This is a genomic window from Micromonospora sp. WMMD998 (assembly GCF_029581235.1).
In the GTDB taxonomy this organism is placed as follows: domain Bacteria; phylum Actinomycetota; class Actinomycetes; order Mycobacteriales; family Micromonosporaceae; genus Micromonospora.
In genome coordinates, this window is record NZ_CP120740.1 from 4347632 (window position 1) to 4403701 (window position 56070).

The 56070-nt window shown below is 75.0% G+C and carries 54 protein-coding genes (1 of these 54 running past the window's edge); 22 read left to right on the plus strand and 32 right to left on the minus strand.

What is annotated here, in order from left to right:
* Nucleotides 1–1258: the 5' portion of an SGNH/GDSL hydrolase family protein gene (locus O7619_RS19905; protein ID WP_282288883.1), read on the minus strand. The gene continues 26 nt to the left of window position 1, outside the view; the window shows 1258 of its 1284 coding nt (coding positions 1–1258); it begins with the start codon at nt 1256–1258; its stop codon lies off the left edge, out of view.
* Between the two features lie 313 nt (nt 1259–1571).
* On the opposite strand from O7619_RS19905, the gene O7619_RS19910 reads away from it, so the two are divergent.
* The 4 genes from O7619_RS19910 (at nt 1572) to O7619_RS19925 (ending at nt 7312) form a co-directional block, all read left to right on the plus strand.
* Nucleotides 1572–3116, plus strand: a complete 1545-nt coding sequence (locus tag O7619_RS19910) for an AMP-binding protein (RefSeq protein ID WP_282282629.1) — start codon at nt 1572–1574, stop codon at nt 3114–3116.
* Nucleotides 3113–4339, plus strand: a complete 1227-nt coding sequence (locus tag O7619_RS19915) for an MFS transporter (RefSeq protein WP_282282631.1) — start codon at nt 3113–3115, stop codon at nt 4337–4339. Before O7619_RS19910 ends, O7619_RS19915 begins: the two co-directional genes overlap by 4 nt.
* Before the next feature lie 305 nt (nt 4340–4644).
* Complete coding sequence (locus O7619_RS19920) at nt 4645–6525, plus strand: trypsin-like serine protease (protein ID WP_282282633.1); 1881 nt, start codon at nt 4645–4647, stop codon at nt 6523–6525.
* Nucleotides 6526–6622: 97 nt separating this feature from the next.
* Nucleotides 6623–7312: an SGNH/GDSL hydrolase family protein gene (locus tag O7619_RS19925; RefSeq protein WP_282282634.1), complete on the plus strand. Its 690-nt coding sequence runs from the start codon at nt 6623–6625 to the stop codon at nt 7310–7312.
* Nucleotides 7313–7387: 75 nt separating this feature from the next.
* On the opposite strand, the gene O7619_RS19930 is transcribed toward O7619_RS19925, so the two are convergent.
* A complete protein-coding gene (locus tag O7619_RS19930; RefSeq protein WP_282282635.1) occupies nt 7388–8053 on the minus strand; it encodes a TetR/AcrR family transcriptional regulator in 666 nt (221 codons plus the stop codon).
* A 58-nt stretch (nt 8054–8111) separates the two neighbouring features.
* On the opposite strand from O7619_RS19930, the gene O7619_RS19935 reads away from it, so the two are divergent.
* Entirely contained in the window at nt 8112–8945 is an 834-nt protein-coding gene (locus O7619_RS19935) for an alpha/beta fold hydrolase (protein WP_282282636.1), read from the plus strand.
* Here the strand turns inward: O7619_RS19935 and O7619_RS19940 are convergent.
* The 21 genes from O7619_RS19940 to O7619_RS20040 all read right to left on the minus strand — a co-directional run bounded on the left by O7619_RS19940 (nt 8935) and on the right by O7619_RS20040 (nt 29638).
* Nucleotides 8935–10284 (minus strand): hypothetical protein, encoded by a 1350-nt coding sequence (locus O7619_RS19940; RefSeq protein WP_282282637.1) that lies wholly within the window; start codon nt 10282–10284, stop codon nt 8935–8937. The genes O7619_RS19935 and O7619_RS19940 overlap by 11 nt on opposite strands.
* Nucleotides 10285–10287: 3 nt before the next feature.
* Nucleotides 10288–11253 (minus strand): transketolase C-terminal domain-containing protein, encoded by a 966-nt coding sequence (locus tag O7619_RS19945; protein ID WP_282282639.1) that lies wholly within the window; start codon nt 11251–11253, stop codon nt 10288–10290.
* A complete protein-coding gene (locus tag O7619_RS19950) occupies nt 11253–12224 on the minus strand; it encodes a thiamine pyrophosphate-dependent dehydrogenase E1 component subunit alpha (protein WP_282282641.1) in 972 nt (323 codons plus the stop codon). The genes O7619_RS19945 and O7619_RS19950 overlap by 1 nt, the downstream gene beginning before the upstream one ends.
* On the minus strand, nt 12221–13018 hold the full coding sequence (locus O7619_RS19955; RefSeq protein WP_282282643.1) for a DUF3050 domain-containing protein: 798 nt from the start codon (nt 13016–13018) through the stop codon (nt 12221–12223). Before O7619_RS19955 ends, O7619_RS19950 begins: the two co-directional genes overlap by 4 nt.
* Before the next feature lie 2 nt (nt 13019–13020).
* Entirely contained in the window at nt 13021–13944 is a 924-nt protein-coding gene (locus tag O7619_RS19960; protein ID WP_282282645.1) for a phytanoyl-CoA dioxygenase family protein, read from the minus strand.
* Nucleotides 13941–15041, minus strand: coding sequence for a 4-hydroxyphenylpyruvate dioxygenase (hppD, locus tag O7619_RS19965; RefSeq protein ID WP_282282647.1), 1101 nt, complete (start codon nt 15039–15041; stop codon nt 13941–13943). Before hppD ends, O7619_RS19960 begins: the two co-directional genes overlap by 4 nt.
* Nucleotides 15042–15114: 73 nt before the next feature.
* A complete protein-coding gene (locus O7619_RS19970) occupies nt 15115–16344 on the minus strand; it encodes a beta-ketoacyl-[acyl-carrier-protein] synthase family protein (protein ID WP_282282649.1) in 1230 nt (409 codons plus the stop codon).
* Nucleotides 16341–17960 (minus strand): class I adenylate-forming enzyme family protein, encoded by a 1620-nt coding sequence (locus O7619_RS19975; protein WP_282282651.1) that lies wholly within the window; start codon nt 17958–17960, stop codon nt 16341–16343. The genes O7619_RS19970 and O7619_RS19975 overlap by 4 nt, the downstream gene beginning before the upstream one ends.
* Nucleotides 17957–18472, minus strand: a complete 516-nt coding sequence (locus tag O7619_RS19980; protein WP_282282653.1) for a beta-ketoacyl synthase chain length factor — start codon at nt 18470–18472, stop codon at nt 17957–17959. The genes O7619_RS19975 and O7619_RS19980 overlap by 4 nt, the downstream gene beginning before the upstream one ends.
* Nucleotides 18469–19599, minus strand: coding sequence for a beta-ketoacyl synthase N-terminal-like domain-containing protein (locus O7619_RS19985; protein WP_282282655.1), 1131 nt, complete (start codon nt 19597–19599; stop codon nt 18469–18471). The genes O7619_RS19980 and O7619_RS19985 overlap by 4 nt, the downstream gene beginning before the upstream one ends.
* Complete coding sequence (locus O7619_RS19990; RefSeq protein ID WP_282282657.1) at nt 19592–19837, minus strand: acyl carrier protein; 246 nt, start codon at nt 19835–19837, stop codon at nt 19592–19594. The genes O7619_RS19985 and O7619_RS19990 overlap by 8 nt, the downstream gene beginning before the upstream one ends.
* Nucleotides 19837–20100: an acyl carrier protein gene (locus O7619_RS19995; RefSeq protein ID WP_282282659.1), complete on the minus strand. Its 264-nt coding sequence runs from the start codon at nt 20098–20100 to the stop codon at nt 19837–19839. Before O7619_RS19995 ends, O7619_RS19990 begins: the two co-directional genes overlap by 1 nt.
* Before the next feature lie 213 nt (nt 20101–20313).
* On the minus strand, nt 20314–21711 hold the full coding sequence (locus O7619_RS20000) for a class I adenylate-forming enzyme family protein (RefSeq protein ID WP_282282660.1): 1398 nt from the start codon (nt 21709–21711) through the stop codon (nt 20314–20316).
* A gap of 212 nt (nt 21712–21923) precedes the next feature.
* On the minus strand, nt 21924–23171 hold the full coding sequence (locus tag O7619_RS20005) for a beta-ketoacyl synthase N-terminal-like domain-containing protein (protein WP_282282661.1): 1248 nt from the start codon (nt 23169–23171) through the stop codon (nt 21924–21926).
* Nucleotides 23168–24439: a beta-ketoacyl-[acyl-carrier-protein] synthase family protein gene (locus tag O7619_RS20010; RefSeq protein ID WP_282282662.1), complete on the minus strand. Its 1272-nt coding sequence runs from the start codon at nt 24437–24439 to the stop codon at nt 23168–23170. Before O7619_RS20010 ends, O7619_RS20005 begins: the two co-directional genes overlap by 4 nt.
* Nucleotides 24436–24846 carry a cupin domain-containing protein gene (locus tag O7619_RS20015; RefSeq protein ID WP_282282663.1) on the minus strand — a complete coding sequence of 137 codons (411 nt, stop codon included), beginning with the start codon at nt 24844–24846 and terminating at the stop codon, nt 24436–24438. Before O7619_RS20015 ends, O7619_RS20010 begins: the two co-directional genes overlap by 4 nt.
* Nucleotides 24843–25550 (minus strand): SRPBCC family protein, encoded by a 708-nt coding sequence (locus O7619_RS20020; protein WP_282282664.1) that lies wholly within the window; start codon nt 25548–25550, stop codon nt 24843–24845. Before O7619_RS20020 ends, O7619_RS20015 begins: the two co-directional genes overlap by 4 nt.
* Nucleotides 25547–27064: an acetyl-CoA carboxylase biotin carboxylase subunit gene (locus O7619_RS20025; RefSeq protein WP_282282665.1), complete on the minus strand. Its 1518-nt coding sequence runs from the start codon at nt 27062–27064 to the stop codon at nt 25547–25549. The genes O7619_RS20020 and O7619_RS20025 overlap by 4 nt, the downstream gene beginning before the upstream one ends.
* Nucleotides 27064–27540 carry a biotin/lipoyl-containing protein gene (locus O7619_RS20030; RefSeq protein WP_282282666.1) on the minus strand — a complete coding sequence of 159 codons (477 nt, stop codon included), beginning with the start codon at nt 27538–27540 and terminating at the stop codon, nt 27064–27066. Before O7619_RS20030 ends, O7619_RS20025 begins: the two co-directional genes overlap by 1 nt.
* Nucleotides 27540–29312, minus strand: coding sequence for an acetyl-CoA carboxylase carboxyltransferase subunit alpha (locus O7619_RS20035; protein WP_282282667.1), 1773 nt, complete (start codon nt 29310–29312; stop codon nt 27540–27542). The genes O7619_RS20030 and O7619_RS20035 overlap by 1 nt, the downstream gene beginning before the upstream one ends.
* Nucleotides 29309–29638 carry a TcmI family type II polyketide cyclase gene (locus tag O7619_RS20040; protein WP_282282668.1) on the minus strand — a complete coding sequence of 110 codons (330 nt, stop codon included), beginning with the start codon at nt 29636–29638 and terminating at the stop codon, nt 29309–29311. Before O7619_RS20040 ends, O7619_RS20035 begins: the two co-directional genes overlap by 4 nt.
* 350 nt (nt 29639–29988) lie before the next feature.
* Between O7619_RS20040 and O7619_RS20045 the strand changes: the two genes are divergently transcribed.
* From O7619_RS20045 to O7619_RS20065, 5 genes are all read left to right on the plus strand, one after another.
* Nucleotides 29989–30831, plus strand: a complete 843-nt coding sequence (locus O7619_RS20045; RefSeq protein ID WP_282282669.1) for a BTAD domain-containing putative transcriptional regulator — start codon at nt 29989–29991, stop codon at nt 30829–30831.
* 97 nt (nt 30832–30928) lie between these two features.
* Nucleotides 30929–31273, plus strand: coding sequence for a TcmI family type II polyketide cyclase (locus O7619_RS20050; RefSeq protein ID WP_282282670.1), 345 nt, complete (start codon nt 30929–30931; stop codon nt 31271–31273).
* A gap of 222 nt (nt 31274–31495) precedes the next feature.
* The gene (locus O7619_RS20055; RefSeq protein ID WP_282282671.1) at nt 31496–32458 is read left to right on the plus strand and encodes a helix-hairpin-helix domain-containing protein; all 963 of its coding nucleotides are present in this window, start codon (nt 31496–31498) and stop codon (nt 32456–32458) included.
* A gap of 214 nt (nt 32459–32672) precedes the next feature.
* On the plus strand, nt 32673–32882 hold the full coding sequence (locus O7619_RS20060) for a hypothetical protein (RefSeq protein WP_282282672.1): 210 nt from the start codon (nt 32673–32675) through the stop codon (nt 32880–32882).
* A 405-nt stretch (nt 32883–33287) separates the two neighbouring features.
* Entirely contained in the window at nt 33288–33494 is a 207-nt protein-coding gene (locus O7619_RS20065; protein ID WP_281588914.1) for a hypothetical protein, read from the plus strand.
* Between the two features lie 196 nt (nt 33495–33690).
* On the opposite strand, the gene O7619_RS20070 is transcribed toward O7619_RS20065, so the two are convergent.
* The 3 genes from O7619_RS20070 to O7619_RS20080 all read right to left on the minus strand — a co-directional run bounded on the left by O7619_RS20070 (nt 33691) and on the right by O7619_RS20080 (nt 39735).
* Complete coding sequence (locus O7619_RS20070) at nt 33691–35787, minus strand: amino acid transporter (protein ID WP_282282673.1); 2097 nt, start codon at nt 35785–35787, stop codon at nt 33691–33693.
* A gap of 125 nt (nt 35788–35912) precedes the next feature.
* On the minus strand, nt 35913–36683 hold the full coding sequence (locus O7619_RS20075) for a DUF5995 family protein (RefSeq protein ID WP_282282674.1): 771 nt from the start codon (nt 36681–36683) through the stop codon (nt 35913–35915).
* A gap of 112 nt (nt 36684–36795) precedes the next feature.
* Complete coding sequence (locus O7619_RS20080; protein WP_282282675.1) at nt 36796–39735, minus strand: helix-turn-helix transcriptional regulator; 2940 nt, start codon at nt 39733–39735, stop codon at nt 36796–36798.
* Nucleotides 39736–39924: 189 nt separating this feature from the next.
* On the opposite strand from O7619_RS20080, the gene O7619_RS20085 reads away from it, so the two are divergent.
* Entirely contained in the window at nt 39925–42267 is a 2343-nt protein-coding gene (locus O7619_RS20085; RefSeq protein WP_282282676.1) for an adenylate/guanylate cyclase domain-containing protein, read from the plus strand.
* Nucleotides 42268–42348: 81 nt separating this feature from the next.
* Here O7619_RS20085 and paaI read toward each other — a convergent pair whose 3' ends face one another.
* On the minus strand, nt 42349–42795 hold the full coding sequence (gene paaI / locus O7619_RS20090) for a hydroxyphenylacetyl-CoA thioesterase PaaI (protein ID WP_282282677.1): 447 nt from the start codon (nt 42793–42795) through the stop codon (nt 42349–42351).
* Nucleotide 42796: 1 nt separating this feature from the next.
* Entirely contained in the window at nt 42797–44104 is a 1308-nt protein-coding gene (gene paaK, locus O7619_RS20095) for a phenylacetate--CoA ligase PaaK (RefSeq protein WP_282282678.1), read from the minus strand.
* Between the two features lie 229 nt (nt 44105–44333).
* On the opposite strand from paaK, the gene O7619_RS20100 reads away from it, so the two are divergent.
* The 3 genes from O7619_RS20100 (at nt 44334) to O7619_RS20110 (ending at nt 45962) form a co-directional block, all read left to right on the plus strand.
* Nucleotides 44334–44837 (plus strand): CrcB family protein, encoded by a 504-nt coding sequence (locus O7619_RS20100; RefSeq protein ID WP_282282679.1) that lies wholly within the window; start codon nt 44334–44336, stop codon nt 44835–44837.
* The gene (gene crcB / locus O7619_RS20105) at nt 44834–45196 is read left to right on the plus strand and encodes a fluoride efflux transporter CrcB (RefSeq protein ID WP_282282680.1); all 363 of its coding nucleotides are present in this window, start codon (nt 44834–44836) and stop codon (nt 45194–45196) included. Before O7619_RS20100 ends, crcB begins: the two co-directional genes overlap by 4 nt.
* 61 nt (nt 45197–45257) lie before the next feature.
* Nucleotides 45258–45962, plus strand: a complete 705-nt coding sequence (locus O7619_RS20110) for an MBL fold metallo-hydrolase (protein WP_282282681.1) — start codon at nt 45258–45260, stop codon at nt 45960–45962.
* Between the two features lie 6 nt (nt 45963–45968).
* Here O7619_RS20110 and O7619_RS20115 read toward each other — a convergent pair whose 3' ends face one another.
* Entirely contained in the window at nt 45969–46301 is a 333-nt protein-coding gene (locus O7619_RS20115; protein ID WP_281588896.1) for a hypothetical protein, read from the minus strand.
* A gap of 91 nt (nt 46302–46392) precedes the next feature.
* Nucleotides 46393–47628 (minus strand): MFS transporter, encoded by a 1236-nt coding sequence (locus O7619_RS20120; protein WP_282282682.1) that lies wholly within the window; start codon nt 47626–47628, stop codon nt 46393–46395.
* A gap of 118 nt (nt 47629–47746) precedes the next feature.
* Between O7619_RS20120 and O7619_RS20125 the strand changes: the two genes are divergently transcribed.
* Nucleotides 47747–48736: a LacI family DNA-binding transcriptional regulator gene (locus tag O7619_RS20125; RefSeq protein ID WP_282282684.1), complete on the plus strand. Its 990-nt coding sequence runs from the start codon at nt 47747–47749 to the stop codon at nt 48734–48736.
* Between the two features lie 10 nt (nt 48737–48746).
* Here the strand turns inward: O7619_RS20125 and O7619_RS20130 are convergent, their stop codons facing one another.
* Nucleotides 48747–49880, minus strand: coding sequence for an FUSC family protein (locus tag O7619_RS20130; protein ID WP_282282685.1), 1134 nt, complete (start codon nt 49878–49880; stop codon nt 48747–48749).
* A gap of 197 nt (nt 49881–50077) precedes the next feature.
* On the opposite strand from O7619_RS20130, the gene O7619_RS20135 reads away from it, so the two are divergent.
* The 7 genes from O7619_RS20135 to O7619_RS20165 all read left to right on the plus strand — a co-directional run bounded on the left by O7619_RS20135 (nt 50078) and on the right by O7619_RS20165 (nt 55092).
* Nucleotides 50078–50575, plus strand: a complete 498-nt coding sequence (locus tag O7619_RS20135) for a nitroreductase/quinone reductase family protein (RefSeq protein ID WP_282282686.1) — start codon at nt 50078–50080, stop codon at nt 50573–50575.
* Nucleotides 50576–50784: 209 nt separating this feature from the next.
* Nucleotides 50785–51528 carry a DUF3153 domain-containing protein gene (locus O7619_RS20140; protein WP_282282688.1) on the plus strand — a complete coding sequence of 248 codons (744 nt, stop codon included), beginning with the start codon at nt 50785–50787 and terminating at the stop codon, nt 51526–51528.
* Between the two features lie 170 nt (nt 51529–51698).
* Nucleotides 51699–52040, plus strand: a complete 342-nt coding sequence (locus tag O7619_RS20145; protein ID WP_181568724.1) for a hypothetical protein — start codon at nt 51699–51701, stop codon at nt 52038–52040.
* Between the two features lie 15 nt (nt 52041–52055).
* Entirely contained in the window at nt 52056–52664 is a 609-nt protein-coding gene (locus O7619_RS20150) for a glycine zipper family protein (RefSeq protein WP_282282694.1), read from the plus strand.
* Nucleotides 52661–53341 (plus strand): carboxypeptidase-like regulatory domain-containing protein, encoded by a 681-nt coding sequence (locus tag O7619_RS20155; RefSeq protein ID WP_282282695.1) that lies wholly within the window; start codon nt 52661–52663, stop codon nt 53339–53341. The genes O7619_RS20150 and O7619_RS20155 overlap by 4 nt, the downstream gene beginning before the upstream one ends.
* A gap of 16 nt (nt 53342–53357) precedes the next feature.
* Complete coding sequence (locus O7619_RS20160; protein ID WP_282282697.1) at nt 53358–54608, plus strand: phage tail sheath subtilisin-like domain-containing protein; 1251 nt, start codon at nt 53358–53360, stop codon at nt 54606–54608.
* 1 nt (nt 54609) lies between these two features.
* On the plus strand, nt 54610–55092 hold the full coding sequence (locus O7619_RS20165) for a phage tail protein (RefSeq protein ID WP_091055932.1): 483 nt from the start codon (nt 54610–54612) through the stop codon (nt 55090–55092).
* On the opposite strand, the gene O7619_RS20170 is transcribed toward O7619_RS20165, so the two are convergent.
* Nucleotides 55082–55330, minus strand: coding sequence for a hypothetical protein (locus O7619_RS20170; protein WP_282282699.1), 249 nt, complete (start codon nt 55328–55330; stop codon nt 55082–55084). The genes O7619_RS20165 and O7619_RS20170 overlap by 11 nt on opposite strands.
* Nucleotides 55331–56070 lie beyond the last annotated feature (740 nt).

Consider the following 56070-nt stretch of genomic DNA (forward strand, 5'->3'; position numbering starts at 1 on the left):
CGGCGTTCGCCATCGCCTGCGCGCCCGCGTCGTTCGGGTGGATGTGGTCCCCGGCGTCGTACGCCGGCAGCAGCCGGCTCGGCTGCGCCGGGTCGCGCAGCACGGCGTCGAAGTCGAGCACGCCGTCGAACTCGGCCCGGCCGGGACCGCGCAGCCACGTGTTCACCGCGTTGCGGGTGGCGTCCTTCTCCTCGGTCCACACCCCCGGCCCGCCGTTGCCCTCGTACGGGGTGATCGTGCCGACCAGGCTGGTCAGCCCGCGCGCCTGCACCTGCCGGTTGAGCTGCCGCAGCGACGCGATGATCGCCTCGCTGCTGTCGCCGCTCATCCAGATGTCGTTGATGCCCAGGTGGGTGATGACGGTCCGGACGCCGGTCTGCGGGAACACGTCCTCGTTGAGCCGGGCCAGCGCGTTCGGGCCCAGCTCGTAGTAGCCGGGGAAGCCCCCCGCGCCGGGCTCCGTGCCCTCGTGGTTGAGCCGGTTGCCGGCCAGGCTCAGGTTGAGCACGCCCGGCGTGCGGACCTCCGGGCGGGCGTCGACGAGCCGCTTGGCGAGCAGGTCCGGCCACCGCCGGTCGGTGTTGACCGTGCTGCCGTTGCCGTCGCCGATGGAGTCGCCGAGCACCACCACCGAGCCCGGCGCGGCGCGGCGCTCCACGTCGATGCCGGAGAGGAACATCCAGCAGCAGTCGGGCCTGATGGTGAAGCCGGCGCCGCCGGCCGCGGTGGTCAGGTCGGTCGCCCCGATGAAGTTGGTGACCCGGGACTGGCCGTGGAACGTGACCGGGCCGGTGAGCACCGGGAAGTACAGGGTGACCACCAGGTCCTCCTGCTCGCCCACCGGATAGGACAGCGGGTCGCTGAGCAGCTCGGCGCCCTTGTTGATGGTCGCCGACGCGCCGCCTGCGAACGTCAGCTCGCGGACGCTGGCCGGGTCGACGTCGGAGCGGTCGTCGGCGGTGGCGGTGTTCGGTCGGGCGATCGTGGCGTGACCGACCGTGACGGCCTGCTCGCCGTAGAGGTTGGTGAGCCGGACCCGCAGGCGCGGACCGCCCACCGTGGTCTGCACCGTCATCCGGATGCTCTGGTCGTTGAGGCCGGTGTTGGTCAGGCCCACGGTGTTCCCACGGGTCACCGCCGCGGCCCAGCTTCCCGCCCACTCCGTGCGCCCGTGCCGGGCGTGGTCGGTGTCGGCGGGGCCGGCGCTCGCGGTGACCGCCGGGGTGCCGGCGAGCAGCAGCGTGGCGGCGGAAGCTATGACGTGCCATCTCTTCGGGGTCGGCATCGATCCTCCATGGTCGGCAGCCCCGGGCGTGACGCGGTCGGCGTCACCGGCCCGGGCGATGGACCGGAAACTAGCCGCCGCCGGTGACGAGCGTCAATCAACCTCATCGACATGATCAAATGCCCGCGGGATGCTCGGCACCGACGTTCGGCTCTGTCCCCGGTGGATCGCACCTGCCTAGGCTCGGACCTGGCGGCGGTGCGGTCGCCGACTCCGGCACCCGCCGTCCCTTCCCGGCCCCTGACCTGGCCGGACGCCGCTCGCGGACCACGATGGGGGCTGCCCGATGACCGATCGGCCGAACTACGTGCACGAGGCGCTGGAGCTGTTCGCCGGATTCGGCGACCGGGAGGCGCTCGTCGGCGACGATCGCCGGCTCACCTACCGGCAGGTCGCCGCCGAGGTGCGGAGCCTGGCCGCGGCGCTGCGCCGGCACGGCGTACGCCCCGGGGCGGCGGTGCTGGTGATGCTCGGCAACACGGTCGAGGGTCCGCTGCTGCACCTGGCGCTGCACCTGCTGGGCTGCCGGAGCATGTGGGTCGCCCCGGTCACCTCCCGGCGGGAGGTCGACGAGTTCGTCGCGCTCGCCGCGCCGGAGGTGTTCGTGCACGACCCGCGCGACCCGGTGGCCGGGCGGCTCGCGGCCGGGCTGACCGGCGTACCGGTGCTCTGCCTCGGCCCCGGCGGCGCCGGGCCGGACCTGACCGCGGCCGGTGAGGACGGCGGAGACCTGCCGGCCCCGGTGCCCGCGCCGGAGTCGTTCCTGCAGACCAGCGGCACCACCGGCACACCCAAGCTGGTGCACCACCGGGAGAGCTTCTACCGCCAGGTGCTCGCGCTCGCGGCCGACTTCCGGGCCGCCGGGTTCCCGCTGCTGCGGCACCTGTCGCACTCACCGATGTGGCTGGCCAGCGGCCAGATCACCACGCTCGTCAACCTGTTCAGCGGCGGGGTGCTGTTCCTGCGCGAACGGTGGGACCCGGCGGCGTTCGTCGCCACCGTGGACGCCGAGCGGATCACCTCCACGTTCGTCACCCCGCCGATGCTCTACGAGGTGCTGGACCACCCCGACCTGCCGGGCGCCGACTTCTCCGCGATGTTCATGTTCAACGTCGGGGCCGGTCCCGCCGCGCCGGCCCGGCTGCGCCAGGCGATCCACCGGTTCGGTCCGTGCCTGCGCATCGTCTACGGGCTCAGCGAGGCCGTGGTCATCTGCGCCCAGCCCGGCCTCACCGAGGACCCGGAGCACCCGGAGCGGCTGCGCTCCTGCGGCCGGCCGTACGGGGACGTCGCGGTGGAGATCCGCGACGCCGACGGCCGGGTGCTGCCGGCCGGCGTCGACGGCGAGGTGTGGGCCCGGACGAAGTTGAGCTTCGCCGGCTACCACGGCCAGCCGGAGCTGACCGCCGAGACGCTCGTCGACGGCTGGGTCCGCACCCGCGACATCGGCCACCTCGACGACGACGGCTACCTCTACCTGGTCGACCGGTTACAGGACCGGATCCTCACCCGGCAGCGAAGCTGGCCGATCTACTCCCGGCCGATCGAGGACGTGCTCGCCGGCCACCCCGAGGTCCGCGCCGCCGCGGTGATCGGGGTGCCGGACCCGGTGGCCGGGGAACTCCCGTTCGCGTACGTGGTGCCGGCGCCGGGCGCGTCGGTCACCGGCGACGACCTGATCGCGCTGGTGACCCGGGAGCTGAGCGAGACCTGGGCGCCGGGCGCGGTGGAGTTCGTCGACGCGCTGCCGCTGAACCGGTCCGCGAAGGTCGACAAGCTGGCGCTGCGGGAGAGGTACGCCGCCACGCACCCGATCGGCAGCCCGACATGAACCCCCGCCGGGAGTTGTACACCCTGGTCGGCGCCGACCTGCTGTCCAACCTCGGCACCCGGATCTCGGTGGTCGCCATCCCCTGGCTGGTGCTGGAGACCACCGGCAGCCCGACCCGGATGGGCCTGGTCGCCGCCGCGGAGACACTGCCGTACATGCTCTCCAGCGCGTTGGCCACGCCGTGGGCGGACCGGTTCGGCGTACGCCGCACGTCGGTCTTCGTGGACGCGGCGAGCGCCGCCGCGATGGCGGTGGTGGCGCTCGCGCCGTGGCTCGGGTTCGGCACGCTGCTGGTGCTGGTGGCCGTCGCCGGTGGGTTGCGCGGCATCGGTGACCGGGTCAAGCACGTGCTGTTCAAGCCGGCCGCCGAACGGGCCGGCGTGCCGCTGATCCGCCTCACCTCCGCCTACGACGGGCTGGCCCGGGGCATGACCTTGTTCGGCGCGGTGCTGGGCGGGCTGCTCATCGACTGGGTGGGGCTGACCCGGGCGATCTGGATCGACGCCGCCACGTTCGCGGTCTGCGCGCTGCTGATCGGGGCGCTGGTCCGCCCGCCCGCGCCCGCGCAGCCGGCGCCCCGGGAACGCTACCTGCGGGCGCTGCGCGGCGGCTTCGCCTACCTGCGCACCGACCGGACGCTGCTGACCATGCTGGTCGTGGTGTCCGCGTCCAACATGTTCGCCAACGCCAGCGTCGCGGTCTGGATCCCGCTCTGGGTGAGCCAGGTGCTCGGCGACCCGGCCGGGTTCGGCCTGCTGCTCGGCGTGTTCTCGGCCGGCGCGCTGCTGGGCAACCTGCTGTTCACGCTGCTCGGGACGCGGCTGCCGGGCCGGGCCACGTTCGCCCTCGGGCTGGCGCTCAGCGGCGCGCCCCGGCTGCTGGCGCTGGCGCTCAGCGACGACCTGGTGGTGGTGCTCGTGGTGACGTTCCTGTCCGGCATCGGCATCGCGGCGGTGAACCCGCTGCTCGGCGCCGCGCTCTACCAGCGGGTCCCGGAGGCGTTGCAGACCCGGGTGCTGGGCATCTCCGGCTCGGTGGCCTTCCTCGGCCTGCCGGTGGGCGCGTTGCTCGGCGGCTGGTCGGTGGCGCTGCTCGACCTGACCCCGGCGCTGCTGGTGATGTCGGTGGCCTGCCTGGTGCTCACCGTGGCGCCGCTGCTGCTCTTCCGGTCGTCGCCGGCCGACCGTCCGGCCGCGCGGCCGGTCACCCCGACCCCGGTCTGACCGGCCCGGCCGGACCCGGCGTCCCGGCCGACGCGGCGGGGCAGCACGGCGCCTGCCGTTTCGCTACTGTCTGGATTCGCGGGCCGTGCCCGCGGCAGCTACACGGGGGAAGTCGACAGCACCGGCACCGAACGCGCCCCGGCGCGTTCGGCGTCGCACCCTGTCGCACAACAGGCGGCGGATGCCGTCCACTGATCGACCTCTCTCCCGGTTCGCCGGGTTCGCCGGCGACGTCGCCTGCTCGAACGACCGGAAAGAGGAGCATGAGATTCATCCGACATCACCGCACCCGCAGAATGGCGGCGGTGCTCGCCGTCGTCGTGGCGGCAAGCACGATCGGCGGCGGCTCCGCGTTGGCGGTCAGCGGCGTCAGCCCGGTGCCCGCCGGCAGCCACCCGTTCACCGCCAAGATCCAAAATGACCTGCGGGCCTGCTCCGCGGTGCTGGTCGAGCCGACCTGGGTGCTGACCACCGCGAGCTGTCTGACCGAGCCCGGCCAGCAACTCGTCGCCGGCCCGCCCACCCGGCGCACCACCGTCACGGTCGGCCGGACGGATCTGCGCACCACGGCGGGGCACGTCCTCGCCGTCACCGCCGTGATCCCCCACCCGACCCGCAACGTCGCGCTCGCCCAACTGGAGAAGGCGGCGGACGGGGTGCCGCCGGTCGCCGTCGGCGGCGCCGCCGCCCAGGGCGAGACGCTGCTCGCCGCCGGCTTCGGCCGCACCGCCACCGAGTGGGTGCCGGACGAGTTGCACGCCGGGGCGTTCACGGTCACCGGTGTCACGGCGGACGCCCTCACCGTCGACGGCAGCGCCTCCGCCGCCAGCCTGTGCCGGGGCGACGCCGGCGGGCCGCTGCTGCGCACCGGCGACGGCGAGCCACAACTGGTGGCCCTGCACGACCGCTCCTGGCAGGGCGGTTGCCTCGCCGAGACCGACACCCGGCGCAGCGCGACCGAGGTGCGGGTGGACGGCCTGGCCCCGTGGATCGCGGCGAACACCAGCACCAACTACGTGGCGCTCTCCCCCGGTGCGTCCCTGCTGGACACCCGCAACGGCACCGGCGCCCCGGCCGGGCCGCGCGGCGCGGACAGCACCACCGACTTCCCCGCGATCGGCGTGGGCGGGGTCCCCTCGACGGGCGTGTCCGCGGTGCTTGTCGACGTGACCGCGGTCAGCCCGACCGTCAACACCTTCCTGACGGTGTTCCCCCAGGGCTCGACCCGACCGGCGCTGTCGTCGTCCCTCAACGCGTCGACCGGGGAGATCATCTCGACCACCCAGGTCGTGCGGCCGGGACCGGACGGCCGCCTCTCGGTCCACAACCGCGCCGGCACCGTCCACATCGTCGTCGAGGTGCACGGCTACTTCACCACCGGGGCGGGCGGAGGGCTGGTCGCCGTGCCGCACACCCGGGTGGTGGACACCCGCACCGGTGTCGGCACGACCGTGGGCAAGATCCCGACCAACGGATCCCGGACGTTCACCTTCACCGGCGGCGTCGTCCCGAGCGGCGCGACAAGCGTGTTCCTGGATGTCGCGGTGGTCGGCTCGACCGGCGCCGGCTTCCTGCGCGCCCATCCGGAGGGCGGCGCCGACGGCACGAGCGTGCTCGACTACGTCAGCGGGGTCACCTCGCAGGGCGTCGCGGTCAAGCTCTCGTCCGCCGGCAGGGCCACGGTCGTCAACAAGGGGCCGGCGGTCGACCTGGCGATCTCCGTGCAGGGCTACGTGACCGCCGACCCGACGGTGGGCGCGGACCTGCGGCCCACCTCGGCGGTCCACCTGGTGGACACCGGCGCGAACGGCGGGCAGCCGCTCGCGGCCCGGGGCGAGCTGTTCATCGACCTGGCCGATCCGCTCGGCGTCTCGCCGGAGGCGATGGGCGGCGCCATCCTCGCCGTGACCGTCGCCGGTCCGACCGCCTCGGGTTACCTCACCGTGGAATCCGGCGTCGGCCCCTTCCCCCATGACCAGAGCGGGCCGACCGTCACGAGCCAGTCCGTGTCGAACTTCACCGCCGGCCAGGTCGCCCGGACCACGATGGTGATGGTCAAGGTGGACCGGGCCGGCCAGAACCACGCGACCGGGAGCGTCCGGATCGTGAACGTCAGCGGCGGCACCGTCCGCGTCATCGTGACGCTGCACGGCTGGTTCAACCCGCCACCGGGGTCGAGCCTCTGAGACCACGACACCACCGGCCTCCGCCGCCCCGACCGTACGACCGGTCGGGGCGGCGGACCGCTTTTCCCAACCCGGCGGCTCGGCTAGCCTGCCGAACATGTCATCGACGGTGACCGAGGCGACGGATCCCTGGTGCCTACGCCCCGGCGAGGCCGGTGAGCTGCTGCGCGACCATCCGTGGCACCGGTTCGTGGTGCTCGGGGACAGCGTCGCGGAAGGGCTGTGCGAACCGGTCGACGGCTACTCCGACCTCCAGTGGGCCGACCGGATCGCGACCGAGCTGCGCGCTTTCCGGCCCGGGCTGGCATACCTCAACCTGGGCCGGCGCGGGCTGCGCGCACACGAGGTCCGGGCCACCCAACTGGCCGACGCGCTGGCCTTCCGGCCCGACCTGGCGCTCGTGGTGTGCGGCGGCAACGACGCGTTCCGCCCCGGATACGACCCGGACGCGGTCGACGCCGAACTGACCGCCCTGATCACCGCGCTGCGCGCCGCCGGGGCGGACGTGCTCACCGTCGGCATGTTCGACGTGTCGCACAGCCCGGCCGTGCCGGACACGCTGCGGGCCGGCCTCGGCGAGCGGATGCGGCGGCTGTCCCGGCACACCCGGGCGGTGGCCGAGCGCCTGGGCACGCTGCACGTGCACCTCACCGACCATCCGCTGGTCGCGGACCCGTCGCTGTACAGCAGCGACGGCCGGCACGGCAGCGCCCGCAGCGACGCGGTGGCCACCGCCGAAACGCTGCGCGTCCTGGCCGCCCGCGTCCGCGGCGACGGCAGCCGGTGACGCGCCCCGCCCGACCGTCGTCCAGGCCGCCGCGCGCCGTCCGGCGCGGTCGCGGCCCTGCGCCGGTCGAAGACGTTACGGTCGGTCGGCGGTCAGGAGGCCGGTGAGCAGGGCGCGCAGGGTGCGGTCGAACAGGTCGTCCCCGGGTGGCGGGGTGGGCGCGGGCCCGGCGAACGCGGCGGCCAGGTGCGGGTATGCGGCCATGTCCACGTGGTCGAACGTCACCGGAGCGGTGGCCGTCGCGGTGCGGGCGAAGAGCGTGACCACGCCGGTGACCATGGCGATGGCCTCGAACTTGGCCGCCACCCCGGCCCGGACCGGTCGCAGGATGCGCAGGCAGGCGTCGAAGTAGGCGAGCGTGTTCGGCCCGGGAACGGCGCGCGGGGCGAGCGCGTCGACAAGCCACGGGTGCCGCCGGTGCAGCGCGAGCTGACGGCGGGCGAGCAGGAGGAACTGCTCCTGCCAGCTCCCGCCCTCGGTCGGGTACGGCCGCAGTTCGCCCACGCATCTGTCGACCATCAGCTCCAGCAGGTCGTCCCGGGACGACAGGTGCCGGTAGAGGGAGCCGGCCGCCATGCCGAGCGCGCCGGCCACCGCCCGCATGGACACGGCGGCCAAGCCGTCGGCGTCGGCGAGCGTCACCCCGGCGGCGGCGATCTCGTCCCGGCTGTGCATCGGGGTGGGACCGCGGGTGCCGCGTCCCGGCCGGCTCCAGATCGAATCCGTGGATGCGCCGCTCACCGTCCCACTGTAAACTGCAAACGGCGTTCGTGGTTTTGTGGGGTCGAAGGGAGCGTTCATGCAACGGATCACGGCACCGGACGGCGCGGGGATCGTCCTGCACAGCACGGGCACCGGACCGGGACTCGTCGTGGTGCACGGCGGCGGGGTGACGATCACGGAATACCGTCGGTTGATCGCCCGGCTGGCCGACCGGTTCACCGTGCACGCCTACAACCGACGGGGGCGGGCCGACGCGCCGCCGCGCCGCGAGCCGTACACGGTGGAGCAGGAGATCGACGACCTCGGCGCGGTGCTCGCGCACACCGGCGCCCGCTGGGCGGTCGGGCACAGCTACGGCGCGTTCGTGGTGCTGCGGGCCGCGCTGCGGCTGCCGCTGGAGCGGATCGCGGTCTACGACGCTCCGCTGCGGCTGGCCGGCCACGGCATGCCGACGGCGTTCCTCGACCCGGCCGAGGCGGCCGTGCGGGCCGGCGACACCGCCCGGGCCCTGGCGGTCGTGGGCGCGGCCGTCGACCCGCGGAACCCCGCGTCACGGCTGCCACTGGCGGTCCGTACGGCGATCACCCGGCTCTTCCTGCGCACCGAGGTCGGGCGGACGATGGGCGCGCTGGTGGGGATGACGCTCGTCGAGTCGCGACAGATCGAGGCGTACGAGGGGCCGGCCGAGCAGTACGCCGGCATCACCGCCGAGACGCTGCTGATCAGTGGCGCCAAGGCCGCGCCGTTCTTCACCGAGACCAACGACATGCTGGCCGCCGCCCTGCCCCACGCGCGCACCCTGCGCGTGCCCGGCAGCGCCCACAACGGCATCGCCGTCGCGCCCCCGACCCTGGTCGAGCCCCTGACCGCCTTCTTCACCACCCCGACCGGGAACGGGATCAGTCGGTGAGCAGGATGCCGGTCATGAGGACGCCTCTGGCCAGGTTCAGGACGCCCTCACAACCCGGGTAGCCGACCCTCGCCAGGGCGCCGGAGCCGGTGCGGCCGAACAGGTAGGGGGCGAGGCTGTAGGGGACCTCGGCGGTGACCGTCTCACCGGTCTCGATCTGCACGAAGTCCATCGCCACCCGGTCCGCCTCGTGATAGCGCTGCAGGATGTGACCGCCCTCGTCGATCGCGGCGCGCACCCCGTCCGCCCAGGCCACCGCGCTGCACTCCGGCCCGATCAGCACCCCGTGCCCGGCCGACCCGCCGGCCGGCTTCGCCACCAGGTCGGCCTGCTCGGCCAGCGCCCGGTCGAGCTGGTCGGCGGTGAGCGCGACGGTGTGCGGCACGTACCGGCGGATCAGCGCCCGGTCGGGCTCCGGCAACAGGTCCAGGTCGGCCCAGAGCCAGGCGTAGTTCAGCTTGTTGCTGAGCAGCCAGGCCGCGCTGCTGACGAACATCGGCAGCGTGCCGGCGGCAAGCGCGCCGGCCACCGCGTCCAGGCCCGCGCTCGGGGTGACCCGGTTCGGCACGAAGAGCCGAAACAGCGCGTCCACCGGGGCGCCACCGACGACGAGCCGGTTCGTCCCATCCAGCGTGGCGGAGGCGACCGGCGCGATGACCAGGTCGATGCCGAACCGCCGGGCCTGGTCCGCCAGCGGGGACAGGATGCGGATGAACGTGTCCGGATCGTCCAGCCCCGGATATTCCGCCTCGAAGTCCATCAGCAGCGCCACCCGTGCGCCGTCGGCCAGGCCGAGGGTGTCCCGGATGGCGACGAACCGCTGGTCGAGCAGGGACGGCGCGGGCCGGGCCCGGTCGAGCAGGCCGTGCGCGCGGTACAGGTCCGCGTACCGCTGGATCACCGTGTCGGCGTCGAAGCCGCCCCCGAGGCTGCTGTCGATGTTGTACTCCACGATGCACGGCACGCCGCCGGAGAACAGCACGTCCGGCCGGTAGGCGGCGAGCAGCCCGTCGTGCAGCACCTCGTCCGGGTCCAGCAGCCGGGTCTCCCCCTCCGGCACGTCCAGCAGCCGGCGCAGCTCACCGGCGGTGCGAGCCCGCCGCTGGCACGCCTCCAGGATGAGCTGCACGATCCGGTCGCAGACCTCGTTCAGCTCGCGGAACGCGTCCGCGGCGAGCACCGGCGGGCGGGCCAGCCGCCACTGCTTGTTGTAGGTGGCCCGGCCGTGGAAGATCTCCTCCCAGGCGCCGGCGCCGGCCGTCACCATCGCCGCGCGGGTGGGCTCGGGCAGGTCGGTCCACGCCTGGCCCAGCGGCGGCCACCGGTAGTTCGGGTCCATCGTTCATCCGTCCTTGAGGGTCAGTTGGATGGCGGCGGTGAGCTGGTCCCGACCGGGCTGCACGGCCCGGTCCAGGGCCGGCGCGAAGGGCAGCACCGCGCCGTCGGGCCGGGTGACCCGCCGGGGCGGGGCGGCCAGCCGGACCCGCTCCACCACGGTCGCGATGATCTCGCCGGCGATGCCGCACGAGCGGTTGCCGTCGTCGACCACGACGAGTCGCCCGGTGCGGCGCACCGACTCGACCAGCCCGTCCCAGTCGAACGGATACACCGTGCGGGGGTCGAACACCTCCACCGACGCCTGGTCGGCCAGGTCGTCGGCGACCGCGAGCGCGTCGTGCACCAGGTGCCCGACCGCGACCACGGTGACGTCGTCGCCCGGCCGGCGCACCACGCCCCGGCCCAGCGGCACCGGCGCCGGGTCGGTCACGTCCTCCCGCAGCTCCAGCGCGCCGGCCGGGGCGAACACCACCACCGGGTCGTCGCAGCGGATCGCGGAGACCAGCAGCCCGTACGCGTCGGCCGGGGTGGCCGGCACCACGGTGGTCACCCCGGCGTGGGCGAACAGCGCGTACGGGTGGTCGGAGTGCTGCCCGGCCCAGCCGGTGCGGGAGCCGGAGCCGGGCACCAGGTAGGTGACCGGCGCCGCGCACTGGCCGCCGGTCATCAGTGGGAACTTGTGCGCGTGGTTGACGATCTGCTCGAAGACCAGGAACAGCAGCGACGGGATCTGGAACTCCACCACCGGGCGGGCCCCGGCCAGCGCCGCCCCGGTGGCGAAGCTGGTGAACGCCTGCTCGGACAGCGGGGTGTCCCGGACCCGCTCCGGGCCGAACTTCTTCAGCAGGCCGGTGGTGACGTTCGCGGCGGCCACCCGGATGTCCTCGCCGAGCACCACGACCGACTCGTCGCGGGTCATCTCGTCGGCGAGCGCGCGGGTGAGCGCCCTGCGGTAGGAGAGCCGGGGCATCAGCCACCTCCGGTCCGGGCGGTGAGCCCGCTGGCGTACAGGTGGTCCAGGGCGGTCGCCGGGTCCGGGTGCGGGCCGGCGAGCGCGAAGTCGACGGCGGCCGACAGGACCGCCTCGACGGTCGCGTCGACCTCGGCCCGCACCGCCGGGTCCAACCGCGCGCCCTGGATGTCCACCGGGTCCCGGGACCGCCCGGCGGCCACCTCCTCCGGCGGGCGGTAGTCGAGGCGTACCCGGTGTTCGAAGGTGTGGTGGGCGTCGAAGCGGTAGGTGTGCGCCTCGACCAGCTCCGGGCCGCCGCCGGCACGCATCCGCGCGACGGCGGAGGCGCTCGCCGCGCGTACCGTCTCCGGGTCCTGACCGTCCACGGTGGTCGCCGGCAGGCCGAACGCGGCGGCCCGCCCGGCGATGGTGCCGGCGACCGCGCCGGCGACCGGCATGGTGGTGGCGTAGCCGTTGTTCTCGCAGACGAACAGCACCGGCACCCGCCAGAGCGCGGCCAGGTTGAACGCCTCCAGCAGCATCCCCTCGTTGACCGCGCCGTCGCCGAAGAACGTCGCGCCGACGATGTCGGCGCCGCGCCGCCGGCGCTCCCACACCGCGCCGGTGAGGATCGCGCCGGCGGCCCCGACGATGGCGTTGGCGCCGAGCACCCCGACGCCGAAGTCGGCGGCGTGCATCGACCCGCCCCGGCCCCGGTTGAGCCCGGTGACCCGGCCGCACAGCTCGGCGAGCATCCGGGCCGGGTCGGCGCCCTTGGCGAGCACGTGGCCGTGCCCCCGGTGGGTGCCGGTCACCAGGTCGTCGGCGCGCAGCGCCGCGCAGACCCCGGCGGCGATGCCCTCCTGGCCCAGGTAGGGGTGGATGCCGCCGACGATCTCCCCGGCGTCGACCAGCTCGATCGCGCGCTCCTCGAAGCGGCGGATCAGCCGGACCGTCCGGTAGAGCGCGACCGGGTCGGCTCCGGTCACGCCGGACGGCCCTCCTTGATCGCGGCGAGGATGTCGTCCCAGAGGCGGGCGCGGGCGGCCAGCGCGTCGTTCACCGTGTCCGCGCACTCCTGCCACTTCGTGTCGTCGTCGCCGCACAGGTCGGCGAGCATCTGCATGGCCATCGGGGTGTGCTGCTCGCCGTCGACCTCGATGTGCCGCTCCAGGTAGTCGACGAACGTGTTCAGCCGGTTGCTGCGCTCGTTGACGGCGACGACCTGGGTGAACATCTCCGGGATGAGGTCCTCCCGGCCGAACGCGAACGCCGCCGCCTGGCAGTGCACCGGCGTGCTCTCGATGATCCGCCAGGTGGTGCCGGCGAACGCGGCCGAGGCCGCCGGCACGCCGGCCGCGCCGAGCGCCTCGGTGACCGGGCGGCCGGCGCGCAGCAGGTCGACCAGGCTGTTCACGGCGGTGGTGTCGGCGCCGGCCTCGGTCATGCCGTTGACGTACAGCTCGAAGTGGCTGATGTAGCCCTCGCCCAGCTCGTCGCTCTCCTCGACCATGACGATGTCGTTGATGAGGCGGCGGCTGCCGGTCGGGCCGGTCGGGATCCACGGCACGGTGACGCAGGTGAGCTGGCGTTGCAACGACTTCAGCAGGGACATGAAGTCCCAGACCGCGAAGACGTGGTGCTCCATGAACGTGACGAGCGCCTCGTGCGTGTCCAGGTTGGCGTAGAGCGGGTGCTTGACCACCACGTCGCGGCGCTCGGTCACCGCCCGTTCCAGCCGCTCGATGCCCGGGTGCGTCTTTCCCCAGTCGTACCGTGACATTGTCAGCCTCCCTGCTGGGCGCGGTCGCGCCAGATGACCGGGCAGTAATCGGGGTCCGCGTAGTCCGGCCGGCCCTCGTGGGTGCGGCGGACCAGCACGTCGTGGTTGTACGCGGCGCGGGTGCCGTCGGAGAGCGGATACTCCCGCCAGGCGTTCGCGCCGTCCTGCAGGTGCAGCGAGATGGCCCGGCGGGGCCGCCCGCTGACGTTCGCGCCGCTGCCGTGGTAGGTGCGGCAGTGGTGGAAGCTCATGTGCCCCTTCGGGATCACCATGGGGACCTTGTGGATCTCGGCGTGGTTGTACGCCGCGTTCTCCGCCAGCATCGCCTCGAGCTGGTCGCGGTCCCGGTCGGCGAAGTGCCGCACCACCGTGTCGTCCGCGCCGATCTCCCGCCACCGGTGCGAGCCGTCCACCATGGTGATGGTGCCCATCTCCGTGCCGCAGTCGTGGAACGGGATGAACGCGGTGAGCATGTCCTCCGACGACGAGGACGCCCAGTAGTGCTTGTCGAAGTGCCAGGGCACGATGTTCGACGGCTCCCCGGCGATCGGCGGCTTCCAGATCAGCGTGGACTGGAAGATCCGGATCTCGGTGGCCCGGGCCAGCCGGGCGGCGACCGCGCCGATCAGCGGCTTGCGCAGGATCCGGGCGATGCCGTCGTGCTCGTGGTGGACGTAGTCGTTGTGCCGCTGCACGTCGCCCTTCGACGGCTCCCAGTAGGCGAGCTTCGGCGGGCGCGTCGGCAGCCGCCGGTCGCGCTCCCCCGCGTAGTAGCGGTCGGTCGCCGCGACGAGGTCGTCCACCTCGTCGTCGGTGAGCAGCTTCTTCGACAGGTACCAGCCGTGTTCGGCGTAGTGCCGGACGTCGTCGTCGGAGGGCAGCAGCGCCTCCTCCTCGGCGGTCAGCCCGGGATCGATGGTCGTCATACCCCTCCACCCTCTCCGGCCGCGGCGGCGAGGGTCGTCCCCGCCGCGGCCAGCTCGCGTTCCTTGGCCTCGTAGAGGGCCTTGATGTTGCCGCTGCCGAAGGTGCGCGCCCCGCGTCGCTCGATCACCTCCAGGAAGAGCGTGCGGCGCACGTGCATCGACTCGGTGAAGATCTGCAGGAGTTGGCCGTCGTGGTCGGAGTCGACCAGGATGCTCAGCTCGCGCAGCCGGTCCACCGGCGCGTCCAGCCGACCGACCCGCTGCTCCAGGTCGTCGTAGTAGGCGCCGGGCGTGTGGGCGAACCGCACCCCCCGGCCGGCGAGCGCGCCGACCGTGGTGACGATGTCGTCGGTGCGCAGCCCGAGGTGCTGCACCCCCGCCCCGGCGTGCCAGCGCAGGAAGTCCTCGATCTGCCCGGGTCGGGCGCCGGTGTCCGGCTCCAGCAGCACCAGCGTGACCTGGCCGGACGGGTTCTGCACCACCTTGGAGTTCATCGCCTGCCCGGCGACCTCGATGTGCTCGGCGAAGATCTCGGCGAAGCCGAACACCTTCTCGTAGTGCGCGACCGTGGCGTCGAGCTGCCCGGGCGGCACGCAGACCGCCAGGTGGTCCACCTCGGCCAGCAGCGCGTCGCCGTCCGCGACCGGCACCGGCTCGATCGCGCCGGGCAGGAACACGCTCGGGTCGCCGCGCCGCTCGACGAGGCGGTGCAGCACGTCGCCGAAGCCGCCGACCTCGGCGACCACCACCTCGGCGTCCGCGCCGGTGTGGGTGCGCGGCGGCGTCACCCCCGTCGCGCCCCGGGCCACCAGCTCCGCGTACGCCCCGGCGGCGTCGTCGACCGCGAGCGCGACCACGGCGATCCCGTCGCCGTGCCGGTGCACGTAGGTCGCCGCCGGGTGCTCCGCGGACAGCCCGGTGGTCAGCAGCAGCCGGATGCCGGCCTGGGCCAGCAGCAGCGAACGCTGCCCGGCCAGCCCGGTCTCCGGTCCGCCCTGACCGTGCAGCCGGAAGCCGACCGCGGTGTCGAAGTAGAAGGCCGCCTGCCGGGCGTCCCCCACGTACAACTCCAGATGGTCTATGCCGTTGACGTGCATGGGATTCCCCTCTTCCCCCCGTGATCGCGACCCGGGCGCCTCGCCCGGGATGGAGTCCGGTCAGCCTGTCGCCTCAGGTGACGACCCGGCGCAGCAGCAGGCTGACGTTCTGGCCGCCGAACCCGAACGAGTTCGTCAGCGCGTGCTCGGCCCGGCTGGACCGGGGCACGGCACGGACGTGGTCCGCCTCGCACTCCGGGTCCGGGTCGTCCAGGTGATATGTGGGTGGGAGCAGACCGCGGCGCAGCGCCAGCGCGGTGGCCGCGGCCTCCAGCACCCCGGACGCGCCGAGCAGGTGCCCGGTGAGCGCCTTGGTGGAACTGACCGGCACCCCGCCGACGCCGAACACCTCGGCCAGCGCGGTGGTCTCCGCGACGTCGCCGAGCCTGGTGCCGGTGCCGTGCGCGTTGACGTAGCCGACGTCGGCCGGTTCGATCCCGCCGGACGCGAGGGCCCGGCGCATGCACGCGGCGGCGCCGGCGCCGTCCGGCCGGGGCGCGGTCGGGTGGTAGGCGTCGGTGTTCGTCCCGTAGCCGGCGACCGTGGCGTAGCCGGTCACGCCCCGGGCGGCGGCGTGCCCGGCTCGTTCCAGCACCAGCAGCGCCGCGCCCTCGGAGAGCACGAACCCGTTGCGCCGCTTGTCGAACGGGCGGCTCGCCTCGGTGGGCTCGTCCCAGCCCCGGGCCAGCGCCCGGGCGTTGCTGAAGGTGTCGGCGAACGTGCCGAACAGCGGCGCCTCGCTGGCCCCGCAGACCACCACGTCGGCCTCGCCGGCGCGGATGAGGCGTACCCCGTCGGCGACCGCCTGGGCGCCGGAGGCGCAGGCCGTGCCGACCGACGAGCTGTAGCCGCGGATGCCGTGCGCGATGGCGATGCGCGCCGAGGGCATGTTCGGCAGGATCCCGGTGAGCAGGTACGGGCTGACCGCCGCCCGGCCCCGCTCGGCGCGGGCCACGATCTGCCGTTCCAGCGTGGACATCCCGCCGACGCCGCCGACGATCACCGCGGTCCGCTCCGGGTCGACGTCGCGCCCCACCTCGAGGCCGGCGTCGGCGAGCGCCTCGGCGGCGGTGAGCAGGGCGAGCAGCACGACCCGGTCGAGCACCTTGGTCTCCGGTCCGGAGGCGACGCTGCGCGGGTCGATCTCCGGCAGCACCCCGGCCACCTCCAGGCTGTCCCGCGCCGGGTGCCCCTCCGGGGGACGGGACAGCCCGGAGCGGCCGGTGAGCAGCGCGTCGAACGTCTCCGCCACGCCCCGGCCGGCCGGCGTGAACAGACCCATGCCGGTGATCAGGGCGGTCATGACGGCGACTCGGTCAGGTAGCGCTCGCGCAGCGCCACCTTGCGGACCTTGCCGGTCACGGTGACCGGGATGTCGTCGGCGCGTACCGGCACCACCCGGCGCAGCGTGGCGGCCACGTCCGGGCCGAGCGCGGCGCGGATGCGGTCGGTGCGGTCCTGCGCAGGGTCGGCCCCGGCGGCCAGTTCCAGCAGCACGTCGGTGGTCACCGTGTCGTCGGGCCCCTTGACGATGACCACGGTGCAGTCGGTCACGTCGGGGCAGGCGGCGAGGATCCGTTCCTCGGACAGCGCGGTGAAGAAACGCTTCCCGCCGTCGACCTCGACCGAGTCGACCGCCCGGTCCAGGTGGTAGTAGCGGCCGGCGTCGTCGGCGTACACCAGGTCACCGGTGAGGTACCAGCCGCGCAGCCGGTAGCGGTAGGTGGTGACCGAGTCGTTCCAGTAGCCGCGGAACAGCGACGGCGAGTCGATGCCCAGCCAGCCGACCTGGCCGGCGGGCAGCTCGTTGCCGTCGGCGTCGAGCACGGCGACGGTGGCGAACCGGTAGGGGCGGCCGACGCAGCGGCCGTAGTGGTCGGTGTCGACGGTGTGCGTGACGTGGAACATCGAGTGCCCCATCTCGCTGGAGCCGAGCCCGTCGATGAAGACCGAGCCGGGCACCCGGGTCACCCCCTCGCGGGTCACCACGTCCCGCGAGCCGACCGCGACCAGCTTGCGCACGTGCGGCTCGTGCGAGCAGTCGCCGGTGTTGAACCACAGCCGCACCGAGTCCAGGTCGTAGCCGGACAGGTCGAAGCGGGCCAGCTCGGCCCAGGTCACCGAGAAGCCGAACACGCCGTCCGGACGCCACCGCTGGATCGCGTCGAGGACCCGTTCGCCGCCCTGCTCGGAGAGGAGGAACATCTCGGCCCGGTTGCCGAGCGCCTGGTTGACCATCAGCACGGTGGCGGTGTGCGGGGCGGGCAGCGCGTTGAGGATCCGGCTGGTGCCCTGCGCCTGCGGCATGGACAGCAGGTGCCGGGTGGCGGCGAAGAGACTGGCGTGCGAGTGCAGCACCGCCTTCGGCACGCCGGTGGTGCCGGAGGTGTGGGTGATCACGATCGGGTCGTCCGGGTGGTGCCGGTAGAGCGCGGGCGCGGCGGCCGGGTCCCCGCCGCCGGCCGCCGCCGGCTCGCCGAGCAGCGGGGCGCCCAGGTCGTGCCCAGCCAGCGCGTCCGCGTGCGCCGCGTCGGCGAGCACCCCGACGGCGCGCAGCCGGCGGATGTACTCGGCGGCGATCTCCGGGCGCAGCCTGCCGTTCATCAGCGCCGGGATCGCGCCCAGGCGGGTCAGCGCCAGGAACGACAGCACCATGTCGGCGGCCGTGCCGGCCCACACCGCCACCGGGTCGCGCGGCTTCACCCCCCGTTCGTGCAGCCAGGCCGCCCGGGCGGCGACCATCCGGTCGAGCGTGCCCAGGGTCAGCGGCGTCTCGGCCGGGTGGCCGTCGACCGCGGTGTCGAAGGTGAGCCCCGGCCCGTCCGGGTCGGCGCCGTGGGCCAGCACCCGGGCGAGCACGTTGCCCGCGCCCAGTTCGGTGTCGGCGGCGAGCGCGCCGCGCAGTCCCCTCGTCCTCATTGACGTGTCTCCTCCCCCAGCAGCACCGCGCGCGCCTCGCCCGACGTGCCGTCCGGTGCCAGTTCGATCAGGATCAGCAACGCCTGCGCGGCGTCGCCGTCGTGGTACAGCAGGTCCGCCTCGGCCTCCCCCTGCGCCCGCGGGTCGCCGGTCGGGCTCAGGCACACCACCGGCCCGTCCAGCCCCCAACGCGCCGCGACGTGCCCGGCCACGCTGTTCGGCACCGACTGGAAGAAGAACAGCGGGCCGACCCGCCCACCGGCGGCCACGGTCGCCCGCACGTGCGCCGCGCCGGCCGTGTCCCCGCCCGCGCTGACCAGCACCACCGCCGTCCGGTTGCCAGCCGGCAGCGGCCCGCCCCCGTACCGCCGGGTGAGGCACCGCTCGGCGACGGCCGCCACCAGCGGCGCGAACGCCGAGTGCACGAACCCCGGCAGGGCCGGCGCCGCCGCGTCCCCGTCCTCGGGCCACCGCGCCTCGGCCAGCACCGCGGGTCGGGCCGACGGGGTCACGCCGCACCGACCAGGAGGGCGGTGTTCGCGCCGCCGAAGGCGGAGTTCAGGGTCAGCGCGTGGCCGGTGGCCACCGGGCGGGGGGCGTCGCGGATGACGTCCACCGGGCAGTCCGGGTCCGCGGCCAGCCAGCCGGCGGTCGGCGGCAGCTTGCCGTGCCGCAGCGCCAGCACGGTGACCACCAGTTCGAGCAGCCCGGACGCCTCCAGCGTGTGCCCGTGCACCGACTTGGTGGAGCTGACCGGCAGCCGCCCGGCGAGGTCGCCGAAGACCCGGCCCAACGCCTTCGCCTCGGCGGCGTCGCTGAACGGGGTGCCGGTGGCGTTGGCGTTGACGTACCCGACCGCGGCCGGGGGCAGCCCGGCGCGACGCAGCGCCGCCTCGACCGCCCGGGCCAGCCCGTCCCCGCCCGGATGCGGCTGGCACGCGTGGTAGGCGTCCCCGGCCCGGCCCCAGCCGGCGACCGTGGCCACCGGCTCGGCGCCCCGGCGGGCGGCGACGGCGGCCGACTCCAGCACCACCGCGGCCACCCCGTCACCGAGCAACAGGCCCTTGCGGCCGGCGCTGAACGGGCGTACCGCCCCGTCGGCGGCGAGCGCCCGGCCGGCGTCGAAGAGCGCGTACTGGTCGGGTTCGACCAGGTAGCCGGCCGCGACCACGACCCGGTCGGCGTCGCCGCGGCGGATCAGGGCGGCGGCGTCGGCGACGGCGGTGCTCGCCGAGACGCAGGCGGTGGTGTAGACCCGGGTGGGCCCGCCGAGACCGCACCGCGCGGCCAGGTGACCGGCGAGCGCCGGCACCGTCGGCTCGTCCACCCCCGACGGTACGGGCAGCGAACGCGGCCCGCCGTGGGTGGCCAGGAACAGCGCCGTGCCCGCCCGGTCGGCCCGCTCCAGCCCGGCGTCCCGGCCGGCGTGGTCGACGGCGTCGGCCAGTTCCCCGGCGAGCGTGTCGGTCTGCGGCAGGGTGGCGGCCAGGGTGACCCGGCGGCCGGTGGTGTCGAAGCGGCGCACCGGGGTGAACGCCGGGGCGCCGGTCAGCACCCCGGACAGCAGCGCGTCGGCGCCCCTGCCCAGGGCGCTTACCGCGTGCATGCCGGTGATCCGTACGGTCTCCCGCTCAGCCATCTGCGGGAGCGGTGAGCGAGGTCTGGAACACCGTCAGCGCGTCGTCGACCGTGCGGATCCCGGCGAGCTGGTCGTCGGTCAGGTCCAGCCGGCGGTCGTAGCGTTGCTCGACGAGGTGCACCAGCCAGGCCAGCTCCATCGAGCCGAGCCGGTCCGGCACCGCGTCGACGGGCTTCGCGGTCAGTTCGGCGAGCATGGTCACCAGGTCAGCTCGCCCCAGGTCGGGCTGACCGGACATCAGGAGGGGTCGCTGTTCGTGGCCGCCCGGTCGGCCACCATCGTGGTGAACTCGCCGACCGTCATCAACGCCAGCTTCTCCGACTCGTCGTCGGCGAACTTCAGCCCGTAGCGGTCCTCGACCCGGACGGCGAGGTCGGCCAGGGCCAGCGATTCCAGGTCGACGCCGGAGGGACCGAGGGTGGTGCCGTCGTCGATCCCCTCGACGTCGTAGTTCATGTCGGTGAGCTGCTCGATGACGAAGGTGCGGACCTCGTCGCGCATGGGTGTGACCTCATTTCGGTACCAGTTACCGGTGCCCGGTCGGGACACCGTGTCCGTCCGGACCGGCCGTGGCCGCGGCGTCCAGCGGGAGCCGACGCGGCGGCGGGTCCGGCGCGCGGGTGGCGCGCCGTCCGGCCGACCCGGGGTGGGGGGCGGGGTGGGCCGGACGCCCGGCGGGCGTCCGGTGGCGGTCGTGGCCGCGCGGCGGTCCGGTCACGACGCCGCGTCCCGCAGCGCCGCGGCGGAGCGGACCAGCTTGCCGGTGGTGGTGCGCGGCAACCCGTCGAGCAGGCGCAGCGTGCGGGGCCGTTTGAAGCCGGCCAGCCGCTCGGCGAGCAGGCGGTCGAGCGTGTCCTCGGTGAGCGTGCCGTCGGTCTGCACGTAGGCGCTGATCCCGTCGTCCCAGACCACCACCGCGGCGGTGACGCCGGGCAGCCCGGCGACGGTGGCCTCCACCTCGGTCAGGTCGACCTTCAGGCCGCCCACCGACACCTGCGAGTCGAGCCGGCCGGCGATGGTCACCAGCCCGGTGTCCGGGTCGACCCGGCCGGCGTCGCGGGTGTGCAGCCAGCCGTCGGCCCAGCGGGTCGGGTCGGCGAGCCCGACGTACGGGTTGGCCGGGCAGCTCACCCACAGCTCGCCGTCCTGCGCGCGGACCCGGATGCCGGGGGCGGGGGCGATGGCGGGCCGGTGCCGGCCGTGCAGGTCGGTGCCGATGACGCCGACCTCGGTCATCCCGTACATGTTGCCGAGCGGGACGCCGTAGCGGTCGGTGAACGCCTGGGCGACCGCGGCGGGCACCAGCTCACCGCCGGTGGTCATGCGCTGGAGCTGCGGCAGCGGCCCGGTGGGCGCGGTGGAGGCGAGCAGTCCGATGTGGAACGGCACGCCGAGCACGGTGGCCGGGGTGTCCTGCGCGGCCACGGCGGCGAGCACGGCGTCGCCGCTCAGCCGTTCCGGCGGGCACAGCTCGACCCCGGCGTGCAGCCCGTAGAGCAGGCCGCCGACCAGGCCGAGGACGTGCACCATGCTGGGCAGCAGGATGATCCGTTCGCCGGGCCGGGCCACCCCGTCGATCTCGGTGTAGCGGCGCACCTCGGCGACCAGGTCCTCGGCGGTGCGACCGATCACCTTGGACGGTCCGGTGGAGCCGGAGCTGAGCTGGATCACCGCGTGCGGGCTGCCGGCCGGCCGGTCGGACCAGGCGCTGACCCCGGCGGTGACGTCGACGAAGACGCGCAGCGCGCCGCCGCCGGTGCGCACCGGCGCGACCACCACCTGCGGGGTGAGCCGGTGCAGCGCCCGGTCGACCTCGTGGTCGGTGAGCCGGTGGTCGAGCAGCACCGCCTGCGCGCCGGCGCGCCAGGTGGCCAGCAGGTGCGCCACGTAGGCGAGCGACGGCGGCAGGCGCAGCGCCGCCGCCCCGCCGGGGCGCAGCCCGGCCCCGACCAACCGGTCCTGCGCCTCGCCGACCAGCCGGCGCAGTGTGCCCCGGTCGACCGGTTCGGGCAGGCGCAGGCAGACGTCCGTGTCCCGCCCGGCCAACAGGATGTCGTCCACCCAGTCCACCGTCGTCGACGCAGCATTCCGCGCCACGGGATGTGCCACCACGACCCGCCACCGCCCAGCCTAGAAGTGGGGCGAGATCCGCCCTTCTCTGTGCTGGGGGAACCCTACGACGGGCCCACGAGCATCGCCAGATGCGAATGGGTAGATCCAAAACAGCGGCTGGGTGGATTGCCCAGGATCGATCGGACAGGAAGGATCGGGCGCACGCCGGCTTGGTGGCCCGCCGGCCGCGCCGCCGTGCGCGGACGCCGGGCTCAGCGTGCCGTGGCCGGCGGGGGCGCGGCGCCGCGCAGCACCAGCGCGCTGTTGAACCCGTCGAAGCCACGCGCCCCGACCAGCGCGATCCGGCTGCGCGGGCGGCGGGGCTCGCGCAGGAACGTCAGCTCGCACCCGGGCGCCGGGGCGTCCGGGCCGGCGGACACCGGCAGCACGTCCCGCCGGAACGCGAGCAGCGCGGTGGCCGCGTCCAACGCCGAGGAGCCCTGGTGGGCCCGGCCGGTGAGCGGCTTCTGCGTGGTCACCGGCGGGGTCCGGTCGCCGAACACCTCCCGCAACGCGGTCGCCTCGGCCCGGTCGTACGCCGGCACCCCCAGCGCGTCCGGCCAGATCACGTCCACGTCGTGCGGGCGGACCGCGGCCCGGTCCAGGGCCAGCCGCAGCGCGCGGGCGTAGTGGGTCGGGTCCGGCCCGGCCCCGGCGTCGGTGGGGGCGGCGTCGTGGGTGGCCGCCCAGCCGGTGATCTCGCCGTAGATCCGGGCGCCCCGGCCCAGCGCGTGCCCCAACTCCTCCACCACGAACACCGCGCCGCCCTCGGCCGGCACGTAACCGCTTGCCGCGGCGTCGAACGGCAGGTACGCGCGGGTCGGGTCGGCGACGTCGCTGAGCAGCCCGGAGCGGAGCTGGCAGGCGAGCGCGTACGGGCTCAGCGGGCACTCGGTGGCCCCGGCGATCACCACCGGGGTGCCCCGCCGGACGGTACGCACCGCGTGCGCCAGGCTGTCCAGGCCGCCGGCCGACTCGGACACGGTGACCCCGGACGGGCCCTTGAACTGGTGCCGGATCGACAACTGCCCGACGCTCGCGGCGTAGAACCAGGCGATCGACTGGTACGCCCCGACGGTGCGGGTCGGCCCGCCCCACAGCCGTTGCAGCTCCCGCTGCCCGAACAGGTTGCCGCCGGAGGAACTGGCGAGCGTCACCGCCCAGCGGTACGGGTCGGGCGACTCCTCCGGCAGTCCGGCGTCGGCGAGCGCCAGCCGGGTGGCGGCGAAGCCGAGATGGGTCCACCTGTCGGTCTGCACCCGCTGCCGGGCGCCGACGAAGCCGGCCGGGTCGAAGTCGGCCACCTCGCCGGCCACCCGGGTCGGGTAGGACGCCGGGTCGAACAGGGTGACCGGGCCGGTGCGCCGGGTGCCGGCCGCCACGGTGGCCCAGTGGGCGTCCGCGCCGACGCCGCTGGGCGCGACCACGCCGATGCCGGTCACCACCGCCCGCGCCGTCACGGTTCTCTCACCGCCATCCGGCGGAACACCATCGCGGACTGGAAACCGCCGAACCCGCTGCCCACCGAGAGCGCCACGTCCACCGGCACCTCCCGCGCCTCGTTCGGCACGTAGTCCAGGTCGCACTCCGGGTCCCGGGTGGCCCAGTTGGCCGTCGGCGGGACGACACCGTACTCGATGGCCATGGCGCAGGCGGCCATCTCGATCGAGCCGATGGCGCCGAGTGAGTGCCCGACCATCGACTTGATCGAGCTGATCGGCACCCGGTACGCGGCCGGGCCGAGCGCCCGCTTGAACGCCGCGGTCTCGTGCCTGTCGTTCTGCCGGGTGCCGGAGCCGTGCGCGCTGACGTACGACACGGCCGACGGGGCGAGCCGGGCCTGGCGCAGCGCGTCGGTGATCGCCACCGCCATCTCCGCGCCGTCCGGGCGCAGCCCGGTCATGTGGAAGCCGTTGCTGCGGCCGGCGTAGCCGGCGACCTCGCAGTAGACGTGCGCGCCCCGGCGGCGGGCGTGTCCGGCCTCCTCCAGCACCAGCACGGCGGCGCCCTCGGCGAGCACGAACCCGTGCCGGTCGGCGTCGAACGGGCGGGAGGCGTGCGCCGGGTCGTCGTTGTCCGGGCTGGTCGCGCCGATGGCGTCGAACGAGGCCACGGTGACCGGAGAGATCGGCGAGTCCGCGGCCCCGGCCAGCACGATGTCGGCCTCGCCGTCGGCGACGAGCTGGTGGGCGTACCCGATCGCGTCGATGCCGGAGGTGCAGCCGGTGGAGACGACCTGGGCCGGGCCGTGCAGGCCGTGCCGGCAGGCCACGTCCGCGGCCAGGCTGCTCGGCACCAGCGCCTGGTAGAGGTACGGCCCACCGAGGGTGTGGTCGACGAGCCAGTGCCGGCCGGAGTCGCTGACCCGCACGTACTCCTGCTCCAGCGCCATGGTGCCGCCGACGGCGGTGCCGAGCACCACGCCGGCCCGCTCCCGCTCGGCGTCGCCGAGGGTCAGCCCGCTGTCGGCGAGCGCCTCGGCGGAGCAGGCGAGCGCGAACTGCACGTACCTGTCGGCGCGCTGCCGCTCGGCGAGCGTGATCCCGGCGGCGTCGGGGTCGAAGTCGCACTCGGCGGCGATCTGCGAGCGGAACGGCGACGGGTCGAAGAAGCTGATCCGCCGGGTGGCCGTGCGCCCCTCGGTGATGGTCTTCCAGAACCGGTCGCGGGTGGCGCCGCCGGGCGCGACCACGCCGACGCCGGTGACCACCGTGCGCCGGCCGGTCACGACGGCTCCCGTGGCGGTGGGGCGGCGCTCTCGGTGTCGACGTGGCCGAGTTCCGGGCGCGGCGCCAGCGGCCCGAGGTGGAAGACCACCTCGGCCGGCTCGTCGCCGGTGTTGCGCAGCCGGTGCCGCGCGTCCTTCGGCACGTAGAGCGCCTCCCCGGCGGCTACCGGCACCGGCTGGTCGTCCAGGTCCACGGTGATCGCGCCGCGGGCGACGTAGAGGAACTCCTCGCTGTAGGGGTGGTAGTGCTCGGCGATCCGCTCCCCCGGCGCGAGGGTGGCCACCCCCATGAAACCGGAGGTGCTGCCGACGGTCTTCGGGCCGAGCAGCACCCGCAGTTCGCCGCCGCGCCGCCGGTCGGCGGGGACGTCGTGGACGGAGACCCGGGCCGTGGTGGTGTCGGTCATCGCGCGCCTCCCGCGTACGCCCGCTCGATCTTCTCCTTGATCACGGCGAGCTGGATCGCGCTGTTGGTGTTGATCCGCGCGGTCATGCCGGCGTTGTCGACCGGCGCGGTGGGCTTCATGGCGAAGTCCTGGGTCCAGGTCATCCGGGTGCCGCCGGGGATCTCCTCGTAGCGCCAGTGGATGCGCATGTACTCGAACGGCCCGGTCTCCACCCGCCGGGCGTGCACCTCGCGGGTGACCGGGTCGGCGGTGCGTTCGCTGACCCAGCTCCACGCCACGCCGTTCTCGTCCGGGTGCATGGTCAGCCGGAAGCGGACCGTGTCGCCGTCGCGGTGCAGGATCTCGGCCACCGCGTACTCGGTGAACAGCTCGGTCCACCCGGCCACGTCGTTGGTGATCTCCCAGACGAGCGGCAGCGGCGCGGCGATGTCCACCGCGTTCTCGGTGTGCCCGGGCGGGTCGGCGCGGCGGGCGACCAGGTCGGCGACACCGGCGATGCTGAGGCCGCCGGCCTGCTCGGGGATCGTCACCCGCCACCGGTCGGCGACCACCGCGGCGAGTTCCAGCAGCGCCAGCGAGTCCATGCCCAGTTCCTCCAGGCTGGCCGCCGGCGCGGTGGCGGCGGCGTCCGGGTCCAGGCCGCAGCGCGTCACCAGGATCTCGGTGATCTCGCTGGTCAGCGGTCGGTCGGGGGCGAGGGTCATCGGTTCCTCCAGGTGGTCGGGCCGGCGGTGGGCGCGGCGGGAACGGGGGTACGGCCGGTCGGGTCGGTCGCGGCGCGCGGATCGGGCACCACGGGCGGGACCGCCACGGCGGGTGGGGTGGCGTCGTCGGGCCGGACGTCGTCGGCGGGTGGGGTGGCGTCGGCGGGTGGGGTGAGCAGGCGCTCGACCAGCGCGGTGGTGTGGCGGGCGGCCCGGAACGCCGGGTCACGCAGCACCCGCCGGGCGAACGGGATGGTGGTGCGCACCCCCGGTCCGGCCACGTCGAACTCGGCGAGCGCCCGGTCCAGCCGGTCCAGCGCGGCGTCGCGGTCCGGCGCCCAGGCCACCACCTTGGCGAGCAGGGAGTCGTAGTGCGGGCTGACCAGGTAGCCGACGTGGCCGTGCGTGTCGACCCGGGTGAACGGACCGCCGGGCGGCCGGAACCGGTCCAGCCGGCCGGGCGCGGGCGCGAAGTCACGGTCCGGGTCCTCCACGTTGACCCGGCACTCGATCGCCACCCCGTGCAGTCGCACGTCGGACTGCCGCAGGCGCAGCGGGACGCCGGCGGCCACGTAGAGCTGCTCGCGCACCAGGTCGACGCCGGTGACCATCTCGGTGACCGGGTGCTCCACCTGGATCCGGCAGTTGATCTCCAGGAAGTGGGCGCGTTCCGCGTCGTCGACCAGGAACTCGACGGTGCCGGCGCCGGTGAAGCCGACCGACAGCGCGCCGCGCAGGGCGACCTCGGCGAGCGTGTCCAGGGTGGCCGGTCGCAGCGCCGGCGCCGGCGCCTCCTCGATCAGCTTCTGGTGCCGGCGCTGCACCGAGCAGTCCCGGGTGCCCAGGTGCACGCCGTTGCCCGCGCCGTCGCAGAGCACCTGCACCTCCACGTGGCGGGCGTCGGCGAGGTAGCGCTCCACGTACACCCGGTCGTCGCCGAAGGCGACCTGCGCGGCGGCGCGGGTCCGGGCGTACGCGCGGGGCAGCTCGGCGGCGGAACGCACCACGGTCATCCCGCGCCCGCCCCCACCGGCCGCGGCCTTGACGATCACCGGGTAGCCGACCTCCGCGGCCACCTCCTGGGCCTCGGCGACGGTCGGCAGCGTCCGCACGCTCCCCGGCGGCAGCGGCAGGCCGGCGCGGCTCATCAGCGCCCGGGCGGTGGACTTGTCCGCGAGCGCGGCCATCACCTGCGGCGGCGGGCCGACGAAGACCAGCCCGTTCTCGGCGCAGATCTCGGCGAAGTCGGCGTCCTCGGAGAGAAAGCCGTAACCGGGGTGCACGGCCTGGGCGCCGGTCTGCCGGGCCGCCTCGACGATGGCCGCGGCGTTCAGATAGCTGCGCCGGCTGGCCGCCGGGCCGATCCGCACCGCCTCGTCGGCCAGCCGCACCGGCAGCGAGTCGGCGTCGGCGCTGGAGTGCACCACCACCGTCCGTACGCCCAGCTCCCGGCACGCCCGCAGCACCCGCAGCGCGATCTCGCCCCGGTTGGCGATCAGCACCTTGTCGAACATCAGCCGTCCTGTCCGGTGACCGGGTCCAGGGCGATCAGCGGCTGGTCGTACTCGACCGGCTTGCCGTCGGGGACCAGCACCTCGACCACCCGACCGGCCTGGCCGGCGGTCACCTCGTTCATCAGCTTCATCGCCTCGACGATGCCGATCACCTGGCCCGGCCGGACCAGGTCACCGACGGTCACGTACGGCTCGGCGCCGGGCTCGGCGGCCCGGTAGAACGTGCCCACCACGGGCGCCCGGACGGTCGGCCGCTCCGCCGTGGACGTCGCCTGCGCGCCGCCGGGCGGGGCCGGCTCGCCGGCCGGGTCCGACCCGGTACGCGGCGGCGGCACCGGCTCGTGCCACTCCACCTCCAGGGCCGCGTCGCCGCTGCGCAGCCGCACCCGGCGTACCGGCCCGGCCAGGTCGGCGACCAGTTGGCGGGCCTGCCGGCGCAGCCCGTCCAGTACCTGTTCGGCCCCGTCGTCCGCCATCACGCCACCTCCGGGCGGCCATCGGCCGGAACGCCGGCGGCACCGGCCGGCCCGGTCCCGTCCGACGGGCCGGCGGCACGGGCCTGAACGGTCCCGCCCGGCGGACCGGCGGCACGGGCCGCGCCGAAGCGGCGGAAACGCTGCCGCCGGCGGCGCACCAGCGTGGCCGGCGGCACCGTGAGCAGCGGGGCGAGGTTCGCCGCGACCGCCCGGCCGAGCAGCTCGGCCGCGACCGCCGGGTCGCCGTGCGCGGCCGGGTACGGCTCCGGCACCAGCTCGTCGACCACGCCCAGCCGGCACAGGTCGGCGCCGGTGAGCCGCAACGCCCGGGCCGCCTGCGGGGCGGCGGAGCTGTCCGGCCAGAGGATCGCGGCGCAGCCCTCCGGGCTGATCACCGAGTAGACGGCGTGCTCCAGCATGAGCACCCGGTCGGCGACCGCCAGCGCGAGCGCGCCGCCGCTGCCGCCCTCGCCGGTCACCACGGCGACCACCGGGGTGGGCAGCACGCTCAGCGCGAGGATGTTCTCCGCGATCGCCGCGGCCTGGCCCTGCTGCTCGGCGGTCACCCCCGGGTCCGCTCCTGGTGTGTCCACGAGCGTCACCACCGGCAGCCGGAGCCGGGCCGCGAGCCGCATCAGCCGCAACGCCTTGCGGTGCCCGGCCGGGCTGGCCATGCCGAAGTTGCGGGCCACCAGCTCGGCGGTGGTGTGGCCCTTCTGGTGGCCGATCACCATCACCGGGCGGCCGTCGAGCCGGGCGACGCCGCCGACGACCGCGGGACAGTCCGCGCCGAGCCGGTCGCCGTGCAGCTCGACGAAGCCGTCGAAGGCGGTCTCCAGGTAGTCGAGCGTGGTCGGTCGGCCGGGGTGCCGGGCCGTGCGTACCGTCTCCCAGGGGTCTCCGGTCGGCCGGGCGGCCGGCGGCGCGGCGGCCGGGCGCGGCGCCGGCCGGGCGGGGGGCCGGGTCCGGCCGGCCTCGGCGGCGGCGAGCAGCGCGGTCAGCCGCCCCCGCAGCGCGTGCCGGGGCACCACCATGTCGACCTGCCCGTGCCGCAGCAGGTACTCCGCGGTCTGGAAGCCCTCCGGCAGCGCCGCGCCGGTGACCTGGCGGATCACCCGGGGGCCGGCGAAGCCCAGCCGGGCGCCGCTCTCGGCGAGCACCACGTCGGTGTTGGTGGCGAACGACGCGGCCACCCCGCCGTACGTGGGGTCGGTGACCACGCTGACCGTGAGCAGGCCCGCCTCGCGCAGCCCGGCCAGGGCCTGGCTGACGGTGGCCATCTGCATCAGCGACAGCGCGCCCTCCTGCATCCGTGCCCCGCCGGAGGCGGTGACGAGCACCAGCGGGGTGCCGTCGGCGAGCGCCCGCTCGGCCGCCCGGGTGATCAGCTCACCGACCGCACAGCCCAGGCTGCCGCCGAGGAAGCGGAAGTCCATCACCGCCAGCGCGACCGGGTGCCCGCCCAGCCGGGCGGTGCCGCAGACCACCGCCTCGTCCAGGCCCGTGCTCGCGCGGGCCGCGCCGAGCCGGTGCGGGTACGGCAGTGCGTCGACGAAGTCGATCGGGTCGACCCGGACCGCCCGGTCCGGCAGCGCGGTGAACGAGTCCGGGTCGACCAGGTGGGCCACCCGGTCCGGCGCGTCCAGCCGGGCGTGCGCCCCGCACTCCGGGCAGACGTCCAGGTTGCGGCGCAGCCGCTTGCGGTAGAGCAGCGAGGCGCAGCCGTCGCACCGCGACCAGAGCTGCTCGTCGCGGGGCGCGGTGGTGGTCACGGCCGCCGCCCGGCGTCGTACCGGTAGAAGCACCGGGCCATGGCGTCGCGGGGCGAACGCCAGGTCGGCAGGTACGGCGAGATGTACGGGCGCAGCCGCTCGCTGACCCGGACGAACTCGGGATGCCCCCGGGCCTCCTCCACCGCGCCTTCGGCCGGCGTCTCCGTCTCCAGCAGGTGCACGTAGAGGTCGTGCAGCCGGTAGAGGGACCGGTGCCGCACGCCGACCAGGCCGGGCAGCTCGGTCGCGTCGGACTCGGCGAAGATCTCGGCGACCCGGTCCTCGGCGGTGGGCACCACCTTGGCGACGATGAGCGAGCGGTCCATCCGCGGCCTCCCCTGGTATGTCCCGGTGCGCGGTGGACCGGTCACGCCGCGCGAATCACGTCACGGTGCCGGCCGGGGCGTCACCCGGGCGTCAACCGGGCAGGATGGGGCCGCGAAAATGGTGACGCTGCGTTGACGCAAACTGTGCGTGAGCTATGTGAAGATCCACCTACGTCTGCCCATTGACGACACTTATTCGCAGATCACGGGCGACTTACGAATCCGCTACGGAAGACCAACGGCGTCATCGACTGTTGACTGAGAGTAACAGACGTTGATATTCTCCGTTCCGGTAGGCCCGACCGCGGCGCAGGTCCGGCGAGGCGTGGCGGAGGCGTAGGGGGTGCGCCGTGTCCAAGGGATCGGGGATGCCGACGGCGGGAGATCCCGCCCCCCGGGTGGCGCTGCGCCTGCTCGGCGGTTTCCAACTGCTGCACGACGACGTGCCGGTGGTGGTGCCCCGTGGCCTGCAACGGGTCATCGCGCTCATCGGACTGCGCCCGGCCGCCACCCGCAGCCACCTCGCCGGCCTGCTCTGGCCCGAGACGCCCGAGGAACGGGCGCTCTCCTCCCTGCGTACCGCGCTGTGGCGACTCCGCCAGGACCCCTGCTGCCCGTTGCGCGCCGACGGCGACACCATCCGCCTCGGCCCCACCGTCCACCTCGACACCGACGAGCTGGTCGAGACCGTCACCCGGGTCCGCGCCGGCGCGGCCCCCCGTGGCGCCACCGGCGCCGGCCGGCACGACCTGCTCCCCGGCTGGTACGAGGACTGGGTCCTGCTGGAACGGGAACGGCTGCGCCAGCTACGCCTGCACATGCTCGAGGAACTCGCCGGCAACCACCTCGCCGCCGGCCGCCACGGCGAGGCGCTCGAAGCCGCCCTGGAGGCGATGGCCGCCGAGCCGCTGCGGGAGACGCCGCACCGCCTGGTCGTCCGCATCCACCTGGCCGAGGGCAACGCGTTCGAGGCGGTCCACTCGTTCTACGTCTACCGGGACCTCCTCCTGCGCGAACTGCGCCTGGAACCGTCCCCGGCCATGACGGCGCTGCTCGACGACACGCTCGCGCCGATCCGGCGGGCCAGCCGCCCCGACCCGCCGCCGCCGGCCGCACGGCCCGCCGCCGCCCCCCGCCCGCGCGGCGGGGCACGGCCGTCACCGCCACCATCAATGCCCAGGGGTACGCCGTGACGGCGAGGTGACACCCGAGCCGGCACGGTGGACACACGACGACAGCAGCCGTCCGGCCGGGGTCGACGCGGCAGCAACGCGGCGGAAGGGGTTGGCGATGAGTCGACTGTTGGTGGTCAGCCGGATCGCGCCCGGAGCGCAGGGCCGGGTGGCACAGATCTTCACCGAGTCCGACGCGACCGAACTGCCCCGGCTCACCGGGATCCGGCACCGGTCGCTCTACTACCTGCACGACCTGTGCGTGCAGCTGATGGAGACCGTCGACGTCGTCCCCGACCCGGCCGAGCTGCGCGACCACCCGCTCTACGAGAGCGTCAACGAACGACTGTCCGCGCACACCTCGCCGTACCTGCCGACCTGGCACTCCCCCCGGGACGCCGTGGCCGGCTGCTTCTACAGCTGGGACTCCGCCGACACCCCCGCGCCCGACCGGATCCGCTGACGCGGGACCGGGCCACCGGACGGGGCGCCCCGGGACCGCGCACGGCACCAGATCCCGGGGCGCCCTCCCCCACCCACGGTCATCCTCCGGACACCGGCAGGCACGGCCCGTCCCACCGCCGCCGTCCCACCGCCGACCTGCCTGTCGCCCCGCGTGCACGTGTGCGAAGCTGCCCCGAGCTTTCTCGTGACCGTCGTGCGCGTACATAGAAGGAGGTTGGCCATGCCGTCGAGCTTCGGGCAGTGGCTGCTGTTGATCCTGGCCCTGCTCATCGGACTGGGTGTCGGCTGGGTGGTGAGCGGACGCCGGGCCGGCGCCGGCGGCGCCGCTCCCACGGTGGACGGTGCCGCCGCGCCGGCCCCCGTGACCGCCACCGTCGACGAACCGCAGCCGGCCGCGGTGGTCGACGAGACGCCGGCTCCGGCCGCCGTCACCGACCAGTCGGCCCCGGCCACCGCTGACACCGTCCCGGCCGTCGCCACCACGACCGACGCCGAGCCGGTCGTCGCCACCGCCGAGCCCGAGCCGGCATCCGCCACCACGGCCGACCCGGAGCCGGCGCTCGCCACCACCCCGGAGCCGACCACGACGGAGCCGGTCACGGCGGATTCGACCACGGTGGAGCCGGTCGCGGCAGACCCGGTGGCGGCGGACGAGCCGGTTCTGGCGGAGCCGGGCCGGACCGAGGCGACCGCGGACCTGGCCGGCGCCGGTGGCGAGCCGACGCCCGCCGCGCCCGAGGCCGTTCCCGCGCCCGAGGCCATGCCGGAGCCGGTCGCCGCCACCGCGGAGCCGGAGGCCGTCACCCCGGACGCCGCTCCCGCGCCTGTCGTCGACGAGCCGGCACAGTCGCCGGTGGCCACCGATCCGGCGCCGGTCGGCGCGGCGCGGCAGCCGGCCGCCGCACCGACCGTGCCGGCGCCCCGGGCCTCGGCCGAGAACGACGCGCCGGACGACTTCCGCCGCATCCAGGGCGTCGGGCCGAAGCTCGCCGCCGCCCTCCAGGAGGCCGGCATCCGCACCTACCACCAGTTGGCCGAGCTGGACGAGGCCGCGCTGCGCGAGACCGTGAAGGCCGCCGGCCTGCGCGCCGCGCCCGGGCTGGCCACCTGGCCGCAGCAGGCGAGGGTGCTGGCCGACGCCCGGTCGGACGCCGACCGGGTGCTCCCGACCAGCGCCGAGTAGCCACACCCGCCTCCGGGCCGGTGGCGACCCGCGTCGCCACCGGCCCGACGCGCCTCCCCGCCGGCGCACCCCGCAACCCGCCGAACCGGCGACACCGCCCGGACGACATCCACGATCCGCAGCGCGCCGAGATCAAGCTGCTGGCGGCCGGCACTCGTGGACCGGTCTTCGCCGGCACGTCCGTCGCGATCCATCTCGGACGCGGGCTGTTCCCATGTCAGCGGTCCGTCGCCAGCCGCAGACCCGTCGCCGGGCCATCCGGATCTTCGTCCGGTTCGCGGTGTCGGCGGTGCCGTGGCTGGTCGGAGCGCTCGCCGCGCAGGGTATCGCCCGGAGGTGGTTCCGGGCGGCGGCGCCGGCCATCGACCACCTGGGCTTCCGGTGCCCGGCCTGGGCGCGGTGCCGGACACCCGACGCGACATGACCGCCGAGCATCTGTCCGGGCGGTACCAGTGGCTCCTCGTCATCGCGCTCGCGCCGCGCCAACCGAGCCGGTTCCCGAACACCGCCTCGTACACCCTTCTGCTGATGGTGGCCGGCGTGGGTGACGCGGGAACCGACCAGGCGGACCCGCCGGCCTGGCTGGCGGTCATCCTCCGGGCCCGGCGCTGTTCCTGGCCGGTCGGGTCGCCTTCGAGGACGAGGTGTTCAGCGGGATGTGGCCGCCGCCGACCACACGCGCAGCCGTGACCGCCCGTCAGCGGGGCCGGCGCCGGCCGCACCGGTAATCGGAATCGGCCGCGCGGAACGGGAGCGCCGTTTGGCGGACGACCCCTGCGGGGTACATGGCCTGCACCTCGAATCCACCACAACCCCGTGGAGGCAACTGATGCGCGGCACCTCGATACTCGGCGTCCTGGTCGTCATCTGGCTCATCATCGGCGCCATCGCCGCCGGGCAGCGCGGCTACTACGGCAACGACGAGACCAACTGTGCGGAGGCCGGCACGATCCTGGTCACCATCGTGGCCGGCCCGCTGAACTACATCGGCGCCAACCCGAAGATCGACTGCAAGCTCCCCGAGCCGTCCAAGTAGGCCGCCTCAGCCGCACTCCCCCGGCCCGCGCCCGCCCACCTCGGCGGGTGCGGGCCTGTTCGTGTCCCGTCACCCTCGTCACCCTCGTCACCCCCGTCACCACCTCTAGCGCATCCTAGGAGGCTGGGTTGTGAGGGGTGTTAATAAGGGGCCCCGCCTCTACCGAATGCGTTAACAAGGGGCCCCTCCTTTCACCTCAGCCGCCGACGTGGATGCCGGGTCGGCGGGTGCGGTCGGGCTCGGACTTGCGGATGATCTCGCGGACCACCGGCGGGGTGTCGCCGCGCCCCAGGATCAGGTAGCGCAGCAGGTGCGCGATCGGGTTGCCCTCCGACCACTCGAAGTGGCAGTGCGGGCGCACCCCGGTGGCGTCGCGCAACGCGAGCAGGATCGCCGCGATCGCGTTCGGCGCGGCCGGGCTGCCGGCACGCAGGATGCGGTATCCGCCCACCTCCACCCCGTGCACCCGCAGCACCTGGCTGAACTGCGACGGATCGCTCACGTCGATCTCCAGGAAGATCACGTCGGCGGCGCCGGGCACCGGATTCATCGACCGCTGCGCCCGTTCCTTGACCCGGTACTCCTTCACCGAGCCGCCCTGCCGCTTGTTGGCGATCAGGTGCAGCCGCCCGTCCCGGGCCACGGACTCGTCGACGAACCGCCGGGCCGGGCCGTCGAACTCGATCCGCTCGGCGCGCAGCTCGGTGGTCCGGGTGACCCGGGAGATCAGCGAGACCGCGATGATCCCGGCGATGAAGAACCCGGAGATGGTGATGCCGTCGGGCTTCGCCACCACGTTCTCCGCGAGCGCGTACAGCAGCACGGCGGTGAGCAGCGCGAACCCGGTCGCGGCGGCCCGGTGCCGGCCGCGCAGAGCGGAGATGGTCACCGCGATCGCGCCGGAGACCATCATCGCCAGGATGCCGGTGGCGTACGCGCCGGCCTGGGCGTTCACGTCGGCGGAGAACGCGACCGTGATGGCGATGCTGATCGCGGTGTAGACGAGCACCACCGGGCGGACCGCGCGTCCCCACTCCGGCGCCATCCCGTACGAGGGCAGGTAGCGCGGCACGATGTTGATCAGCCCGGCCATCGCCGAGGCGCCGGCGAACCAGAGGATGAGCACGCTGCTGATGTCGTAGACGGTGCCGAACGCCTCGCCCAGGTGCTGGTGCGCGAGGTACGCCAGCGCCCGGCCGTTGGCGGCCCCGCCGGGGCTGAACGCCTCGGGCGGGATCAGCACGGTGGTGACGAACGTGGTGCTGACCAGGTACACCGACATGATCAGCGCGGCGGTGGTGAGCAGCCGCCGGGTGCTGCGGATCCGGGCGGCCAGCCGGCGCTCCGGGTCCGCGCCGTCGCCCCGCACCAGCGGCATCATGCTCACCCCGGTCTCGAAGCCGGACAGGCCCAGCACCAGCAACGGGAAGGCGAGCACGCTTGTGGCCAGCACGTCCCCGGCGCCGCCGACCCGGGTCAGCCGGCCGGTCCAGTCGGCGAGCAGCCCGGGGGTCGTGGCGATCTCGGCGAGCCCGGCGACCACCACCACCGCGTTGACCGCGAGGAAGACCGCCACCAGCGGGATGGCGACCTGCACGGCCTCGCTGAAGCCGAGCAGGAACACGCCGCCGAGGACCAGCAGCAACACCACGGTCACCAGCACCGCGGCGGCGCCGCCGTGCGGGAACGACGCCGGCAGCACCGGGTTCTCCAGCAGGTGCACGGTGGCGTCGGCGGCGGAGAGCGTGATCGTGATGATCCACGAGGTGGCCACGAAGCCGAGCAGCACCAGCACGAACACCTTGCCGCGCCAGAACGGCAGCAGCCGCTCCAGCATGGCCACCGAGCCCTGCCCGTGCGGGCTCTCCCGGGCCACCCGCCGATACATCGGCAGCATCCCGAACAGGGTGAGCGCCACGATCAGCAGGGTGGCGAGCGGACTGAGCGCGCCGGCCGCGACCGCGGCGATGCCGGGCAGGTAGGACAGGGTGGAGAAGTAGTCGACGCCGGTCAGGCACATCACCTGCCACCAGGGGTGGGCCCGGGACTGGTGTTCCCGGATCTCCGGACCGACCGGCTCGACCCGGTGCTGGAACAGCCAGCGGCGCAGCCGGTCGGCCGGCGCGGTGGGCCGGGCCGGCGTGTCGACCCGCTCCGGCAGGGCGCCGGGGACCCGGCCGGCGCGTTCGCCGGGCTCGGCGTGGTGGCCGGCCCGGGCCGCGGCGGCGTCGTGCGCCTCGCGACGCCGGTCCCGCGTACTCCGGGGCCGCTCCCCGTCCCGTGCCTGCGCCATGACCCGACGGTAGGCGGTGCCCGGGTCGCGCCCAGCCGGAATGCCGGATCGGGGAAGCGGACGGGTCGGACGGCGTCCCCGCGTACCGCGCCCCGACGGCGGGACGCGGGGACCCCCCGTCCCGGCTATTGCAGGAACGCCCCGAGGGGCGACAGCAGCAGCCGGCCGAGCAGCGCGGCGTTGTCGTCCAGCCGCGTCCGCTCACACTCGCGGGCGTGCGGGTCGTGGCGGCAGTGCCAGATCTTCTGCGCGTTGCGCCAGGCCACGTTGCGGGTGTATTCCACCAGCTCGCCCTGGTACCAGTCGTCGATGTCGCCGTTCACCATGTCGATCATGAGCTGCCAGTGGTCCAGGTAGCCGCGGCGCAGCTCCGGGATCCGCTCGGCGAAGATCTTGTTGATCTCCAGGTAGTCGCGGTGCTGGTCGCTGCCGTCGACCGGCTCGGACTCCAGGCTCTCCAGCGTGGTCACCAACGCGAACGGCAGGTCGTAGTTGATGTGCGCGTTCACCCCGGCGGCGGCCGACGGCAGCGGCCGGGCGTCCGGGCCGCGCATCCGCTTGAACAGACACGACCAGGCCCGCGGCGTGCTCGGGCTGGAATCGGTCCAGAACCGCAGCGCCTCGAAGTAGCGGGCGGCGAACTCCACGTCGAGCCGGGCCAGGAACGCCGGGTCCACGAACCGGTCCTCGTAGAGGCCGTCGAGCACGGTGCTGGTGATGACGAGATAGAGCCGGTTGAAGTCGGCAAGCGGGCAGCTCGCCTCCAACGGTGGGAGCCGGACCAGCAGGTCCTGCAACTTGGTGAGATGGTCGACGACCGCCGGCACGTCGGCGGGGTGGTCGGCGAGCAGCCCGACGATGTCCTGGTGCACGGGACCCCAGACCGGTTCGGTCATCTCTCCTCCACGATGGTCGGCGCCCCCCACGACGCCACCCGATTCCGTCGGACAGCCTGCCAGCCGCCGCACTCGCGCCGAATCAGTAGAACGACGTATTGCCGACGTACGTCTATACCGGCCGGTTCCGCAGGAAGATCGCGCTGGCCTGCACCCGGGTGCGGACGTGGAGCTTGTCGAAGATGTGCGACACGTGCACGCCGATGGTCCGCTCGCTGATGAACAGGCGCTGGCCGATCTCCTTGTTCGTCAGCCCCTCGGCCACCGCGGCGAGCACCTCCCGCTCCCGCGCGGTCAACTCCGCCAACTCGTCCACCGCCGGCACGTCCGGCGGCGCCACCCGCTGCCGGGGCACCGGATCGAGGGCCGGCGCGTCCTCCAGCGTGATCCGGGCCCGGCCGGCCAGCGTCCGGATCTCCGCGCTCAACGGCACCGCGCCGAGCGACTGCGCCATCGCGTACGCCTGGCGCAGCAGCTTGCCGGCGGTGGCCACCCGGCTGCGTCGGGACAACAGCGCCTCGGCCTGCCGCAGCCGGGAGTATGCCGCCGGGTAGGGATGGTTGCGCCGGTCCCACTCGGTGGCGGAGCGGCCCCACAGCTCCGGATCGCCCCGGCCGTCGTCGAGCCGGCTCAGCTCGGCGTCGCACAGCGCCAGGAAACCGTCGGCGACGTAACGCACCGGCGCGCCCGCCTTCTCGCTCTTGCGGGCCACCCGGTCGACCACCTCGCGCAGCCGGCGCACCGCGGTCGGATCCACCTCCACCGTGCGGCTGGCCGCCGCCTCGGCCTCGGCGCGCAACCCGTGCCAGGCAAGCGTGGCGAGCACGATGACGTCGTCGGAGCGGCTCTCGGTCAGACCCCGCTGGACGGCCTGCCGGGCCAGGTCGTGCCGGCCCTGCCACATCGCCAGCCCGGCGCGCAGGATGAGCATCGGCAGCACGTGCCGGGCACCACCGCCGGCCAGCACCGTGGCGACGGCCTCCAGGTCGCGGTCGCTGGCCTCGACGTCGCCGTACCCGACGGAGAGCCGGCAGCGGGCCAGCAGCAGCTCGACCGCGTCCGCGCCGGACGGGCGGTGCCGCAGCGCGGCGGCGACGACCTTCTCCGCCTCCGCCCACTGCCCCACCCGGAACAGCCCGTTCGTCGCCACCGCCAGCAGCCGCGTCTCCCAGGTGCGGCCGAGCCCCAGCTCGGCGACGCGCTCGGCGCCCCGGCGGGCCACCACCACCCCCTCCTCGCAGATGTTGAGCGGCCCGGTGAGCAACTCGGCCAGGTGCAGGTAGGCGCAGGCCACGTCCTCCGGCCGGCCGGAGCGCTCGGCCGTGTCGAGCGCCCGGCGCATCACCGTCAGCCCCGCCGCCGGGTCCTCCAGGAACGCCTCGCTGAAGCCCAGCGCGGCGCTGGCGAGCACCACCTCCGAGGTGGAGCCGGGCACCCCGGCGGCGAGGTCGAGCGCCTCGCGCGCCTGCTCGCCGGCCTCGGCGTAGCGGCCCAGGTGCAGCAGCAGCTCGGCCAGCCGGGCCGCGGCGGTGCACCGCTCGCGCGGCGTGCAGTCGGCCGAGTCGAGCACCCGGCGGTATTCCTCCTCGGCCGGGGCGGAACGGCCGGCGGCGGCCAGGTAGCGGGCCCGCCGGATGTGCAGCGCGCAGGCCGGCGGCCCGGTCGGCTCGGCGGACAGCTCCGCCAGCAGGCTCAACGCCCGGGCGTGCTCGCCACTGTGGTGCGCGGACTCGGCGGCGCTGCTGAGCAGCTCGGCGCGGTCCACCTCGACCGGCTCGGGCCGGCTGCCGTCCGGCGGCACCGGAGGTGGGGTGGCCGCCAGGGTCAGCGCCGCGGACCAGTGGCGGTGCGCCTCGGCGTACCCGTGCAGCCGTTCCGCCTCGCGGGCGGCGGCCATCGCCGCCGGCAGCGCCCGGGCCGGCTCGCCGGCCTGCCGCCAGTGGTGGGCCAGCCGGGCCTGGTGCAGCTCGGCCGGCACCGCGGTGAGCGCCTCGGCGTAGCGGCGGTGCAGCGCGGCCCGCTCGGCGGGCAGCAGCTCACCGGCGAGGATCTCGGCGACCAGCCGGTGCCGCAGCCGGTAGCCCTCGTCGGCGCCGACCAGCAGGCGGTGCGCCACCGCCTCGCGCACCGCGTCGAGCAGCTCGTCCTCGGGCAGCCGGACCACCTGGCCCAGCAGCCAGTGCTCGACCGGCTCGACGCCCGCGGCGACCGCCTGCACCACCGCGTGCGCGGGTTGGGGCAGCGCGTCGACCCGGTCCAGGAAGACCTCACGCAGCGTGTCGGAGAGACCGTCGCGGCCGTCGCGCCGGTCGCGGGCCAGCTCCTCCACCACGAACGGGTTGCCGCCGCTGCGCTGCCACACCAGGTCGGCGGCGTCCGGGGGCAGGGGCGCGCCGACGATCGCGGCGGCCAACTCGTCCGTGCCGGCCCGGTCCAGCGGCAGCAGGTCGACCACCCGGACCGAGCGCAACCGGCGCAGCTCGGTGAGCACCCGGCGCAGCGGGTGCGCGCCCCGCAGCGCCTCGGCGCGGATCGCGGCGAGCACCGACAGTTGCAGGTCGCCCAGGCCGGCGAGCAGATAGAGCAGGAGCTGGCGGGTGCTCCGGTCGACCCACTGCAGGTCGTCGAGGACGAGCACCAGCGGCCGGCCGCCGGCCACCAGGTGCAGACCCTGCGCGACCCGTTCCAGCAGCGCGCCGGCGCCGTCCGGGCTAGGGCTCTCCTCGTCGAAGACCTGGAGCAGGCCACGGACCGCCGAGGTGGTGCGCGCCTCGGCCTGGTCGGCGTCGAGCCGGCGCAGCGCCTGACGGACCGGGTGCAGCGGCGAGGCGTCGCCGATGTCGAGGCAGGTGCCGGTGAGCACCAGCGCGCCGGCCTGCCGCAACCGGTCGCCGACCTCGGTGAGCAGCCGGGTCTTGCCCACCCCGCTCTCGCCGGTGAGGAACACCGCCGCGGTGTGCCCGGGTGCGACGTCGTCGAGCAGCGCCGACCGCAGCGTCGCGACGGTCCCGGCCCGGCCGACGAGCGGTGCGGTGTCCACGTCGCTGGCCATGGAACGCAGCCTAGTCACAGGGTCCCGGACCGTTCTACGGCCTTATGGCTCCACTCGTACCTCTCGCGTCAACATCACGACTAACGGTTGCGCGTGGTCGACATACGTCGTCCTACCGATCCCCCGAGGGCCCGGTGGTGAGAGTGTCCGGAGGTCGTCGGGCACCGGACCAGGGAAAGGGTGGGTGCGATGTTGATCACCACGCCCGTGGGGAGTCGGGAAGCCGTCAGTGCGGCGCGCTGGCCGGTGCCGGAGGAACGCCGCACCGTCACCGTGCTCTTCGTCGACATCGTCGGCTCGACCGGTCTGGTGGAGCGACTCGATCCGGAGGACGTCCGGACGCTGCAACGGGTCTACTTCGGCACCGTGTCCGGAGTGCTGCGCCGGTGGCGGGGCATGGTGGAGAAATACGTGGGCGACGCGGTGATGGCGCTGTTCGGCGCGCACGACTGCGACGGCTTCGACGCGTACCGGGCGGTGCGGGCCGGGCTGGAGATCCAGGCGGCGCTGGACCGGCGGACGCCGGACGAGGCCCGGCTGCGGGTCCGGGTCGGCGTGGCGACCGGCGAGGTGCTCGTCGACCTGGTCGGCGCCCGCGACGGCGGGCACGGCGCGGCGAGCGGCGCGGTCATCACCACCGCCGCCCGGCTCCAGGAGTACGCGCCACCCGGCGGGGTGGTGGTCTGCCCGACCACCCGGCGGGCGGTCGCCGGGCTGGTGGAGCAGCGTCCACTCGCCACCATGACGATCGCCGGCAAGGCGCTGCCGCTCGACGTGTGGCGGGTCACCGGGGTGTCCCGGCGCCAGCCGGCCCGGCACCGCGGGCCGCTCGTCGGCCGGCGGCGGGAACTGGCCGGCGCGGCCGACGAGGTGACCCGGGCGCTGCGGGAACGCCGGCCACGGTGGATCTCGCTGACCGGGCCGCCGGGCAGCGGTCGCAGTCGGCTCCTGCACGAGCTGACCCGCGCCGTGCCCACCGTGGACGGTGCGGCGGTGCGCTGGTGCGTGGCGCACTGTCCGCCGTACCCCGACGGGGACCTGGCGCCGCTCGCCGACCTGGTGCGCGCGCTGCTCGCGCCGGACCCGACCGGCCGGGGGGCCACCGTACGCCCGCTGTCCGGCCCGGGGGTGGGCGCCGCGCTGGCCGCGTTCCTCGCCGCGCCGCGTGACACGGCGGCCGGGGCCCGGGCCGCCGCGGCGTGCCGTGACCTCCTGCTCGACCACGCCGCGGGCAGCCCACTGGTGGTGGCCGTGGACGACCTGGACCGGGCCGCGCCGGCGCTGCACCGGTTCCTGCGCCAGTTGCAGGTCGCGGCCGGCGACCGGCGGCTGGCGCTCGCGGTGGTCGTCACCCACGACGCCGGCTGGGCCGACCCGGGGCCCGCCCCGGGCGGACGGCGGGTGTGCCTGCCACCGCTCGCCGCACGGGACACCGGACGCCTGCTGCGGCACCTGCTCGACCGGGCCGGCCGGCCCGCCGCACTCGCCGCCCGGCTGCTGCCCCTGGTGGGCGGCAACCCGGCCGTCGCCGCCGCGTACGCGGCGGCCGACGCCGCGGACGAGCCGGCCGGGGTGCCCGCCCCGGTGCGCCGGCGGGTGGACGCCCGGCTGGACCGGTTGGACGGTACGCAGCGCGCGGTGCTGATGGCCGGCGCCGCGCTGGGCGGCACGCTCGCCGCCGGCACGGTCGAGCGGATGCTCGGCTGGCCGGCCGGGCGGTCCGGGCCGGCGCTACGCGCCCTGGCCGCGACCGGCCTGCTCCGCCGCGCCGACCGAGCCGGCACGGGTGCGGGAGACCCGGACGCGCGTGGCTGGACCATCGTCGAGCCGGTGGTGGTGCGGGTGGCCGCCCACCGGCTGACCCGCGCGGTACGGGCGGACTTCGCCCGCCGGCTCAGCGGCGTCGGGGCGAGTGCCGGCGCGGGTGTCCCCGTCGGCGTCGGCGCGGGTGCCCCCGTCGGCGCGGGTGCCGGCATCGGAGCGGGCAGCGCCCGGGCAGGTGCCGGAGTCGGCAGCGGGCTCCCCGAGCGGGCCGGCCCCGTCGTGGTTCGACGACCGGCCGGACGGCCGGCTGATGCTCCCGCCGCGCGCCCTCCGGCCGCGGCGGGCGCCGGGATCGGTGTTTCCTCGCGGGACGCCGACGAGCGGGTGACGTGCCCGCTCGGGGCGGGACGGACGCGCCGGTCGGGAGGAGGGGCCCGACCGGCGCCCGTCCCGCCGCCCCGGTCGGACAGGTCCGGCGAGGGCGGGGCACCGTCCGACCGATCCGGTTACGCCGGGTCCGGCATCGCCCGGGCCGGTCCCCCGCCGATGGTCGTGCCCGGACGGGACACGCCCGCCACCGTGACGGGTATCCGGGCGGGTGGCGTGCCGCGTGTCCGGGACGGTGTCGTGCCGCGTGTCGCGGACGGTGTCGTGCCGCGTGTCCCGGCGTCGCTCGGGTGGACGACCGGCCCGCCCGAACGGGTGCGCCGGAGCCGACGGGTGGCCGCGACGCCGCCCGGCATCGCCCCACTCGGCGTCGCCGCCTGAGCGCCGGGTCCGGGTCGGAGCGGGCACGGGGCCGCTCCGACCCGGACGGGGCGCGCGGGGGCGCCCCGGCGGGCGTGGGTGTTAAGCGGGGGCCCCGCCTCTACCGGAGGCGTTAAGCGGGGGCCCCTCCTTAACCACGCGGCTGCGCCCGCGGAACTCGGCGACCACCTCGTCGCCGCGCCGGACCGTCACGTCGTAGATGCCGCTGCGGCCGTGCCGGACCCGCTCGGTGGCGTACGCCTCCAGCACGTCGCCCCCGCGCACCGGGCGCAGGAAGCTGATCTCGCCGCCGGCGGCCACGGTCACCGGTCCGTGGCTGTTGCAGGCCAGCGCGAACGCGGTGTCCGCGAGCAGGAACACGAAGCCGCCGTGGCCGATCGCGTGCCCGTTGAGCATGGCCGGGGTGACCCGCATCCGGGCCACCGCCGCGCCGCCGCCGGCCGAGACGAGCTCGATGCCGAGCCCCTTCGAGGCGACGTCGGCGTCGAACATGTCGTGCGCCGCGGTGCGGCCGTCGTCGGCCGCCATGTCAGCGCTCCCGCCGCTTGTCGACGATGCGACGCATCTTGCCCATCGAGCGTTCCACCCCGTCCGGCTCGATCACCCGGACCGCCACCGAGACCCCGATGGTGTTCTTCACCTGCTCGGCCAGGGCCGCGCCGGCCCGCTCCGCGTCGGCCACGGCGGCGTCGGCCCGCCGCTCCACCTGGACGGTGAGCGTGTCCAGCCGCCCCTGCCGGTCCAGCACGCACTGGAAGTGCGGCGACAGGGCGGGGGTACGCAGGATCAGCTCCTCGATCTGGGTCGGGAACACGTTCACCCCTCGGACGATCATCAGGTCGTCGGTGCGTCCGGTGATCCGCTCGATCCGCCGCATCGGGCGCGCCGTGCCGGGCAGCAGCCGGGTGAGGTCCCGGGTGCGGTAGCGGACGACCGGCGTGGCCTCCTTGGTGAGCGAGGTCAGCACCAGCTCGCCCCGCTCGCCGTCGGGCAGCACCGCGCCGGTGACCGGGTCGATGATCTCCGGGTAGAAGTGGTCCTCCCACAGGTGCAGGCCGTCCTTGGTCTCCACGCACTCGACGGCCACGCCGGGACCCATCACCTCGGACAGCCCGTAGATGTCCAGCGCGTGCAGGTCGAGCCGCTGTTCCAGCTCCCGGCGCATGTCCTCGGTCCACGGCTCGGCGCCGAAGACGCCCACCCGCAGCGAGGTGGCGCGCGGGTCGACGCCCTGGCGTTCCATCTCGTCCACGATGGCGAGCATGTAGCTGGGGGTGACCATGATGACCTCCGGTTCGAGGTCGCGGATCAGCATGACCTGGCGCTCGGTCATGCCGCCGGACACCGGGACCACCGTGCAGCCCAGCTCCTCGGCGCCGTAGTGCGCGCCGAGCCCGCCGGTGAACAGCCCGTAGCCGTACGCGACGTGCACCCGGTCGCCGCGCCGGCCACCGGCGGCCCGGATCGACCGGGCCATCAGCGTCGCCCAGGTGTCCAGGTCGGCGCGGGTGTAGCCGACCACGGTGGGCCGTCCGGTGGTGCCGGAGGAGGCGTGCAGCCGGGCGATCCGCTCGCGGGGCACGGCGAACATGCCGAACGGGTAGTTCTCCCGCAGCTCGGCCTTGGCGGTGAACGGGAAGCGGGCCAGGTCGGCCAGGTCGCGTACGTCGTCGGGGTGCGCGCCGGCGGCGTCGAACGCGCGGCGGTAGTGCGGCACGTGGTCGTACGCGTGCCGCAGCGACCGGCGTAACCGGTCCCGTTGCAGGGCACGCAGCTCGTCCACGCCGATCCGCTCGACGGGATCCAGCTCGTCCGGCCGAGGGGTGCGGTCCTGCACGGGTGCCTCCTGCGCGACGGGCCCGACGCCGCCGCGCCGGGCGGGATGCCGATCACCGTACGCCCGTACCGGTGGTCCTGCCAGGTCAGCGCCCGTTCGGCAGGTCGCCGGGGCCCGCCGCGGGCGGTGGGGACGGGTCGAGGTTATGCTCGGGTGAGACCGGCGGTGGGGCCCGCCGTCCCGGGGCACGCCGGGAGAACCGCGACATCGCCAACGGTCCCTGCCAGTGATGCCCGTCCTGGTGGGAGGCACCGTGGCACGACCCCCCGAGTCCCGCGTCGATCCCGACGTCGATCTCCGCGTACCCGCCGACCGGGCGGAGCTGGCCGCGCACCCGGCGGCGGTGCTCGGCGTGATCGCCGCCGGCGGCGCGCTCGGGGCGCTGGCCCGCGCCGGCGCGCAGGCCGCGGTCCCGCGGACGCCCACCGGCTTCCCGTGGGCCACGTTCGGCGTCAACGTCACCGGTTGCCTGCTGATCGGCGTGCTGATGGCGGTGCTCGCCGTCCGTCCGGCCGGCCCGCTGGCGCGGCCGTTCCTCGGCGTCGGGCTGCTCGGCGGGTTCACCACGTTCTCCGCGTACGTGGTCGACGCGCAGCGCCTGGTGACCGACGGTGCGCCCGCGATCGCACTGGCCTACCTGGCGGCGACCGTGCTCGGCGCGCTGCCGGCGGTCGCCGCCGGGGACGTGGTGACCGGCCGGCTGCTGGCCGCCCGGCGGAGGGCGCCCCGGTGACCGTCCTGCTGGTCGCGCTCGGCGCGGCGCTCGGCGCCCCGCTGCGCTACCTCACCGACCGGGCGGTGCAGGCCCGGCACGACTCGGTGTTCCCGTGGGGCACGCTCACCGTCAACGTGGCCGGTTCGCTGCTGCTCGGCGCGGTGCTCGCGGTGCCCGCCGATCCGGGGGTGACCGCGCTCGTCGGCACCGGCTTCTGCGGCGCGCTGACCACCTGGTCCACGTTGAGCTACGAGACGCTGAAGCTGGCCCGCACCGGCCCGCGCCTGCACGCGTACGCGAATGTGCTGGTCAGCGTGGTGGCGGGGCTCGGCGCGGCGTTCGTCGGGTACGCGTTGGCCACCGCGGTCGCCGGCTGACGGGGCAGCCGGCCGCGCGGGACGGCGATAGCATCCGGCGGAGCTGCGAGAGGATCCCGCCATGGAGCTGCGCCACCTGGCCGACCGGGTCTGGTTGGCCCCCGGCGACCCCGACCCCGGCGCGATCCGGCCCGCCGTGGCGATCGTCGCCGACGATCGGGGCAGCGTGCTCGTCGACGCCGGCCACAGTCCGGCGCACGCCCGGGAGATCCGCGCCGGGATCGCCGCCGCCCGGCTGCCGGAGCCGCGCTGGCTGGTCTACACCCACCACCACTGGGACCACGTGTGGGGCGCCTGCGCCTGGCCGGACGTGGAGATCGTGGGGCACGAGGCCGGCGTCGATCCGCTGCGCGCCGAGGCGGCCCGCCCGTGGAGCCACCGGCACCTGCGGGAGGGTGCCCGCGCCGAGCCCCGGCTCGGGCCCAGCCACCGGGCCCGGGCGCTCGCGGTGGACGACTGGGACGGCTTCGCGGTGCTGCCGCCGACCCGCACGTTCACCGACGAGCTGATGCTGCCCACCGGTGTGGTGCTGCGGCACGTCGGCGGCCGGCACGCCGCCGACTCGACGGTGGTGCTGGTGCCGGACTCCCGGGTGCTGCTGCTCGGCGACTGCTGGTATCCGCCGCCGCTGCACGAGCGCACGCCCACCGACGGCCCGGATCTGGCGCTGGCCCGCGGCCTGCTCTCCGAGCACGTCGAGTGGTATGTCTCCGCGCACGACGAGCCGCTGCGCCGCGAGGAGGCCCGCGCCGCGCTCGGTGACTGAGCGCGGTCAGCGTTTGCGGCGCTCCGGGTGCGCCCGGTTCCACGCCCGCATCCGCTCCGGGTAGCCGGTGCGGGCCGCCTCGTAGAGCGGCACCGCGTGTCGCCGGGCGATCGTGCCGGCGACCCGGGGCGAGCCGGTGCGGCGGCGGATCCACTCCCCGTCGTGGGCGATGGCGACCACCGTGGTGTCCGTGGCGGTGGTCTCCGGCTCCAGATAGAACTCGACCCCGCGCCGGCTGGTCACGAACGCCTCGAGCTGCGCCAGGTCCTCCCGGTTCGCCTCGCGGTCGAGCTTCGTCGGGGTCGTCGGGTCGGCGGCCCGGCGGCTGAACCAACGCATGCCCGCCTCCTCTCCTCGCCGTCGGAGTCCCAGTGCAGCACGCCCGCCTGTCAGGCGGCTGGGAACATCGTGGGAGTCGGCTGGGCCCCGCTCAGCGCGCGGACGGCTCCGCGACCGCGGGCGGGCGGAGCACCGGCACCAGCGCGAGCGTGGGCAGCAGGAGCAGCGGCACCAGGCCGAGCGCGTTCAGCACGCCGAGGTGGTCGCCGAGGAAGCCCAGCAGCGGCGGCCCGGCGAGGAACGCGGTGTAGCCGATCACCGCGACCACGCTGACCCGGGCCGGCGCCTTGTCCTCGTCGTCGGCGGCGGCGCTCATCCCGACCGGGAACCCGAGCGACGCCCCGATCCCCCACAGCGCCACGCCGGCCACGGCCAGCGGGCCGGAGCCGGCGAGCACGGCCAGGGCGGCGCCGGCGGCGGCGATCCCGATGGTGCCGAACAGCACCGGCACCCGTCCCCAGCGGTCGATGGCGACCGTGCCGGCGGTGCGGCCCAGCGTCATGCCGACCACGAACACGCCGAACACGGCGGCGCCGACCGCCTCGTCGACCCCGTACCCGTCCACGAACGCGACCGCCAGCCAGTCGTTGGCGGTGCCCTCGGTGAACGCCATGACCAGCACCAGCAGGCCGACGAGCAGGGTGCGCGGCTCCCGCCAGGCGGCCAGCAGCGCCCGCCGCCGGGCCGCCGGCTCGCCCGCGCCGGCCGACTCGGCGGGCGCGGACAGGAAGGACCGGGCGCCGAGCATCGTGCCGGTCAGGACCAGCACCGCCAGGACCGGCAGGTGTACCTCGATCGGTACGCCGAGGTGGGCGGCGCCGGCGCCGAGCCCCGCGCCGGCCACCGAGCCGAGACTCCAGGCGGCGTGGAACCGGGGCATGATGGTGCGCCCGAGCCGCTTCTCCACCGCCGCGCCCTCGACGTTCATCGCCACGTCGCACAGGCCGGAGCCGAAGCCGAACGCGGCGACGCCGAGCCCGACGCCGACCGCCACGCCGGCCAGGCCGGTGACCAGGCCGGCCACCGTCATGCCGAGCGCGACGAGCACGGTCGCCACGACCACCGTGCGGGCCGGGCCGAGCCGCTGGGTGACCAGGCCGGCGGCGGGCATGGCCAGCAGCGCCCCCACCGACATGCAGAGCAGCAGCAGGCCGAGCCGGCCCGGGTTGAGGTCGAGCGCCTCGCGGACCGCCGGCACCCGGGAGAACCAACTGGCCACCGCGAGCCCGTTGAGGGCGAAGACGACGGCGACGCCGGTGCGGGCGGCCAGCACCGGCCGGGACGCCGGTGGCCGTGGCGCGGCCGGCGCGTCGAGGGTGTTGCTCACGGTGCGGTCGTCCCTTCCCCGAATGGTTCCCGACGACCATCGCACACCTGAGAGCGCTATCACCACAAGCGCTCCCGCGCCTTACCTCACCCGGCCCGGAGCGGGCATGATGCTTCACATGGGTACGCCGACCGCACGACCGGCCACGCTCGACGACGTCGCCCGGACCGCCGGGGTGTCCCGGGCCACCGCCTCGCGGGTGCTCGGCGGCTACGGCTTCGCCTCGGCCGGCGCCCGTGCCCGGGTGAGCGCCGCCGCCGAGCACCTCGGCTACGTGCCGGACACCACGGCCCGGGCGCTCGTGCGCGGGGCCGGGGTGCGGCTGGTGGTGGCCGTGGTGGGCCGGGACGACTCGGTCTTCGACGACCCGTACGTGCACCGGGTGGTGAGCGCCGCGTCCCGGGTGTGCGCGCCGCACGGGGTCGGGGTGGCGCTGGAGTGGCTGCCGCTCGGTGACCCGTCCGGCCTGATCCGGCTCGGCGCGGACCGGGGCGTGCACGGGGTGATCCTGGTCAACACCACACAGGCGGCGTTGGACGCGGTGCCCGCCCGGCTGCACGGCCGGGTCGCCTCGATCGGTCGGGGTTCGGCGACGGTGCCCTCGTTCGACGTGGACAACGCCGCCGGCGCCGGCGCGGTGCTGCGCCACCTGTATTCCACCGGCCGCCGCCGCATCGTCATGGTGACCGGCCCACGGTGGTTGACCTGCGCGGAACGCTCGGTGACCGCCTACCGGGAGCTGATGGGTGCGGTGGGTGCGCCGGAGCGGCTGGTGACCGGCGACTTCACCGCGGCCCGGGGCGGCGCGGCGGCGCTCGAGGCGCTGCACCGGTGGCCGGACGTGGACGGGTTCTACGCGGCGAGCGACGCCACCGCGTTCGGGGTGATCGCCGCGCTGCGCGGGCACGGCCTGCGGGTGCCGCACGACGTGGCGGTGGCCGGTTTCGACGATCTGCCGTACGCGGCGGTGAGCAGCCCGGCGCTGACCACCGCGACCCATCCGGTGGACCGGATCGCCGCCGCCGCGGCCTCGGCGGTGCTGGCGCAGGCGCCGGTCCCGCCGGAGACCGCGTTCGGGTCCACGCTCGTGGCCCGGGAGAGCGCCTGAGCGGTGGTGCTCAGCGCTCCGGCCCGGTGACCGCGGCGTCGACCCGGCTGAGCACGGTGGCGTCGTCGTCCACGCCGACGCCGCGCAGCAGGTCGATGGCGGTGGCCCGGATCTGCCCGATGATCATCGCGAGCGGCAGGTTCGGGCCGGCGGTGAAGAGCCGCCCGGCCGCGCGCACCGCCTCCAGCGCCGCGGCGTCGACCCGGGCGGCGTGGCCGTCGGCGACCTCCTCCTGCCCGCCGAGGTCGGCGGCGAGCGCGTCGCCGGCCGAGCGGACCGCTCCGGCCAGCGTGCGTACCGTCGCGCCCAGGTCGGCCGGGACGGGCGCCGCGCCGCGGGTGAGCGTGACCGCGGCCCGGGCCAGCACGCGGACGTTGCGTACGGCGTAGTCGGTCTGCCGGATCGAACCCTCCACCGAGCGCAGCCGGCCGAGGTGCCGGCGGCGGCGGAGGTTGAGCCGCAGCGCCTCGCCGGCGGCCTGGACCGCGTCGCGCAGCCGTTCCACCCCGGCGTCGGCGTGCCGGGCCCGGTCCAGCGCGGCCACGGCGGCGGTGTCGTCGGCGCGGTCGAGCGCCGCGCCGATCTCGTCGAGCACCTCGGCCAGCTCCGCGAACGTGTGCCGGAACTCGGCGACGAGCGGGGCGAGCGGCCGGCGGGCGTCGACGAGTTGACTGGCGAGCACCGCCACCGCGCCGCCGATCAGCGCGTCGACGAACCGGAACGGGATCAGCGACTCGGTCGGCGGCGACACCACCACGAGGTAGAGCGCGGAGACGGCGGCCTGCACCACGGTCACCGAACTGGCCCCGACCGCCACCGCCAGCGAGACGGTGAGCAGGATGACGGTGAGCACGGTCCAGGTGGTACGCGGGCCGAGCGCCTGCACCACCAGGTCGGCGACGAGCACGCCGGCGGCCACGCCGAGCACCACCTCCACCGCCCGGCGGATCCGCTGGCCCCGCGCCTGACCGAGCACGATCAGCGCGGCGGCGGGGGCGAAGAACGGTTGCGGGTGACCGACGAGGCGGGTGGCGAGCATCCAGGCGACGGTGGCGGCGAGGGTCGCCTCGACCACCGGCAGCCAGCCGCGCCGCAGCCGCCCGGCCGCCTCGTGTACGGCCGGCCCGACCCGTCCTCCGGTCACTGTCGCCATCGTCCGCCTTCCTGTCGCACCCACACCATCCTGGGGCCTGCCGGGCCGGGCGGCAGTGATCGGCGGCACCCGGTCCGGCCGGTTCGGCCGGCCGGGCGCGAATGGTGCGGGACGGAGCCCGGGTCGATCGACCCTGGTCGCCGCCGCCCGTCCCGGATTCCATTGACGGAGGGAGAGGGGAGGATCTCATGGGTACGGATCTGTGGCGCAGGCACCTGAGGTGGATGTACCGGGGTGGCCGGCCCAACCGGCTCGCCCGGGTGATGAACGGACTCGCCGCCCGGCAGCACGCCGCCGGCCTCGGCCCTCGGCACTGGGTGACCCTGGAGGTGCGGGGCCGGCGCACCGGCCGGACCGTCGCCCTGCCGCTGGTGGTCGCCGACCTCGACGGTGAGCGCTACCTGGTGTCGATGCTCGGTGACCGGGTCAACTGGGTGGCCAACGTCCGGGCCGCCGACGGGCGGGCGGTGCTGCGCCACGGCGGCCGGGAGGCGGTCCGACTGGTCGAGGTCGACGTGGCCGACCGGCCGCCGATCCTGCGTCGTCACCTCGCGCTCGCCCCCGGCGCGCGCCCGCACGTCCCGGTGGACCGGCACGCCCCGCTGACCGAGTTCGCGCGCGTCGCCCCGGGCATCCCGGTCTTCCGGGTCACCACGGACCGGCCGGAGCCGGGAAAGGACGAATGACAACCTTCCAGGATATCGATCAATTCCTTTTCCGGGGTCGTCCGAATGGGAGAGGTGACCGGTAAGATCGGCGACAGAGCGGCGGCCGATCGCTGACTGCCGAGCCCGGCGCGACCGCCCACACTGAGCGCATGAATACGAGACTCCGCCGCAGCCGGGCCTTTCGCCTAGCGGTGTGTCTCGCCCTCGTGGCGGCACTGGGCGGCTGTATGCAGCTCAACCTCGGGTTGACCGTCAACCCCGACGACACGATCTCCGGCCAACTGCTGCTGACCGCGCAGAAGTCCGTGCTCAAGCAGCGCAACCCGGACGTCGCGGTGGCCTTCGCCGAACTGCGGCAGAACATTCCCACGCTTCCCGCCGGCACCGAGACCCGGTACGAGGACGCCACGTTCTACGGCACTCAGATCACGTACCGGAAAACACCACTGGCGCAATTCACCAGCGAGAGTGTGAATCTTGTCCGGGACGACGATCTCTACCGTTTCACGCTTCCGCTTGATCCGAAGAAATACGGCGGAAAGGTGGCCGAGCAGGATCCGCGGAACCAGCAGGCTTTCATGACCTTGATGGCGTTCGAGATATCCGTGACGTTCCCCGGCCGGGTGCTCGACACCAACGGCACGATCACCGGCCGCTCGGTGAGCTGGAAGGTGGTCGCCAACCAGCCCAAGCCGGCCGAACTGCGGGCCGTCGCCGAAGCGCCGCCACCACCGGCCACCAGCCCGGCCGCCGCCGTGGTCAGCGGTGGCTCCTTCCCCTGGCTGCCGGTCGTCGGCGGGGTGGTCGTGCTGCTGCTCGCCGTCGCCGTGGTGGTCGTCCTGCTGCTGCGCCGCTCCCGGGGCGGCAGCCCGGCCGCGACACCTGCCGCGCCCGCCACCGGACCGGCCACCCCGGCCGCGCCCGCCACCGGACCGGCCGCGTCGACGCCGCCCACCGGCCCACCTGTCTGAGTCCCGCCGGCCCGGCCTCCGACCACCGCCGGAGGTCCCCGGGCCGGCCCCCGAGCACCGGCGACAGCCCGCCGGCCCCACCGCCGACCGGGCGGACCGTGGTGACAGCCGCGGGCCGCCGCACCACCTCACCCGACCGCACCACCGCACCGTCGAAAAGGGGGATCGTCGTGAACGATCTCTTCACCTGGGCCGCCCTGGGCAGCCTCACCGGCGCCAGCGCCGCCACCCTGCTCGCCACGAACGTCATCGGCGGCCTGATCGGGCCGAGCGGCGACAAGGCCCGCAAGTGGATCGCGCTGGGCTTCGCGCTCCTGCTGTCCTACCTGACCGCCGCGTTCGCCGACGCCGGCCCGGAAAAGTGGATCATCGCGTTCTTCAACGGGCTGGTCATCTTCTCCGCCGCGCTCGGCATCAACCAGCTCCCCCCGGGCAACCGGCAGGCGACGCAGGCGTCGCCCACCCAGCTCGCCCAGGGAAACGAGCCCCGCTTCGTCCGCTCCTGGGTCTGAGGGAGGTGACCGGACATGATCTTCGGCATCCTCAGCGCCGCCGTCCAGACCGTCTTCGGCGCCGTGCTCGGGCAGGCCGCCGCCGGCACCGTCGGCCTGCTCGTCGGCGCCGTCGTCGGCCTGCTCGTCGGCGCGCCCTTCGGCTGGGCGACCGCCTCCGCCGGCACCTACCACGCCAGCCCGAAGGGGATCGTCCTCTTCGTGGTCGACCACACGTGGAGCCTGCTCAACACGTTCGCCGGGGCGCTCTACCTGGCCCTGCACCTGGTCTTCGGCCACCAGCTCGACCGGGTCGTCTCGGCCGGCAGCGGCCGGGTCAACGTGCTCGAGGGCGTCTCGCCCCGCTACGCCACCACGATCGGCACGGTCTGCGCCGGGTCCAGCCCCGGCATCCAACGGCACGAGGACGTGCACGTGTTCCAGGCCCGGCTGCTCGGCCCGCTCTACCTGCCGCTCGTCGCGCTCAACTACGCGCTGTTCACCATCGCCCCGGTGTGGCTGCTCTGGCACGACCACACCAACGCGCCGATCAACAGGTTCACCCGCTACTTCGAGATCGGCGTCTACCCGCACGTCTGGAACGAGGCCATCGCGTACCGGATCCAGGGGACGCCGCCGCGATGACCGGTGCGATCGAGACGGCGGTCGCGGACGTCGCGACCTGGCTGACCGGGACGGCGGGCGAGTCCGTCCCGGTCGGCCCGCCCCGCGACGACCCGGCGGGCGGGCTCACCGTGTGGCCGCTGGACCTGCGGCCGGCCCGGCAGACGGCGTCCGGCGGTACGGCGCGCGAGCCGTACCGGTTCGTGGTCCGGCTGCTGGTCAGCGGCGGCGGGCCGGCGGCGCTGCCGGCGCTGGACCGGGTGCTCGCCGCAGCCGCCGACGGCGGTCGCGCGGAGCTGGTGCTCGCCGCCGGCGACCCGGCGCTGTGGCGGGCGCTCGGCGTGGCGCCCCGGCCGGCGTTGCTGCTCGACGTGCCGGCCCGGATCGACCGGCCCACGCCGACCGCGCCGCCGGTGCGGCAGCCGCTCCACCTCCGCCAGCTCGACATGCGCACCCTCGACGGTCGGGTGGTCGGGCCGCAGGACCAGCCGCTCGCCGCGATGCGGGTGGAACTGGTCGGCACCGCCCAGGCCACCGAGACCGACGCCGCCGGCCGGTTCCGGCTGGTCGGCGTGCCGCACGACCCCGACGCGCCGGACCGTCCGGTGCGGATCCGGCTGATCGGCCGGGGACGGGTCCACACCGCCGAACTGGACCCGGCCGGCGACGACCTGGTCGTCGTCCGCGCCCCCGACTGACTCCCCAGGAGGACCGATGCCCACCTACTTCTCCCCCGGCATCTACGTCGAGGAGGTGCCCTCCGGGGCCCGCCCGATCGGGCCGGTCGGCACGAGCACCGCCGCCTTCGTCGGGGTCGCGCCGGACCGGACCGCCCACGTCGACCGGCCGCAGGCGGTCAACAGTTGGACCGATTTCCTGCGCCTCTACGCCGACGGCGAGCACCTGGAGAGCACTCCGCTGGCCCGGGCCGTGTTCGGCTTCCTGGACAACGGCGGCACCCGCTGCTGGGTGGTGAACGTCGGCGAGGGCGGCCAGCTCACCGGCACCCGCGGGCAACGCGGCGGCCTGGAGGTGCTGGAGGCGATCGACGAGATCTCCATCCTGGCCGCGCCCGGCTACCACGACCCGGTCTCGCACGAGGCACTGATCAGCACCGCCGAACGGTTGCGCACCATGGTGGCGATCTGCGACCCGCCACCCGAGGTGGCCGACGTCTCCCGGCTCACCCGGGTCGCCACGCCCGGCAGGCCCGCGTCCGGGTCGTCCTCCGGGCCGGCGTCCGGGAAACCCGCCGAGGGTACGCCGAAGGACGCCGACGACGACGCGCCCGGCACCGGCGGCGACCGGCCCCGGCAGTCCGACTTCGCCACCTTCTACTTCCCCTGGATCCGGGTCCGCGACCCGCTCAGCGGCGACCTCGTGCTCACCCCGCCGAGCGGGCACGTGGCCGGCATCTGGGCCCGCACCGACGCGCTGCGCGGCGTGCACAAGGCGCCGGCCAACGAGCCGGTACGCGGCGCCGTCGACCTCGCGTACCGGGTCACCCGCCCGGAGCACGACGTGCTCAACCCCAAGGGCGTCAACGTGATCCGGTTCTTCGCCGGCGAGGGCATCCGGCTCTGGGGCGCCCGTACGCTCGCCGCCGAGGCCAGCGAGTGGCGCTACCTGAACGTGCGGCGGCTCTCCATCTCCATCGAGCAGGCCATCGCGGCCGGCACCCGCTGGATGGTGTTCGAGCCGAACGACTTCACGCTGTGGCGCTCGATCCGGCGCGACATCGGCGCGTTCCTGACCCGGGTGTGGCGCGACGGCGCGCTGCTGGGCCGCACGCCCGAGGAGGCGTTCTTCGTCAAGTGCGACGAGGAGACCAACCCGGCCGACGTACGCGACGCCGGGATGGTGGTGGCGCACATCGGCATCGCGGTGGTCAAGCCCGCGGAGTTCGTGGTGTTCAAGCTGAGCCAGTGGGCCGGCGGCACCGAGACCGAGACGATCGGAGGCTGACATGCCGACCACGGCCACGCCGCAGCCGGGCGCGCCCGTCGACCCGTACCGGGCGTACCACTTCAAGCTGCTCATCAACGGCGTCACCAACGGGCACTTCACCGAGGTCAGCGGCTTCGAGGTGGCGATACCGTCGCTCGCCTACCGGGAGGCCGGCAACGAGCGCATCCGCGCCGTACCCGGGCAGGTCGAGTACGCCCCGGTCACCCTCCACTTCGGCCTGACCAACGCCCGCGAGCTGTGGGACTGGGTGAACGCGGCGGCGAAGGGCACGGTCAACCGGCGCAACGTCTCGGTGGTGCTGCTCGACCCGGCCGGCACCGCCGAGGTGCTCCGCTGGAACATGATCAACGCTTGGCCGACCCGGTGGCGGGGCGCCCACCTGAACACCCTCTCCCAGGAGATCGCCATCGAGGCGCTGACCCTGGCGTACGAGGGGCTGGAGCTGGAGTCCGGCAGTGCCGCCGCCCCGGCTACCGCGTGACCGGCTGGCCCGCGCCCTGCGGGCCACCGCCGACCGCCTGACCGCCCCCGCCGGTCCCCCGCCCGCACCCGCCCCACGCCCGGCCGATCGTCTCCCCGCCGACCCGCGCCCGGCCAACCGCCTCCCCGCCGACCCGCTCCCGACCGACCCGCTCCCCCGTCGTCCCGGCGAGCCACCGGAGCACTGGCTCCGCCTGGTCGCCGCCCACGCCCCCGGCCTCCTCCACGACCTCACCCACGCCGCCGACCGTGATCAAGGAGTTGGTGTCCGCTCCGACCTCGTTCCCGACGCAAACTCCTTGATCACCGCAGGGTCCGCGGGCGAGCCGTCCAGATCTTGGTACGAAATGGCCCCTCCAGGGGCCGTTTCCTACCAAGATCTACTCGGGCTTCCGAGGGGTGGGACGGAAAACTCATATTTCGGTACGGGGCGGGGTGGCCCGTCGGGGCAGGGTGGCCGGTCGGGGCGGGGAAGGGGGTGGGGCGAGGGGCGGGGGGCTCGGGGCGGGTTGTGGCTCGTGGGCGAGGTGCTGCGGCGGTGGCGGGAGGCGGTGGCGTGGCTCGTCGCCGGTGCCTCCGCCACGGCCGGCTGGTCCGAGGGTCGCGGTGGCGCGGGGTCGCGCGCGGATGCCGTCCACGATCCGGCGGGCACGTCGCCCGGTCACCACGGCGGGCCGGGCGCTGCGTACGGTCCGGGCGGTGCGGGACCGTCCGGCGGATTCGCCGGCCCTGTCCAGTCGGGTCGATCCTGGGACGGCCTTACCGGCTCGGGGTGGCGTTCCGGCGAGACCGGTGCCGCGCCCGACGATCTTCTCGACGCCCCGCACCCCGGGACCTCGGCGGTCGGCGCCGCTCCGGCGCGATCCGGCGCGGGCCGGACGAGGACAGTCGCGGGACCACCGTGGCACGGCGCACGAGCGGCGGGGCCACCCGGCCCAGCCTGGGACGGCGCTCGGGCCGCCGGACCGGCGTGGCACAG

Bases quoted from the DNA above. Each gene is read 5' to 3' on its own strand.
- O7619_RS20110 (WP_282282681.1), top strand. From the start codon at position 45,258: ATGGAGCTGCGCCACCTGGCCGACCGGGTCTGGTTGGCCCCCGGCGAC.
- O7619_RS20015 (WP_282282663.1), bottom strand. From the start codon at position 24,846: ATGACCGACACCACCACGGCCCGGGTCTCCGTCCACGACGTCCCCGCC.
- O7619_RS20135 (WP_282282686.1), top strand. From the start codon at position 50,078: ATGGGTACGGATCTGTGGCGCAGGCACCTGAGGTGGATGTACCGGGGT.
- O7619_RS20065 (WP_281588914.1), top strand. From the start codon at position 33,288: ATGCGCGGCACCTCGATACTCGGCGTCCTGGTCGTCATCTGGCTCATC.
- O7619_RS19975 (WP_282282651.1), bottom strand. From the start codon at position 17,960: ATGAGGACGAGGGGACTGCGCGGCGCGCTCGCCGCCGACACCGAACTG.
- O7619_RS19935 (WP_282282636.1), top strand. From the start codon at position 8,112: ATGCAACGGATCACGGCACCGGACGGCGCGGGGATCGTCCTGCACAGC.
- O7619_RS20020 (WP_282282664.1), bottom strand. From the start codon at position 25,550: ATGACCCTCGCCCCCGACCGACCGCTGACCAGCGAGATCACCGAGATC.
- O7619_RS19995 (WP_282282659.1), bottom strand. From the start codon at position 20,100: ATGCGCGACGAGGTCCGCACCTTCGTCATCGAGCAGCTCACCGACATG.
- O7619_RS19925 (WP_282282634.1), top strand. From the start codon at position 6,623: ATGTCATCGACGGTGACCGAGGCGACGGATCCCTGGTGCCTACGCCCC.
- O7619_RS20070 (WP_282282673.1), bottom strand. From the start codon at position 35,787: ATGGCGCAGGCACGGGACGGGGAGCGGCCCCGGAGTACGCGGGACCGG.
- O7619_RS20025 (WP_282282665.1), bottom strand. From the start codon at position 27,064: ATGTTCGACAAGGTGCTGATCGCCAACCGGGGCGAGATCGCGCTGCGG.
- O7619_RS19945 (WP_282282639.1), bottom strand. From the start codon at position 11,253: ATGCCCCGGCTCTCCTACCGCAGGGCGCTCACCCGCGCGCTCGCCGAC.
- O7619_RS19990 (WP_282282657.1), bottom strand. From the start codon at position 19,837: ATGTCCGGTCAGCCCGACCTGGGGCGAGCTGACCTGGTGACCATGCTC.
- O7619_RS20160 (WP_282282697.1), top strand. From the start codon at position 53,358: ATGCCCACCTACTTCTCCCCCGGCATCTACGTCGAGGAGGTGCCCTCC.
- O7619_RS19915 (WP_282282631.1), top strand. From the start codon at position 3,113: ATGAACCCCCGCCGGGAGTTGTACACCCTGGTCGGCGCCGACCTGCTG.
- O7619_RS19960 (WP_282282645.1), bottom strand. From the start codon at position 13,944: ATGACGACCATCGATCCCGGGCTGACCGCCGAGGAGGAGGCGCTGCTG.
- O7619_RS19970 (WP_282282649.1), bottom strand. From the start codon at position 16,344: ATGACCGCCCTGATCACCGGCATGGGTCTGTTCACGCCGGCCGGCCGG.
- O7619_RS20055 (WP_282282671.1), top strand. From the start codon at position 31,496: ATGCCGTCGAGCTTCGGGCAGTGGCTGCTGTTGATCCTGGCCCTGCTC.
- O7619_RS20080 (WP_282282675.1), bottom strand. From the start codon at position 39,735: ATGGCCAGCGACGTGGACACCGCACCGCTCGTCGGCCGGGCCGGGACC.
- hppD (WP_282282647.1), bottom strand. From the start codon at position 15,041: ATGCACGTCAACGGCATAGACCATCTGGAGTTGTACGTGGGGGACGCC.
- O7619_RS20075 (WP_282282674.1), bottom strand. From the start codon at position 36,683: ATGACCGAACCGGTCTGGGGTCCCGTGCACCAGGACATCGTCGGGCTG.
- O7619_RS20050 (WP_282282670.1), top strand. From the start codon at position 30,929: ATGAGTCGACTGTTGGTGGTCAGCCGGATCGCGCCCGGAGCGCAGGGC.
- O7619_RS19955 (WP_282282643.1), bottom strand. From the start codon at position 13,018: ATGTCACGGTACGACTGGGGAAAGACGCACCCGGGCATCGAGCGGCTG.
- O7619_RS20140 (WP_282282688.1), top strand. From the start codon at position 50,785: ATGCAGCTCAACCTCGGGTTGACCGTCAACCCCGACGACACGATCTCC.
- O7619_RS20150 (WP_282282694.1), top strand. From the start codon at position 52,056: ATGATCTTCGGCATCCTCAGCGCCGCCGTCCAGACCGTCTTCGGCGCC.
- O7619_RS19985 (WP_282282655.1), bottom strand. From the start codon at position 19,599: ATGGCTGAGCGGGAGACCGTACGGATCACCGGCATGCACGCGGTAAGC.
- O7619_RS20100 (WP_282282679.1), top strand. From the start codon at position 44,334: ATGCCCGTCCTGGTGGGAGGCACCGTGGCACGACCCCCCGAGTCCCGC.
- O7619_RS20125 (WP_282282684.1), top strand. From the start codon at position 47,747: ATGGGTACGCCGACCGCACGACCGGCCACGCTCGACGACGTCGCCCGG.
- O7619_RS19910 (WP_282282629.1), top strand. From the start codon at position 1,572: ATGACCGATCGGCCGAACTACGTGCACGAGGCGCTGGAGCTGTTCGCC.
- O7619_RS19940 (WP_282282637.1), bottom strand. From the start codon at position 10,284: ATGGACCCGAACTACCGGTGGCCGCCGCTGGGCCAGGCGTGGACCGAC.
- paaI (WP_282282677.1), bottom strand. From the start codon at position 42,795: ATGGCGGCCGACGACGGCCGCACCGCGGCGCACGACATGTTCGACGCC.
- O7619_RS20085 (WP_282282676.1), top strand. From the start codon at position 39,925: ATGTTGATCACCACGCCCGTGGGGAGTCGGGAAGCCGTCAGTGCGGCG.
- O7619_RS20115 (WP_281588896.1), bottom strand. From the start codon at position 46,301: ATGCGTTGGTTCAGCCGCCGGGCCGCCGACCCGACGACCCCGACGAAG.
- O7619_RS20060 (WP_282282672.1), top strand. From the start codon at position 32,673: ATGTCAGCGGTCCGTCGCCAGCCGCAGACCCGTCGCCGGGCCATCCGG.
- O7619_RS20040 (WP_282282668.1), bottom strand. From the start codon at position 29,638: ATGGACCGCTCGCTCATCGTCGCCAAGGTGGTGCCCACCGCCGAGGAC.
- O7619_RS20030 (WP_282282666.1), bottom strand. From the start codon at position 27,540: ATGGCGGACGACGGGGCCGAACAGGTACTGGACGGGCTGCGCCGGCAG.
- O7619_RS20165 (WP_091055932.1), top strand. From the start codon at position 54,610: ATGCCGACCACGGCCACGCCGCAGCCGGGCGCGCCCGTCGACCCGTAC.
- O7619_RS20155 (WP_282282695.1), top strand. From the start codon at position 52,661: ATGACCGGTGCGATCGAGACGGCGGTCGCGGACGTCGCGACCTGGCTG.